Source organism: Alkalibacterium sp. (assembly GCF_046484155.1).
In the GTDB taxonomy this organism is placed as follows: Bacteria; Bacillota; Bacilli; order Lactobacillales; family Carnobacteriaceae_A; genus Alkalibacterium.
Map to the genome: position 1 here is coordinate 1 of NZ_JAWOBT010000012.1, position 43,480 is coordinate 43,480.

General features: G+C 39.9%; 38 protein-coding genes. 36 read left to right on the top strand and 2 right to left on the bottom strand.

All coding sequences use genetic code 11. From position 1 onward, the window contains the following. The coding region (locus R6U02_RS01095; RefSeq protein ID WP_410261780.1) for an FtsX-like permease family protein at positions 1-2,624 on the top strand (2,624 nt) is incomplete at its 5' end. A gap of 61 nt (positions 2,625-2,685) precedes the next feature. Continuing rightward, positions 2,686-3,021 carry a thioredoxin family protein gene (locus R6U02_RS01100; RefSeq protein WP_410261781.1) on the top strand — a complete coding sequence of 112 codons (336 nt, stop codon included), beginning with the start codon at positions 2,686-2,688 and terminating at the stop codon, positions 3,019-3,021. A 105-nt stretch (positions 3,022-3,126) separates the two neighbouring features. On the opposite strand, the gene R6U02_RS01105 is transcribed toward R6U02_RS01100, so the two are convergent. After that, positions 3,127-4,104, bottom strand: a complete 978-nt coding sequence (locus tag R6U02_RS01105; RefSeq protein WP_410261782.1) for a Gfo/Idh/MocA family protein — start codon at positions 4,102-4,104, stop codon at positions 3,127-3,129. Between the two features lie 384 nt (positions 4,105-4,488). Here R6U02_RS01105 and R6U02_RS01110 point away from each other — a divergent pair, with 384 nt between their 5' ends. From R6U02_RS01110 to R6U02_RS01270, 33 genes are all read left to right on the top strand, one after another. Then, entirely contained in the window at positions 4,489-4,959 is a 471-nt protein-coding gene (locus tag R6U02_RS01110; protein ID WP_410261783.1) for a glycoside hydrolase family 73 protein, read from the top strand. Between the two features lie 24 nt (positions 4,960-4,983). Further along, the gene (locus tag R6U02_RS01115) at positions 4,984-5,673 is read left to right on the top strand and encodes a hydrolase (protein ID WP_410261784.1); all 690 of its coding nucleotides are present in this window, start codon (positions 4,984-4,986) and stop codon (positions 5,671-5,673) included. 23 nt (positions 5,674-5,696) lie between these two features. Beyond that, positions 5,697-7,754: a penicillin-binding transpeptidase domain-containing protein gene (locus R6U02_RS01120; RefSeq protein WP_410261785.1), complete on the top strand. Its 2,058-nt coding sequence runs from the start codon at positions 5,697-5,699 to the stop codon at positions 7,752-7,754. 98 nt (positions 7,755-7,852) lie between these two features. Continuing rightward, positions 7,853-9,202, top strand: a complete 1,350-nt coding sequence (locus R6U02_RS01125) for a hemolysin family protein (protein WP_410261786.1) — start codon at positions 7,853-7,855, stop codon at positions 9,200-9,202. Positions 9,203-9,346: 144 nt separating this feature from the next. Further along, positions 9,347-9,907: a DUF2179 domain-containing protein gene (locus R6U02_RS01130; protein WP_410261817.1), complete on the top strand. Its 561-nt coding sequence runs from the start codon at positions 9,347-9,349 to the stop codon at positions 9,905-9,907. A gap of 14 nt (positions 9,908-9,921) precedes the next feature. Then, the gene (locus R6U02_RS01135; protein ID WP_410261787.1) at positions 9,922-11,040 is read left to right on the top strand and encodes an ATP-grasp domain-containing protein; all 1,119 of its coding nucleotides are present in this window, start codon (positions 9,922-9,924) and stop codon (positions 11,038-11,040) included. Between the two features lie 15 nt (positions 11,041-11,055). After that, positions 11,056-11,706, top strand: a complete 651-nt coding sequence (locus tag R6U02_RS01140) for a GntR family transcriptional regulator (protein ID WP_410261788.1) — start codon at positions 11,056-11,058, stop codon at positions 11,704-11,706. 245 nt (positions 11,707-11,951) lie between these two features. Next, positions 11,952-14,198 carry a DNA helicase PcrA gene (pcrA, locus tag R6U02_RS01145; protein WP_410261789.1) on the top strand — a complete coding sequence of 749 codons (2,247 nt, stop codon included), beginning with the start codon at positions 11,952-11,954 and terminating at the stop codon, positions 14,196-14,198. A 19-nt stretch (positions 14,199-14,217) separates the two neighbouring features. Then, positions 14,218-16,236 (top strand): NAD-dependent DNA ligase LigA, encoded by a 2,019-nt coding sequence (gene ligA / locus R6U02_RS01150; RefSeq protein ID WP_410261790.1) that lies wholly within the window; start codon positions 14,218-14,220, stop codon positions 16,234-16,236. A 22-nt stretch (positions 16,237-16,258) separates the two neighbouring features. Then, positions 16,259-17,473 carry a CamS family sex pheromone protein gene (locus R6U02_RS01155; RefSeq protein WP_410261791.1) on the top strand — a complete coding sequence of 405 codons (1,215 nt, stop codon included), beginning with the start codon at positions 16,259-16,261 and terminating at the stop codon, positions 17,471-17,473. A 40-nt stretch (positions 17,474-17,513) separates the two neighbouring features. Beyond that, entirely contained in the window at positions 17,514-17,819 is a 306-nt protein-coding gene (gatC, locus tag R6U02_RS01160) for an Asp-tRNA(Asn)/Glu-tRNA(Gln) amidotransferase subunit GatC (RefSeq protein ID WP_410261792.1), read from the top strand. Next, positions 17,819-19,285: an Asp-tRNA(Asn)/Glu-tRNA(Gln) amidotransferase subunit GatA gene (gene gatA, locus R6U02_RS01165; RefSeq protein WP_410261793.1), complete on the top strand. Its 1,467-nt coding sequence runs from the start codon at positions 17,819-17,821 to the stop codon at positions 19,283-19,285. Before gatC ends, gatA begins: the two co-directional genes overlap by 1 nt. A 3-nt stretch (positions 19,286-19,288) precedes the next feature. After that, positions 19,289-20,722: an Asp-tRNA(Asn)/Glu-tRNA(Gln) amidotransferase subunit GatB gene (gatB, locus tag R6U02_RS01170; protein ID WP_410261794.1), complete on the top strand. Its 1,434-nt coding sequence runs from the start codon at positions 19,289-19,291 to the stop codon at positions 20,720-20,722. Positions 20,723-20,752: 30 nt separating this feature from the next. Beyond that, positions 20,753-21,769, top strand: coding sequence for a diacylglycerol kinase family lipid kinase (locus R6U02_RS01175; protein WP_410261795.1), 1,017 nt, complete (start codon positions 20,753-20,755; stop codon positions 21,767-21,769). Between the two features lie 100 nt (positions 21,770-21,869). Next, on the top strand, positions 21,870-23,252 hold the full coding sequence (gene rlmD / locus R6U02_RS01180) for a 23S rRNA (uracil(1939)-C(5))-methyltransferase RlmD (RefSeq protein WP_410261796.1): 1,383 nt from the start codon (positions 21,870-21,872) through the stop codon (positions 23,250-23,252). Positions 23,253-23,772: 520 nt separating this feature from the next. Further along, positions 23,773-24,633 (top strand): DegV family protein, encoded by an 861-nt coding sequence (locus R6U02_RS01185; protein ID WP_410261797.1) that lies wholly within the window; start codon positions 23,773-23,775, stop codon positions 24,631-24,633. 656 nt (positions 24,634-25,289) lie between these two features. Beyond that, a complete protein-coding gene (locus tag R6U02_RS01190; RefSeq protein ID WP_410261798.1) occupies positions 25,290-25,973 on the top strand; it encodes a CPBP family intramembrane glutamic endopeptidase in 684 nt (227 codons plus the stop codon). A gap of 231 nt (positions 25,974-26,204) precedes the next feature. Beyond that, positions 26,205-27,332 carry a PQQ-dependent sugar dehydrogenase gene (locus tag R6U02_RS01195; RefSeq protein ID WP_410261799.1) on the top strand — a complete coding sequence of 376 codons (1,128 nt, stop codon included), beginning with the start codon at positions 26,205-26,207 and terminating at the stop codon, positions 27,330-27,332. A gap of 1,267 nt (positions 27,333-28,599) precedes the next feature. Then, the gene (locus tag R6U02_RS01200; RefSeq protein ID WP_410261800.1) at positions 28,600-29,985 is read left to right on the top strand and encodes an APC family permease; all 1,386 of its coding nucleotides are present in this window, start codon (positions 28,600-28,602) and stop codon (positions 29,983-29,985) included. A 532-nt stretch (positions 29,986-30,517) separates the two neighbouring features. Continuing rightward, positions 30,518-31,918 carry a F0F1 ATP synthase subunit beta gene (gene atpD, locus R6U02_RS01205; RefSeq protein WP_410261801.1) on the top strand — a complete coding sequence of 467 codons (1,401 nt, stop codon included), beginning with the start codon at positions 30,518-30,520 and terminating at the stop codon, positions 31,916-31,918. After that, complete coding sequence (locus R6U02_RS01210; RefSeq protein WP_410261802.1) at positions 31,908-32,285, top strand: F0F1 ATP synthase subunit epsilon; 378 nt, start codon at positions 31,908-31,910, stop codon at positions 32,283-32,285. Before atpD ends, R6U02_RS01210 begins: the two co-directional genes overlap by 11 nt. A 14-nt stretch (positions 32,286-32,299) precedes the next feature. Then, positions 32,300-32,614, top strand: a complete 315-nt coding sequence (locus R6U02_RS01215) for an AtpZ/AtpI family protein (protein ID WP_410261803.1) — start codon at positions 32,300-32,302, stop codon at positions 32,612-32,614. Then, positions 32,607-32,882 carry an ATP synthase subunit I gene (locus R6U02_RS01220; RefSeq protein ID WP_410261804.1) on the top strand — a complete coding sequence of 92 codons (276 nt, stop codon included), beginning with the start codon at positions 32,607-32,609 and terminating at the stop codon, positions 32,880-32,882. Before R6U02_RS01215 ends, R6U02_RS01220 begins: the two co-directional genes overlap by 8 nt. Further along, a complete protein-coding gene (locus R6U02_RS01225; protein ID WP_410261805.1) occupies positions 32,883-33,575 on the top strand; it encodes a F0F1 ATP synthase subunit A in 693 nt (230 codons plus the stop codon). Beyond that, positions 33,575-33,844, top strand: a complete 270-nt coding sequence (locus tag R6U02_RS01230) for a F0F1 ATP synthase subunit C (RefSeq protein ID WP_410261806.1) — start codon at positions 33,575-33,577, stop codon at positions 33,842-33,844. The genes R6U02_RS01225 and R6U02_RS01230 overlap by 1 nt, the downstream gene beginning before the upstream one ends. A gap of 4 nt (positions 33,845-33,848) precedes the next feature. After that, positions 33,849-34,598: a hypothetical protein gene (locus tag R6U02_RS01235; protein WP_410261807.1), complete on the top strand. Its 750-nt coding sequence runs from the start codon at positions 33,849-33,851 to the stop codon at positions 34,596-34,598. Positions 34,599-34,613: 15 nt separating this feature from the next. Further along, positions 34,614-36,125 (top strand): F0F1 ATP synthase subunit alpha, encoded by a 1,512-nt coding sequence (locus tag R6U02_RS01240; RefSeq protein ID WP_410261808.1) that lies wholly within the window; start codon positions 34,614-34,616, stop codon positions 36,123-36,125. Beyond that, a complete protein-coding gene (locus tag R6U02_RS01245; RefSeq protein ID WP_410261809.1) occupies positions 36,125-36,991 on the top strand; it encodes a FoF1 ATP synthase subunit gamma in 867 nt (288 codons plus the stop codon). The genes R6U02_RS01240 and R6U02_RS01245 overlap by 1 nt, the downstream gene beginning before the upstream one ends. A gap of 652 nt (positions 36,992-37,643) precedes the next feature. Then, a complete protein-coding gene (locus tag R6U02_RS01250) occupies positions 37,644-38,480 on the top strand; it encodes an exodeoxyribonuclease III (protein ID WP_410261810.1) in 837 nt (278 codons plus the stop codon). A 582-nt stretch (positions 38,481-39,062) separates the two neighbouring features. After that, the gene (locus R6U02_RS01255) at positions 39,063-39,830 is read left to right on the top strand and encodes a dihydroorotate dehydrogenase electron transfer subunit (protein WP_410261811.1); all 768 of its coding nucleotides are present in this window, start codon (positions 39,063-39,065) and stop codon (positions 39,828-39,830) included. Further along, entirely contained in the window at positions 39,830-40,741 is a 912-nt protein-coding gene (locus R6U02_RS01260; RefSeq protein ID WP_410261812.1) for a dihydroorotate dehydrogenase, read from the top strand. The genes R6U02_RS01255 and R6U02_RS01260 overlap by 1 nt, the downstream gene beginning before the upstream one ends. Positions 40,742-41,045: 304 nt before the next feature. Next, positions 41,046-42,074, top strand: a complete 1,029-nt coding sequence (locus R6U02_RS01265; RefSeq protein ID WP_410261813.1) for a DUF3179 domain-containing protein — start codon at positions 41,046-41,048, stop codon at positions 42,072-42,074. Then, a complete protein-coding gene (locus R6U02_RS01270) occupies positions 42,067-42,534 on the top strand; it encodes a hypothetical protein (protein WP_410261814.1) in 468 nt (155 codons plus the stop codon). Before R6U02_RS01265 ends, R6U02_RS01270 begins: the two co-directional genes overlap by 8 nt. Positions 42,535-42,561: 27 nt before the next feature. Here the strand turns inward: R6U02_RS01270 and tnpA are convergent, their stop codons facing one another. Next, positions 42,562-42,999, bottom strand: a complete 438-nt coding sequence (gene tnpA / locus R6U02_RS01275) for an IS200/IS605 family transposase (RefSeq protein ID WP_410261815.1) — start codon at positions 42,997-42,999, stop codon at positions 42,562-42,564. Positions 43,000-43,097: 98 nt separating this feature from the next. Between tnpA and R6U02_RS01280 the strand changes: the two genes are divergently transcribed. After that, the coding region (locus R6U02_RS01280) for a helix-turn-helix domain-containing protein (RefSeq protein WP_410261816.1) at positions 43,098-43,480 on the top strand (383 nt) is incomplete at its 3' end.

The following is a 43,480-nucleotide window of genomic DNA, read 5'->3' on the forward strand; positions in this document are numbered from 1 at the left end:
TTGAAGGACGTTTGCCTGAAGAAACGAATGAAATTGCTATCGATCAAACGAATAATTATGCTGATGAGTATACAATAGGTGATACGATTCAGATAAATGAAGAAAATTCTGAAAATCGTGAGGATACATTTAAAGAGCATACGTTTGAAGTCGTTGGTTTCTTGAATAGTCCCTTATATATCGAACGGATAAACAGAGGGAATACAACTATAGGTAGTGGTAATCTAGACGGTTTTTCGGTCGTGTCAGCAGATGTTTTTGATATGGACGTCTATACCGATGCCTATATCTCATTCGATCGATCGGGCGAGTATGAAGCCTATTCGACAGAATATCAGGACTTTATCGATAGCGAAATGGCTCAAGTAGAAGCGCTGATATCAGAAAGACCAAATGAAAGATACGAACAACTTTACGGAGAGATCGAAAGTGAAATTGAAGAAGGATACGAAGAAGTAGAGGAAGCCAGACAAGAGCTTGAAGAGGGCAGAGCGGAACTTGAAGACGTCCGAAATGAGATTGATGAAGGCTATGCTGACTATGAAGCTGGGATAGAGGAACTTGAACGCGAAGCAGCAAATGCGCGTACTGAAATCGAGAACGAGCGGACACAAATCAATCAAGCGTTGAATGAAATTGAAGAGAGCAAAGTCCAGCTTGAAGCAGCGCAGATGCAGGACTCTCCCTCTTACGAAGAGTTATTGATCCAGGAAGAACAGGTCATGGCTGGATTACAAGAGCTCGAAAATGCTGAAAGCCAACTCGATGCTGAGCTGGCAACTTCAAGAGAAGAATTGGAAACTGCACGTGTGGAATTAGAAGAGGCAGAAGCTGAGTATCAAGATGGACTAGCTGAATTTGAAGCAGAAGCCGCGGATGCCGAAGCAGAAATTGCCGAAGCTCTAGTTGATTTAGAAGAAGCCGAAACAGAATTAGCTGATTTAGACGAGCCGGAATATTTTGTCGATGATCGAACATCTCTTGCCGGTTACGAGGAGTTTGACCAAAATGCGGAGAGAATCAATGCTATTGCTAAGATATTCCCGGTTTTCTTCTTCTTGTTGGCCGCGCTTATTTCATTAACAACGATGACGCGAATGGTCGATGAAGGAAGAAATCAGATCGGTACGCTAAAAGCTTTGGGATATGGGGACATGGCCATTGCAACCAAGTATTTTGTTTATGCATTCATTGCTACCTCTTTCGGGAGTGTGTTAGGTTTGTTTCTGGGGTATTGGCTCTTTCCTAATGTGATTTTAGACGCGTATAGCTCGCTGTATAACTTGCCTTCCGCCCAAACCCAATTTTATTGGAGCTACGCCGCAATCTCTCTAGCGGGTGCACTTTTGGCAACAGGATTATCTACATTAGTTTCCGTTCGCCTATCTTTACGCAGCAATGCGGCAACGTTACTACGGCCAAAAGCGCCTAAAAAAGGGAAACGGATTTTCTTGGAATATATGCCGTTTCTTTGGAAGAGGCTTTCGTTCACTCAAAAAGTAGCGTCACGAAATATATTTAGATACAAACGCCGAATGTTGATGACATTATTTGGGGTTGCTGGCGGAACGGCCTTGCTCTTAACTGGCTATGGCTTATCTGATTCGATTGCTGGCATTGCAGACGTTCAATTTGGAGAAATCAATTTATACCAGGCAGTCGTAGCTGAAAACAATGAAGCAACAGCTGCTGATCGTGAGTCGCTTGTGGCGACACTTGAAAACGTAGAAGGCTTTGATAAAGAGCTTCTATCTTTCCAGGAAAATATTAAAGCCAACAATAATGGAGAGACGCGCGATTTTACGCTGCTTGTTCCAAGTGATGCAGAGCTGTTTGAAGAATTTATTGTACTCAGAGACTTGGAAAATCAATCAAACACTTACGAATTACCTGATGATGGTGTAGTTATTACCGATAAGTTAGCCGAGTTACTTGATGTAACTGTAGGGGATACACTGGAGATGGAGTGGGACGATTCTGAAACAGTCGAAGTCGAAATCAATGCTGTTTCTGAACAATACGTCCAGCATTATATATACATGTCACCAGCCTATTATGATCAAGTGATCGATGAAGAACTCGAATATAATACACGGCTGCTTAAATATGACGAACAAATAAGTAATGATGAGCTGGGGGAACAATTGACTGAAGAAGAGGCCGTTCTGGGTGTAACGTTTGTAACAGCCATCAAAGATGCGTTCCAAGATTCGATGGATAGCCTGGATGTGGTGACGGTGGTGCTCATCATCTCGGCAGCTTCACTCGCGTTTGTCGTCTTATATAACCTCACAAATATCAACGTTTCAGAACGTATCAGAGAACTATCAACAATTAAAGTCTTGGGATTCTTCGACAAAGAAGTGACCATGTACGTTTACCGTGAAAACTTTGTTTTGACCATTATGGGCATATTTGTCGGTTTTGTATTAGGTATTTTCATGCACCGCTTTGTATTACAAACGGCTGAGCTTGATATTATGCGTTTTATCAGCCAAATTACATGGACGAGTTATCTGTATTCATTCCTGCTGATGTTTTTCTTCAGTAGTCTGGTGATGGTCGTGATGCATTTCAAATTAAAACACATCAATATGGTTGAAGCATTAAAAATTCCTGACTGATTGAACAAATTAGTTAGGATGCATTGTTGAACGATCATAAGAGTAATAGGAGGAAAGATATATGGATGGATTTAAAGAAGCACAATCCCTGGAGGAACTTAGAAAGCATGTGAACGAGAATGATTTGGCCTTTTTGTTTTTGTATGGTCAAAATTGTTCGGTTTGTCACGGTGTCCTTCCTCAAATCAAACCAATTGTAGAGGGATTCCCGGAAATAAAAACGTTACAGGCAGATGTCGAAAAAATCCCGGAAATTTCTGGAGAATACATTGTATTTACGGTACCTGTTGTCTTGCTGTTTGTTGATGGGCGAGAAGTCATGAGGTTTGCTCGATTCATCGAGAAAAATAAATTACACGAACAACTAGATAAAATAACAAGTGCTTTAAGTAGCTAAACTGAAAAAGCTCCCCAGAAAATGGAGGACCATGAGGTTAAGAGTGATCATCTTATCCATCAGCGTCCATTCGATTTACTGGGGAGTTTTTTTATTTTCTAAGGGTTAGTTTTCGCCTTCAACTATCCAGGACATATCCCATTCTTTTGCGGCCCAGTCGATCAATTCGTTGACGTCTCGAGTGAGGGATAAAAAAGAAAAATCACTTTCGGATAAAAGCGTTTGAGAGATCGCCTGTATTTCATAGGTCAGAGCTTTGGAGCTGTCACCTAGGTTGATCTCTTCGGTTGAACCGTTTGAATAAGTGACTATGGCCTGAGAGGCTCTCGGGAAATCGGTGACGGTGATATAAGCCTTTTCGCAGACAATAACACCTTGAATCGGCATAGTTGCTTGAAAACTTAAAGCAGCTGTCCCGATTTCATCTTGTTTGTTCCTGAAATGAAAAGTACTGCTGTCATCAACACCAGTTTTATTTAACGAAACAGCAGTTTGTCTTTCGTCGGGCTGACTTGAAAGAAAGTACCGGATAAAGGATAAGGCATAAACACCGATATCAAGTAATGCACCACCTCCAAGATCAGGATCATAGAAGCGATCTGTGGGGTCAACGGTCTGCTTACTTCCGAAGAAAGTGTGGATCATCTTTAATTTGCCGTATTTATTTGTCTGTATGTTGCTTTTTATTTTTTGGTGAAGAGGCATATGATAAATGGTCATTGCCTCAGCGACGAGCAGATTTTTAGTTTGCGCTACTTTTAATACTGTGTTTAACTGCGTGCGGTTAAGAGTAATCGGTTTTTCACATAAGACATGTTTGCCGGCTTTGAGTAACATCAGCATGTCAGCATAGTGGTAACTGTTTGGAGTGGCAACATAAACAATGTCTATTTCTGGATCGTATGCTAATTCTTCATAACTTCCATAGGCTTTTTTGACCTCGTATTTTTTTGAGAACTCAAAAGCTTTTTGGAGAGTATGAGAAGCCACCCCTAAAAGGTTAGCGTTATCTGAATCGAACTGTGACGCAAATTGATGAGCGATATCACCGAGACCGATAATTCCCCAATTTATTTTTTTCAAGTTGATCCTTCTTTCTTTAGCGATTCTTTCTAGTCTCTAAGTATAACTCTATTCAAAAAAAGAGATGTATACTTTTTTAGTATCTGTTTAGATTAATCTTAGTATGTTAAAATAGTAGTGGACGGCTTGCTTTGAAACATTCATGACTAAAGTCACGAGTGTTCTCGGCTGTTTGATAAAAAAAATGAAAATCAAGATAACAGCTTTTTAATTGATACACATGTATATCCTAAGTATAAATGATTTGAAAACAAAATAGGAGGATAAATTCTGAGTTATAATAAAAAGAAAAATTCTTTTCCGCTTGCAAAACTACTGATGATTCTTTTTCTTGCTTTTATTGGATCCATAGCATTGATCAGTCAATCAGTGGAGAATGAATCTGTGATTCAAAAGAGCAGGACAAAAGAAGAATTTATTAATGACGTGGCAAGTCATGCGGTTCCTCTCGAAGGATCTCATGGGATAAAGCCAAGCGTAGCTATTGCACAGGCGATTTTAGAATCGAACTGGGGAAAAAGCAGCTTATCACGACAGGAACATAATTATTATGGTATTAAAGGGCAGTCGGACAATAAAAGATATGAGACATTAGAATATGATGAAGAGTGGATAGAGACTCATGCCTCATTTAGAAGTTACCCGTCTCTTGAAGCGTCAGTGAAAGGTTATGCTGAGTTGATTTCTAATGGTGTGGCATGGAATTCTAAACTTTACCAAGGTGTACAGGAAGCTGCTACATATCAGGAGGCAGCATACGCAATTTATTCTGCAGGTTATGCAACAGACCCAACTTACCCTGAAAAACTTATTGAGATTATAGAGTTATATGGATTAGATCGCTTTGATAATTAAAATATATGATAAAGAGGAATGGATATGGAAAAGAAAAAATACCCGTCTGTGAAATCAGATTTGTATAATGGATATGTCGAATTGCCTGAAATAATTAGAAAAGCCAGTGGAATATTAATAAATGGAAAACGGTTTAAATCATTTATATTCACCACTGATATCGCATTGATCATGAATAATGATGCTGATGGGATTATGGCTGTATATCCATTTACACCTCATCCGGCTATATTAGAAGCCATTACATCTGTTTCAACGATTCCAGTTATGGCCGGTATCGCTGGAGGTAAGACTCAGGGTATCCGATCAGCTAATATGGCTTTATTTGCAGAAGCTCACGGATGTAAAGCAGTTGTCGTTAATGCACCCACACCGATAGATACGATTGGAAAAATAAATGAAGTCATCGATATCCCCATCATTTTAACAGTGGTATCCGAATACACGACCATAGAGAAACGTATAAAAGCCGGCGTAGATATCATTAACGTGTCTGGTGCAGGTAGAACGAGTGAGATCGTGAGAAGATTGAGAGAAAAGTATCCTGATCTACCCATTATCGCAACAGGGGGCCCAACGGAAAAAAGCATTTTAGAAACAATCGAAGCTGGAGCTAACGCCATAACGTATACACCTCCCTCAAATGGTGAATTATTCAGCAGAAAAATGATGGATTATAGAGCGATGGAGAAAGACCGTTTTGAAGATGATTAAATCAGCATAAAGGAGTCGACGACGTGAAAAAAAAGAGAAATCAACCAAAAGCATCAAATAAGAAAGTGATGGGGGTGGTTTTTGGCATTGTTCTACTTATCCTGGTGAGTACAGGTGGCTACATGTTTTACAGAAATTGGAGAGCAGAACAATTAGCCATAGAACGACGCGAAGAAGTTGAAAGCCTGGTCGATGATTATCTGCAAGCGAAGGCTTCGACCCGTTTTGAAGACTATACGGACACACTGCTCGAACGATCTGTATCGGAAGAAGGCTACACGAAACAAGAATTAGCTGAAAGATATGACGCGATTTTTCAAGCCATCGGGGTGGATCAAGTAGAAATCATAGATCACGAAATCATCTATGATGAAGAAACGGATGCCTATTCATTTAATTACAGCGTGGGCATGATGACCGTTTTAGGCGAGATTGAAACGTTGAATTATGAATCAGCCATTTATGAAATGGAAGAACTGAAAGCAGTTCAGTGGGACCATTCTCTGTTTTTCCCTAACATGGTGGAAGGTGACACAGTCAGATTGTCTTATGAGGAGCCAAACCGCGGATCTATCTACGATCGAAACGGGAATATGCTGGCAGGCGAAGGCGATGCGTATGAAGCAGGTCTGTATCCTGCCGTTTTGGGAGAAGGGGAAGAACGGGAAAACCGATTGACCACCGTTAGTGAGACGTTCGACATATCCGTAGAAGTACTTGAACGGTTACTTAGCCAAAGTTGGGTCACAGCAGAAAGCTTCGTTCCGTTTACCGTTGTGGATGTAGGTGAGACCCCTGAAGTTTCAGGCGTCTTGTATCAGCAGACAATTGACCGTCTCTATCCTTTAGGAGAAGCTGCCGCACACCTGGTTGGCTATGTCGGTGATGTTTCTGCCGAAGATATCGAAAACAATCCATTATTACAAGCGGGACAAGTAGTAGGTAAGAGTGGTTTAGAATACAGATTTGATAAAGAATTACGGGGAGAGATGGGCGGAAGAATAACGCTTGTTGATAGCGAAGGCGAAACGAGAGAAGTTGTGATGGAAAGAGAGAAAAAAGATGGAGATCCATTCCATTTAACCATCAATAGTGATATCCAGGCAGAATTATACGCATCATTTGAATCGGAACCAGGCGCTGCCTCTCTCATGGATCCTAAAAGTGGGGAACTTCTCGCTTTAACCAGTTCGCCTTCTTATGATCCTCAGCTTTTTGCCCGTGGCATTTCCCAAGCTGATTATGATGCTTACAAGGACGATGAAAATAAGCCGTTCTTAAATCGCTTTACTTCCCGTTACGCACCGGGATCAACTTTCAAAATTCTGACTTCACTTGTTTTGCTCGATTCAGGAGTGACGACACCTGATAAAATCAACACCATCGAAGGCCTAAACTGGTCGCCAGACAGAGACGGTTTTGGAGATAGACAGATCACAAGAGTAAATGATACGATTACTGAGGTTAGTTTAAGAGATGCCCTCGTTTATTCAGATAATATCTACTTCGCCATGGAAGCTCTGGAACTCGGGTCTGATGATTTTGTCGAAAACATGCTGATGTTTCCATTTAGTGAAGAGTTTGATTTGCCTTTAACCATGGAACCCGCGCAACTGGCAAATAATAATGAAATCAGTGAGGTCACCTTATTGGCCGACACGGCCTATGGGCAAGGTGAAATATTGATGAATAGCATTCATCAACAAACTTTTTATACACCTGTTCTAAACGAAGGAGAATTTGTCTATCCTCAGTTACTTCTTCAAGAGGAAGAAATAATGACTGAAGCAATTATATCAAGCGAGAGCTCGATTCTGGTAAGGGATATGCTGGTTGAAACGGTGACGAACCCGAATGGAACATCCTATCGGTTAAATGATTTAGATTATTCGGTAGGTGCTAAAACAGGAACTGCTGAAATTGCTGGCGAAGATGAAAATGAAACGAACGGATTTTTGTATGTATTCGATGAACAAGACGAAGCTTATTCATTCGTAGGCTTTTTAGAAGGACAAAAAAGTGGCGATGTTATCGACCAGTTCTATCCCTTCTTTACAACTGTTAAGACCTTCATTGAGTGATGCCATAAAATGAATTGAGATAATCGTTGTAAGTTAAAGCGGTATATGATATATTGACTGTGTTTTTACATGATTTGAAATTTTAAAGGAGACAATTTATGAACAGCGACCCCTGGAGTATAGAGCCCTTTATTGGGCCACTAGTAGTTATTATCAGCTTGATTGTATTACACGGATTTCTTTCAGCCGCTGAGATGGCTATGGTATCTATTAATCCAAACAAAATAATGGAAGAGTCCTTAGATGGAAGCAAGAAAGCGAAACGGATTTTACGAATTTTAGACAACGCAGACGAGTTTTTAACGACGATTCAAGTAGGTATGTCGTTATCCGTTTTGTTTACAAGCGGCATGACTGCATTTTTGATCACGCGTCTAGTCGAATCATCGGCTAATCCGATCCTTTCTTCACAAGTATTTGTATTGATCGTCAGTGCACTTGTACTCACGTACTTATTCTTGTCGTTTGGTGAAAAGCTTCCTAAAGCAATAGCAAAACAAAATCCGGATGAAACGGCGATGCAGTTATCTGGTATGGTTTTTGGGCTTAGATATCTTTCATTACCGATTGTGTGGTTACTTGATATCACGGTTAAAGGTGCAAAACACATCTTGCCTATCGATTTTACAGCTAATGATGATACCATTACACGAGATGAATTTCGTTCGTTTATCGAACATAGCCACCAACATGAGGTTATTGATATAGATGAATTTTCAATGCTGAAGGGTGTATTATCTCTTGATAATAAAATCGCTCGTGAAGTGATGGTACCACGTACGGATGCATTTATGTTAGACTATGATGATCCAAACGAAGAAAACATTGAGGCCATGCTGGAAACACCTCATTCACGTGTCCCGCTGTATTATGAAGATAAAGACAATATTCTAGGAATCGTCCACGTTAAAAACTTATTACAGGCATCAAAGCATAAACCGTTATACTCGATCGATTTAAAAGAAATTAGTAATCGACCGTTATTCGTTCCTGAGACTATTTTTATCGATGACTTGATTTTCCAAATGAAACGAACGCAAAATCAAATGGCGATCTTGAATGATGAATATGGTGGCGTAGTCGGTATTGTTACATTGGAAGACTTATTGGAAGAAATCGTAGGAGAGATTGACGATGAGTATGATGAAACAAGTAACCTGATCGAACAAATTGAAGACTCTATTTATAGTGTAGATGGATCCACACCGTTGGATAAGTTTAATGATTATTTTAAAACCAAAATCGATTCAGAAGATGTGGATACGATCGCCGGTTATTTTATCACTGAATTTGGAAGTATCCCTGCTGAGTCAGAAGATGCCTTTATCCGTGTTGGTGAATTAAGATTAATTGTCAGCAAAATGGAAGGGTCACGTATTTCAGCACTTACTGTAAAAAGAAATGAAGAAGAAAGAAATGAAGAGACAATTGAAGATAAGCGAGAGTGAGCAGAGAATCAACCTGCGCTCTTGAGGGCAAAGGCTGAGACAGGTATTGTCTCGGCCGTTGTTTTATATATTGGATAGGGATAATTAGTAACTATATTATAAGCATATAATGCGAGGAGAGATAAAGTGGAATTTAATTTTGGAATGCTGATAACGATATTTATGATCAACGTCGTATATGTTACGTTAAATACGCTTCGAATGATGTTGACGATGAAAGGGTATCAAGTGGCAGCACCATTCGTAGCTATGGCTGAAGTAGCTGTGTGGGTTGTCGGACTAGGACTGGTACTGGATAACTTGGATAATGTTTTAAATATTGTAGTTTATTCATTAGGTTTTGGTGCAGGTATTTATGCCGGTATGAAAATAGAAGATAAACTGGCTTTAGGCCATATCGTGGTAACGACCATTGTACCTGATAACGGCTGGGATATTGCAGAAAAAATCAGAGGTGAAGGCTACGGTGTGACGATCAGCCAAGCGTATGGTAGAGAAGGCAGCCGCTATGTTCTGGAAATATTAACGCCGAGGTCAAATGAAAGAAGCCTGTACCGTTTGATCCAAGAAATAGAATCAAAAGCATTTATAATATCCTATGAACCACGCTATATAAATGGTGGATTCTGGACAAAACGAATGAAAAGAAATAAAAAACAAGTCAGAAACAATCCTCAAGCAGATCCGTTTACCGAATTCAGATGATGGAGTGACAAATTATGATCAATTGGATAGAACCTGGCAGTACGATTGGTATTATTGGCGGAGGCAGTGTCGCTCGCTTGCTGGCACTGTCAGCAAAAAAATTAGGGTATCATGTGGGTGTGCTAGACCCGCATGCACATTGTTTAGCTGAAAGCATTACCGACTGGCATATAAAAGCTGAACTCACAAATGAACAAGCGTGCCTGGATCTGGCTATGAGAAGTGATGTGGTTGTATACGAATCGGATGCTTTTCCATCTCATTTGGTGAAAAAAATTAAGCGCACCGTTCCTATACCTCAGGGCGAAGAGTTACTCTCTATTTCTCAAGACAGAATGTTACAGAAGGCTTTTTTAGAATCCATACGCGTAAATATTGCCCCTTTTGCAACCATTATCTCTTTAGCTGATATTAGAGAAGCTGTAAAGAGCATCGGTTTTCCCTGCGTCTTGAAATCGAATAGTACCGATGAACGCTATAAAAAACATCACGTACTATTCAGTGAAAAAGATATTGTCTCTTCGACAGATTTTTTGAAGCAAGGAACCTGCGTTCTGGAAGCTTGGATACATTCAGAAAAAGAATTATGTCTAGCGCTGGTAAAAAGTAACAACGGCGAGATCTCCACTTTTCCCATAACAGAAATGAAATATAAAAATGATGAATTTTATCAGGCTGTTGCTCCTGCTCAGATCGAGAGTGAAGTGGAACAAGAAATAAGACGCATTGGTCAAGTCATCGCAGAAAATCTGGATTTTATCGGAGTCATGGCTGTTGAAGTCTTTTCAACGGGCAGTGGGGCACTATATGTGAATGAAATCGTTGCTCATCCCCATCGTGCGTTTCATTACACCTTTAACTATCCGAACGTTTCTCAATATGAAGCATTGGTTAAGGCGGTAACAGGGTGGCCGATAAGCGTAACAAATAGATTATCTGATTCTATCGTTATGCAAGTGATAAGAACCGGTGAAAAAGATCTGGTTTATACGCAAGCGCAGATCAAACCCGATTGGCTCTTTACCTTTTATGATAATATCAATGAATCAGAAACCACCGAGTTTGGTCATATCGTGGTTCCAACTAAACAAGTCAATAAAACATTGGCTCAGTTAACAGATATATTTGTCTGAATGAGGGACGTCTAAATGACAAAAATGAATAAAGTTGAAGCTAAAGCCTATGACTATATAAAAAATGAAATAATGGTTTCACATTGGACAAAAGATAAACAGATAAAAGAATTAGATATATCCAAACGTCTTGATATCAGTCGCACGCCAGTCAGACGAGCGCTCAACCGATTGATTGTAGAAGGCTATGCTTACCAAGTGCCGAATAAAGGGGTGTTTGTTGGGGGAAAGCCGCTTGATCTAAGTCAGCAGAAGGAACGCATCTATTTTCTTGAATCATTACTTCAGCATATTTTTTATAGACTGCAGCTTGATGAATGTGTCATTGACACTGATCCCTTTTCGGATAGGATAGAAGACCTGAAAGTTGCAGAATCACTTAAGTCAAATCAGTTTGAAACAGCTGAGATCGACTTTTGGAAAATGCTGCTCAGTTATCATTCAAACACGTATATGAATGACCGCATTATTGAGACGATGGTGAGTTTATATCTAGATTCAAATCAGACACCTTTTGTTTTCCGTAAAAGTAGAGCCATTAAAATAGATCATTATGAACAATTGATGGAATGGATCAAAGAACAAAATTACACATATGCTAGACGAGAAATTCGGATCTTGCTTAATCAGCTGCTTATTAATCTTATTCAAGGTATAGACGAATAAAATGAAGTGGTGCATGTAAAACTCTATGCTAACGGGCGTAGAGTTTTTTTGTAGTCTGAAAGGATATCGACTTGATTTAAGTCAGAGTAAAACAGTTTTTTGAAATAAGCTGAATAGTAACATACAGGAATTTGTACCAATGATATGTAGAAATTGTACCGTTACGGTGCATAATCTCTAGTAAGATGTATGGAAAGGATGCTCGATTTTCTGTATAATGGAATAATGTATGAACACCTGAAAGGATGAATAAAGTGGTACTGCGAGAAGATATTTTACAAGGGATGAATCCCAAACAGAAAGAGGCAGTTGCTCACACAGAAGGACCATTGCTTATTATGGCTGGAGCAGGATCTGGCAAAACACGCGTATTGACGCACCGGATCTCTTATTTGATCCAGGAAAAAGGCGTGAACCCGTGGAACATTTTAGCCATCACCTTTACCAATAAAGCGGCTTCAGAAATGAAAAGCAGAGTTGCAGGACTCGTTAAAGATGGCGGACAAGACGTATGGGTCTCCACCTTTCACTCAATGTGTGTCCGTATCTTGAGAAGAGAAATAGACCATATTGGATACAGTTCTAATTTCACTATAGCCGATCCCGGAGAACAGCTGACATTGATGAAAAAGATACTTAAACGATTGAATATCGATCCTAAAAAATATAATCCGAGAGCGATACTTTCTGAAATAAGCAATGCCAAAAACATTTTACAGAACGAGAAAGAATATCGTGCTGAAGCAACAGATTTCTTTGGTAAAATGGTTGCCGATTGTTATGACAGTTATCAACGCGAATTAAGACAAGCAGAAACGGTTGATTTTGATGACTTGATCATGCTGACGGTCCGCTTATTCGAAGAACATAAAGACATCTTGGAGTATTATCAGACAAAATTTCAATATATTCATGTGGATGAGTATCAGGATACCAACCATGCGCAGTATCGTCTCGTCAAATTGCTGGCAGAAAGATTTAATAATATTTGTGTGGTGGGTGACGCCGATCAGAGTATTTATGGCTGGCGCGGAGCTGACATGGAAAATATCCTGAATTTTGAACGGGACTATACCGATGCCAAAGTCGTCTTACTGGAACAGAATTATCGCTCGACCAAAAACATTTTAAAAGCTGCCAACGATGTGATTTCGCATAATTCGAAACGTAAAGACAAACATTTATGGACAGATAAAAATGGTGGAGAATTTATTACGTATTACCGCGCAGGGAATGAACATGAAGAGTCCCGTTACGTGATCCAGCACATCCAGAAAGAACTGGAGAAGAATCCGGATAGAGAATACGGGGATTTCGCCGTGCTTTACCGAACGAACGCGCAATCGCGTGTGATGGAAGAAACGCTGATCAAAACGAATATTCCTTACCGAATGGTGGGGGGGCATAAATTCTATGACCGTAAAGAAATAAAAGATGTGTTAGCGTATTTAACACTCATCGCCAATCCAAAAGATAATCTCAGTCTTGCCCGTATCATCAATGAACCGAAACGTGGCATTGGAGCGAGCACGGTTGAAAAATTAGCCTTAGCCGCCGAAGAGATGGGCTGGAGCCTGTATGACGCAGCTTTAAATGCGAACAGCATCAATCTTTCAGCACGTGCAACCAAGAAAGTAGAAGTATTCGCCTTAATGATCCAGGATTTCCGTAAAATGGCAGAGTTCTTAAGCATTACGGAATTGACGGAAGAAATCTTGAATAAATCAGATTATTTACCGACGTTAAAAAAGGAACGCACCCTGGAAGCTGAAACACGTGTGGAGAACATCGAAGAATTCTTGACCGTCACGAAACAATTTGATGAGCAGCAGCCAGATGACGCCAGTTTGATCACGTTCCTTACTGATTTGTCTCTGATCTCAGATATTGAACGCTTGGAGGAAGAACCGACAAGTGAAATCACTTTGATGACCTTACATGCTGCCAAAGGTCTAGAATTCCCAGTTGTGTTCCTGATCGGCATGGAAGAAGGACTCTTTCCGCTCTCTCGAGCAGACTCTGATGAAGAACAAATGGAAGAAGAGAGACGACTAGCTTACGTTGGGATCACGAGAGCAGAAGAAAAACTGTACCTTACGAATGCATTGTCACGGGCTCTATACGGGCGCGTTCAATCCAACCGTCCGTCCCGATTTTTAGAAGAAGTGGATGAGACAGTGCTGGAAGTTGAAGAATCCAGCTCGTTAAAACCCTTTTCAAGCGGCATGTACAAAGGCATGGGGAACAGTTCCAAGGATCCTTTTGATAATAAGACGAAACAAAGGAAAAATTTTGTCTCACATGCCACAGGTAACAGTGGTGCAGAAAAATTAGACTGGCAAGTGGGAGAAAAAGTTAAACATAAAGTATGGGATGTTGGAACCGTTGTAAAAATAAGCGGTGAAGGCGATGATCTTCAACTGGATATTGCTTTTCCAGGGATCGGTATCAAGCCACTCTTGGCAAGTTTTGCACCGATCGAAAAATTCTGAGAGCAGGAAGGATAGTCCAATGACTAAAAAAATGGATTTTGATCAGGCAAGAGAACGCGTCGATGAATTGGTCACCTTGCTGGACCAGTACAGTCATCAGTACTATGTCCTGGACCAGCCAACCATTCCAGACGAAGAGTATGATCGATTATACAGAGAATTAGTTGAGCTGGAAGAAACCTATCCGACACTTGTTAAAAATGACTCACCGACTCAACGTGTAGGTGGCAGTCTTTTAGAAGGTTTTGAAAAAGTGGAACATGACACACCCATGCTAAGTTTAGACAATGCGTTTTCTAAAGAAGAGTTGATAGACTTCGATCGACGGGTATCTCAGTTAATTGAGCGTCCCTGCACGTATCATTGTGAATTGAAAATCGATGGTTTGGCTGTTTCCTTGAAGTATGAAAAGGGTAAGTTCAAACAAGCCGTGACTCGTGGAGATGGGTCGGTGGGTGAAAATGTGACGGTAAATGTTAAAGCGATCAGATCCATCCCGCTAACGTTGAAAGAACCGGTGACCTTAGAGACACGCGGAGAAATTTATATGCCTAAATCGTCGTTCGTTGCGTTGAATCAAAAACGTGAAGAACAGGGCGAAGCCGTTTTCGCGAACCCACGCAATGCGGCCGCTGGGACGATCCGTAATTTAGATCCTAAAGTGACCGCCTCGAGGAACTTGAGTGTGTTTTTATACTCACTCGCACAACTAGATGACAAAGAAATTGAAAGTCAGTCAGAAGCTTTACAGTTACTCGACGATTTAGGTTTGAAAACGAACCCGGAACGGCGTGTGTTCGAATCCATAGATGCTGTGTGGGCTTTTGTTGAAGAATATCAGGAAAAGAGAACAACGCTTCCTTATGAAATCGATGGAATCGTCATTAAGGTGAACGAGCTGGATAACCAGGAAAAAGCGGGTTACACGGTCAAGGCACCGAGATGGGCCATTGCTTATAAATTTCCTGCCGAAGAAGCTGAGACCCTCCTCCGGTCGGTTGAATGGACAGTGGGGCGTACCGGTGTCGTCACACCTACAGCCATCATGGATCCCGTTCAACTTGCGGGAACGACGGTTCAGCGAGCAAGTCTGCATAACGTTGACCTAATGAAAGCAAAAGATATTCGCTTAAAGGATACTGTCGTTGTGCGTAAAGCGGGAGACATCATTCCTGAAGTGGTCAAAGTGAATAAAGACAAACGACCAGAAGACAGTCAGCCGTACGCATATCCGACGCACTGTCCGGCCTGTCAGAGTGAACTGATGCATCTGGATGATGAAGTGGCCTTAAGATGTATGAATCCAAGCTGTTCTGCTCAGGCAAAAGAAAAATTGACCCATTTTGTTTCGCGAAATGCGATGAACATTGACGGTTTAGGTGAGCGGATCGTTGCACAACTCTATGATCAGTCCCTGGTTAAAGACTCCGCTGATTTATACTACTTAGAAAAAGAGCAGCTGTTGACCTTAGATAAAATAGCCGACAAGTCAGCTGACAACATGCTCAGTGCCATCGAGAGATCGAAAGAAAATTCACTGGAGCGGCTAGTTTTTGGTTTAGGGATCAGACATGTCGGAGCGAAAGCTGCCAGGTTACTTGCCGAAGAGTTCATTACAATGGAACAACTGAGAAAGGCGCCCAAAGAAGCCATCGAAGCCATCGAAGGACTGGGCGAAACAGTTGCCGAAAGCATTCAAGCCTTTTTCGAGTTAGAAGAAGTCGATCGATTGATTCAAAAGCTAAAAGAAGCAAGTGTTAATATGGAATATAAAGGTAAACGTAAAGAAGAGATTGAACAAGTCTCTTCCTACTTTTCAGGAAAGACGGTCGTCATCACAGGGAAGTTAGAACATTATACCCGTGATGAATTAGAACAGAAGTTGACTGATCTTGGTGCAAAAGTCACAGGCAGTGTGTCTAAGAATACTGATTACCTGATTGCTGGAGAAGATGCTGGAAGTAAGTTGACAAAAGCACAGGATTTGGAAGTGCCAGTGTTGACTGAACAGCAAGTCCTTGAGGAAATCGATGAATGAATAGAAGTGAGAGTGAGAGCGAGTGAAAAAGAAAACAGTTCTTAGTTTAATAATTGCCCAGGCTTTGTTTCTTTCAGCGTGTGATTTCTTTCCAGATCCCGTTGATTCGAATGAAGCTGAACGGTCAGGAGAAACAGCGAATCAGCTGGAGGAAGATGCAGCATCTACGATTGAAGAGCAGGTTGATTCAAATTATTACCGTCCGGTCATTACTGAAGACGGCACATACGCACCGAGTCAAAATAGAGGGATCACACGCAGTCTTAACTCGAATGTCAATATACGGACGTTTGAAACAGACTTGATGCGTCACTCTCAAGCACAGTTTCCTACGGACAGTCATTTCTTCCAGGAAGGACAATTCTTATCTTCTTCACTAGTCACAAACTGGTTAGGGAGAGAAAAGATACCTGACGAAAATAATGAAGAAGAGGAAGAAATAGATGAACAGGATGAACAGGTAGAAGAACAAATAGAAGAACAGAATCAGGGGCTGAATCCTCCATCTAATAATACCTTTGATCCTGCAGAGCGTGATCCGAATTATCTGAGTTCATTGCTTGAACAGAACTATTACAGACAAACAGAAGAAGGGTTGGAGCTTGCCGGAATCAGTGTCGGACTCGCATTGAATCAAATCGATTATTATAGAGATGATATCGGGACTAGACTGCAACAACCCATCCCGTCTGATGAGTTACTGGAAGCAGGCAGAGAGATGGCAGAAAAAGTCATCTCTCGCATGCGCGCTATTGAAGGCTTGGAAGAGATTCCAATACTCATAGGCTTATATGAACAATCGACACAAGACGACCTGGCACCAGGAACGTACGTTTCAGTAGGCTTTGTTGAAAATGGCAATACGACGGTATCTAACTGGGAGGACATGAACGAAAATCGCCTGGTCTTTCCTTTAGAAGGCATGCAGAGCGCTGAAGGCAATAACTTTGCTAACTTCAGATCTGAAGTCGAAGGGTTTTTCCCTAATGTAAGTGGTGTAACCGGACTAGGTCATTATGTGGAAGACCAGTTAATGAATTTAGAGATCACGATCACCACTCAGTTCTACGGCAAAGGAGAAATCATTGCCTTTACCCAGTTCTTAAATGAAGCAGGCAAAACATATTTACCCAATAACGTGCCGACGCAAATCAATGTGGAGTCTTTAAATGGCATGGAGTCTCATCTCAACAGAGAAGCGGAACAAGAAGATTATGAGGTTTATATCTTTAATTAAATGATCAGAAAAATAAATAGCAGATGGAAGGATAGATAACATGGCGATAAATGAAGAAACAGTCAAACAAGTAGCCAAATTGGCAAAGTTGGAATTTGACGACAGTGCGATCCACTCTATTACAAAAGAGTTGGATCAAATTGTTGAAATGGTAGAGAAATTGGATGCCTTGGATACAGAGGGTGTCGAAGGAACCTATCACGGTCTTCCTCAGACAAACGTTTGGAGAGAAGATGTTGTTCAAAAAGGAACGGATAGAGAAGATTTATTTAAAAACGTTAAAACACGAAAAGATGGCTATATTGAAGTGCCTGCCATGTTCGACAACGGGGGGAGTGAAGCATAATGGATTTCTTGGATTATACTTTAGAAGAATTACATGACAAACTGGTCAGTAAAGAACTCACAGCGGTTGAATTGATGGAATCTGTCTATGCAAATATTGCTCAAACAGATGAACAAGTAGGGGCTTTCTTAACTCTAAGTAAAGAAGAAGCTTTAGCAGCCGCGAAAGAGATGGATAAACAAGGGATTGATGAAAACAACGTCTTGAGTGGTTTGCCTATCGGGATCAAAGATAACATTTCCACCAAAGGTATCAAGACAACGGCAGCTTCAAAAATGCTGGAAGATTTTGTTCCGGTTTATGACGCGACGGTTATTGAGAAATTAAAGCAGGCTGGTATGATCACGGTCGGGAAATTGAATATGGATGAATTTGCGATGGGCGGATCCACAGAGAACTCTGCTTTCCAAATCACACGCAACCCGTGGGATTTATCGAAAGTGCCGGGCGGTTCATCAGGCGGCTCAGCTGCAGCGGTAGCGGCAGGTCTAGTGCCTGTCTCTCTTGGTTCAGATACTGGCGGTTCCGTTCGAGAACCGGCGGCCTTTACCGGACTTGTAGGCATGAAACCTACATATGGACGCGTATCCCGTTATGGTCTCATTGCATTCGCTTCAAGTCTGGATCAAATTGGTCCGTTTACGCGTACAGTCAAAGATAACGCCCTTGTCTTGAATGCCATCAGTGGCACAGATGAGAAAGATTCAACTTCTTACCGAGGAGAGACGCCTGATTTCACTGAAGATATCGATAAAGGGGTCAAAGGCTTACGCATCGGGGTACCGAAAGAATACTTCTATGAAAATGCGCAAGAACCGGGCGTAATCGAGTCTGTCCGTCAAGCACTTGATTTCTATGAAAAAATGGGAGCAGAAATTGTAGAAGTCAGCTTACCACATTCCGAATATGGTATTCCTGCTTATTACATTATTGCTTCGTCAGAAGCATCGAGTAACCTGCAGCGTTTCGACGGTATTCGTTATGGTTACCGTTCAGAAAACATCGAATCGCTTGAAGATATCTACATCAAATCACGTTCAGAGGGGTTTGGCAAAGAAGTGAAACGCCGTATCATGCTTGGAACGTTCTCTTTAAGTTCAGGATTCTATGATGCTCACTTTAAAAAAGCGGCTCAAGCCCGCACATTGATCAGACAAGACTTTGAAAAGGTATTTGAAGACGTCGATGTATTAGTTGCACCGACAACGACAACCACAGCCTTTGAAATCGGCGGAAAAATCAAAGACCCGCTTGCCATGTATATGTCTGACATATTAACGGTTCCGGTCAATTTAGCCGGTGTGCCGTCGTTATCCATCCCATGCGGATTCTCCAATGATATGCCTGTCGGAATGCAGATAATCGGCAAACATTTTGATGAAAAGACAATTTATAGAACCGCTTATGCTTTTGAAAAAGAAAACGATTATCACACAAAAAAACCGTCATTTAGAGGAGGAGAATAAGCGATGAATTTAGAACCAGTTATAGGTCTGGAAGTACATGTGGAATTAAAAACCGATTCTAAAATGTTCTCCCCGTCACCCGCTCATTTTGGTGCTGAACCTAACACAAATACAAACGTCATCGACTGGGGACACCCAGGAGTCTTACCTGTCGTAAATAAACGTGCCATTGAATTTGGCATGAGAGCAGCTTTAACGCTGAACTGTGGTATAGCCGAATATACGAAATTTGACCGCAAGAATTATTTCTATCCAGATAATCCTAAAGCGTATCAAATTTCTCAGTTTGATAAACCCATCGGCTATGACGGATGGATCGAGATCGATGTCAAAGGTGAAAAGAAAAAAATTCGTATTGAACGTTTGCATTTAGAAGAAGATGCCGGGAAAAATATGCACGGGGATAACGGCTCTTCATATGTCGACTTAAACCGTCAAGGCACACCGCTGATAGAAATCGTATCGGAAGCGGATATGCGCTCGCCTGAAGAAGCACAAGCCTACCTGGATACCATCAAACAGCTGATTCAATTCACTAAAGTGTCGGATGTTAAGATGCAGGAAGGGTCTATGCGCTGTGATGCCAACATTTCACTGCGACCTTTTGGCCAGGAAGAGTTTGGGACAAAGACCGAACTTAAAAACTTGAACTCCTTCAACAACGTGAGAAAAGGTCTGGAACATGAGATAGTCAGACAAGAAAAAATCTTGAATGCCGGTGGCGCGATTCAGCAGGAAACACGCCGTTTCGACGATACAACGGGAGAAACCGTTTTGATGCGTGTCAAAGAAGGATCCAGTGACTACCGTTATTTCCCTGAACCAGACATTCCTAACTTGGAAATCAGTGAAGACTGGATCAATGATGTCAGAGCATCCCTCCCGGAAATGCCGAAAGAACGTCAGTCAAGATACATTAACGACTACAACTTGCCTGAATATGATGCTGGCGTATTGACCGCGACGGTTGAAATGTCCGATTTCTTCCAGGAAACGGTCGAACATGGCGCCGATCCTAAACAGGCATCCAACTGGCTGATGGGTGAAGTGTCAGCCTACTTGAACAGTGAGCATCTGGAACTATCAGAAACCAAGCTGACACCCAAAGCATTAGCTGAAATGATCAACTTGATTGATGACGGCACGATTTCTTCCAAGATTGCGAAAAAAGTATTCAAAGAACTCATTACTAATGGTAGTGATGATGTGAAAGCATTGGTCGAAGATAAAGGATGGGTCCAATTAAGTGACCCGGCTAAACTCTTACCAATTATTTCAGAAACATTAGACAATAACGAACAATCCATAGAAGATTATAAAAATGGTAAAGACCGCGCCTTAGGTTTCTTAGTCGGAAGTGTGATGAAACAAACACGAGGGAAAGCCAACCCGGGCGTCGTAAATAAACTTCTTAAAGAAGAAATGGACAAACGTTAAGCTTAACTGAAAAGAGGGGGTGGATGGACGGTGAGAAAACGCGCTCGCGTGATTTATAATCCGGCATCCGGTCGTGAACTATTAAAAAGACAAATACCAGATATTTTAATCGAATATGAAAAAGCGGGTTATGATACCAGTGCTTTTTGTACAACGCCTGCACCTCTGAGCGCTCAAGGAGAAGCTGATCGGTGCACGAAGGATGGCTTTGATCTTATTGTGGCAGCTGGGGGAGACGGGACGATCAATGAAGTGATCAATGGCATCTCGCCATATGAGCCGCGTCCCAAGCTGGCAATCATTCCGGCGGGAACAACCAATGACTATGCACGCGCACTAATGATCCCGCGCTATGATTTTGTGAAAGCGGCCCAGCTGATTCATAAAGGCCAAACCGTTCATATGGACATCGGAAGAGTTAAAACAAGCTCCGAAGATAAGTTTTTCATGAATATCGGCGCTGCCGGCTTCTTGACGGAAGTGACCTATGAGGTCCCAGCTAATATGAAATCTCTTTTCGGGTCACTCGCTTATTTCGTCAAAGGGGCAGAACTTTTGCCCCGAGTCGGTAAGGTCCCCGTCAAAATAACCTATGACGATGGCGTTTACGAAGGGGTGGCTTCCTTAGTTTTTGTGGCATTGACCAATTCGGTTGGCGGTTTCGAAAAAATCGCGCCGGACAAGACATTGGGCGACGGGAAATTCACCCTGATCATTGTCAAGACAACGAACATTGGTGAAATATTGAGACTGATCACGATGCTCATGAATGATGGCAGACACATCCATCATCCAAAAGTCCTGTACAAAAAAACGAGTTACGTCAAAGCGGAAACGCAGAACAAGCAACAGCTCATGATCAATATTGATGGTGAATACGGTGGTGATGCCCCAGCTGAGTTCAGCATGTACAAGCAGCATCTGGAAATCGTCACTGACTTGGATCGTATGCATCTGTCCATCAACACACATGATTTGATGACTGAAGAAAAAGAAGAAGAATTCAAAAAACAGGTCTCGAAATTAGAGAATATCGGAGAAGATTAATTAAAGCGCACCGTTTGAACGGACGTTTTCTTTTGTTGCTTCTAACCTGTATAATCTAAAAGAGACAGTAAAGTAATCTAGCACAAAAAAGGAGAATACCATGAGTAACAGCAAGGAAAATTTTAAAGCACCAGTAGAAAAAAACGAAACCTATCAGGGAGAAATCATCGATCTGACACATGAAGGACTCGGTGTAGCCAAGATAGAGCACTACCCACTATTTATTGAAGGAGCCCTTGTCGGTGAAACAATTGAGTTTAAAGTAATCAAAATCGGGAAGTCTTTCGGTATTGGGAAACTGACGAAAATTATTAATCAGAGTCCAGACCGCGTGGAAATCACAGATAAAGCCTATGCTCAAACAGGTACTATGCCATTACAGCATTTATCATATAAAGCACAACTGAAGTTCAAAAAGAATCAGATTGAGACTGTTCTTGAAAAGATTGGGAAATTACCAAACGCTAAAGTCGAAAACGTCATTGGCATGGAAAATCCTTTCGGTTACCGTAACAAAGCTCAGATCCCTGTCCGCAAGAACAAAGAAAAACTCGAGACTGGCGTATTCAGAAAGAAAAGCCACGACCTGATCCCGATGGAAGACTTCAAGATCCAGGATCCAGAGATCGATAAAGCCGTCGTTGCAGTGCGTGACATCATGCGTAAATATAGCATCAAACCTTATAATGAAAAAGAAAATACCGGAAACTTGCGTCATATCCTTGTGCGTCGTGGATACCACACTGGAGAAATGATGATTGTCCTGGTTACCCGAACGCCTAAATTGTTCCCACTGAGCAAGATTGTTCCGGATATCCTAGAGGCACTTCCTGAAGTGGTCAGCATCATTCAAAATGTGAACCCTAAAAAGACAAACGTTATCCTCGGTCAAGAAGTCATTGTGCTTCATGGCGAAGACAAATACCGTGATAAATTGCTGGGTCATACCTTTGAAATTTCCCATCGTTCTTTCTTCCAGGTCAATACTGTACAAGCAGAAATCCTGTACAGCAAAGTATTGGAATTCGCTGAACTGACTGGGGAAGAAACAGTCATCGATGCCTATAGTGGTATTGGAACGATCACCCTGGCATTAGCTGAAAAAGCTAAAAAGGTTTACGGGATCGAACTCATCGAACCGGCTGTCGAAGATGCCCAGCGCAATGCTGAACTCAACGGCATTGAAAACGTGACGTATCAAGTCGGTGCAGCTGAAGAAGTCATGCTCGAATGGAGCAAGCAAGGCCGCAAAGCGGACTTACTAGTTGTCGATCCTCCAAGAAAAGGACTCGACGAACAGTTCATCGATGCCGTACTGGAAATGCAGCCGGAGAAAATGGTTTACGTCAGTTGTAACCCATCGACCCTGGCACGCGATCTGGCCTTATTGGTCGCAGGTGGCTATAGTGTCGAGAAAGTACAACCAGTAGACATGTTCCCACAAACAAGCCATGTGGAAAGTGTCACTCTGTTAACTAAATAATTATACTCATAAGACCCCTGAAAACGTCATCGTACGTTTTCAGGGGTCTTATAATTTGTATTAATTAGAATATATTCTGTCCAATTGTTCATTGTTATTGGTAATATTTAAGTTATGATATAATAGTATAGACTATTATAAAACAGAGGTTTAGAAACTGGAAAGCATTATATAAATAACAAAGTTTAAAAAGAGGTTAAATAATAATATGACAAGTAAAGTGTTTGACGAATTAACAACTCAAATGAACTGTGGCTGGACTGGAACTATTCCAGATTTTTAACACTTCATTATGATAGTTTAGAAGAAGAACTCATGAATTATGTTTATGGATCGACTGATTCAGAAAATATGGAGGAGGAGGATTGTAAAGTATTTTCTCAACAGAAGGCCCTGAAAGACAGTATCGAATAGTTGAGTATATATTATAAAACATATATAGTACAATGATTATACTGATAACAATGAAGACTACAGTCAGTAGAGGAACTATAATCTACCAAAATAATGGAGGTTAATTATGAAAAACTATATTATTACAACTGAAAGTGGTTCAGATCTATCTAAAGAAATAATCGATCGCTATAATATACAAGTCATTCCGATGCATGTAACAATGGGCGATCAAACGTATCCTGATGGTAGCTTTGATGTTCAGAAAGCTTTTGATTATTATGAAAAAACAGGGAATCTACCTAAAACATCTGGTACTTCTCCACAAGATAATGCCGAAGTCTTTAAGGAAGTTTTTGATAAATATCCAGATGCTAATATCATCCATATTGGATATTCTGCAGTCACAACTGTTTCTTTTAATGCAGCAAATATTGCAGCGCAGGACTTTAAAAACGTCTACCTTGTAGACTCCAAGAATGTATCTATCGGAGCAGCTGCTGTTGTTAAAGCAACAGCTCAATTCATTGAAGATAATCCTGATACAAGCCCTGAAGCAATTATTGCTTTTGTCGAAGATATAAGAGAACGCACCCATATGGTTTTTCTGCCTAAAACACTGCAATATTTAAAAGCGGGCGGCCGTGTCTCGAATCTGGCTTTTCATGGGGCAAATTTATTGAAGATTCAGCCGTCAATTATATTAGAAAATGGATACTTGGTCTCTGGGGCGAAATACCGTGGATCCTTTGATAACTGTTTGAAAAAGATGGTTAATAATTTTTTCAAAAGCTATAATATTGAACCTGATACCGTTCTAATAGTAGGTGCTCCGGGTTTTGAAGACAGTCAGAAAGAGATGATTTTCAATCTGCTGAGAGAAAACGGTGTTCAAAAAGCCAGCTGGATGAAGGCGGGTGCTGTGATTTCCAGTCATGGCGGTCCCGGAGCAATTGGCATCACAGGGATCGAAAAAACTGCTGATTAAAGTTGTGAGATTAGGGATAAAGTTAAAGAATAAGCAAGACATTCTGTGAAGAGTTGTGCTCGAGAAGTGTCCCTTTCTTCGGTTATTGACCGTGCAATCAGTTGGCTGAATAGGATGAGTGACTAAAAATTTTTACTTATATCATTTTTACTTAAGATTTTTAGTTTAGTTAGCTAATATCTTTTTATATAAAATAAAAGAACAGTAGACTCCACACTTAAAAGTAGTATTTTAAGTGTGGAGTCTTTTTATAGTGATGTTACAGACAAAAGGTTTCAAATTCTGAACTATTTAAGGTATGGCGGCTAAAGTGTCTTGAAGTAAACATAGTCTCGACTTTTAATGTTTGTCACCTTATACTGAGAATATGCCACATGAAAAGGTATACTTTCAATTACGTTTCTTATTTCACTTGAATAGTATTACTTATCTAAAATGAATGAAGATAGAACATTCAAAAAAATGATGATTGCGGATTTAATTCTTTCAGCGCGTTTACTTGGATACAATAGTTGATACTCTGTTGTATCCAGAAATATAAAAAAGTACAACGTTCTGTTTATTGGATCAAAAAATAGGAATCTGTCTCTGCTATAAAAGAACATTACTTAGAGTAACTAAAAATGAGTGATGTGTACTTAAAGGGGTTTCGTAATATGAAAATAAATAGAAAAAGTATATTCTTGATTCTTTCTATAACACTATCAGCTTTAGGGATGAGCATAATAGACGGATTTGTTCAATTGCCATATCTGTACAAATCTATTGTAAAAATTTTTCTATTCTCCGTTGTTCCTATGGGATACTTTCTTAGGTATAAAGATCAATATAGTCGTTTTAAAAAACTGTTTATTCCTAAAAAGTCAGATTTTATTTTTGCGATTTTACTGGGTGTGGGAATTTACTCTGTTATTCTACTTGCGTATTTCCTATTAAAAAACCATATTGATTTATCCTCGATTCGTGAGTCTTTAACTGCCAATATTGGTGTCAATGAACATAATTTTATATATGTTGCCATTTATATCTCTCTAATTAATTCTTTGCTGGAAGAATTTTTCTTTCGAGGTTTCGCTTTTCTGATTTTGAAGGAAAATGCTGGACGCCTCTTTGCCTATGTATTCAGTGCTTTACTGTTTGCTTTGTATCATGTAGGTATGACAAGTGGATGGTTTCACTGGAGTATATATCTGTTAGCTATGACAGGACTGTTTGCTGGGGGCTGTATCTTTAATTATTTGAATGAAAAGTCTGGAAATATCTATCCATCGTGGCTTGTACATATGTTTGCCAATTTTTCAATTAACACCGTTGGGTTTATTTTATTTGGCTTAATTTGATTTTAGGACTCTGTGCACCATCTGAATGTGTACGTATAAAAACTTTAGTGTTTGTCTTTTTTTCTGGTGTCATCTATTGAATGACATTTAATTTAGCACCTATGTGTAAAATTAATGTCGGAAGAGGGAAAAAAGGTGGTTTCAGGAATAAAGTGGTATAGTTAATGAAGAATGGTATTTTTTTTAACATAATACTCTAAAAGAAAACACGAAAGGCAGGGACAAATGACAATGAATAAGAAATTCGTCTTACTTCTTTCTCTGTTTATACTGATTACTGGTTGTGCTGAAAATAATCAGCAGGATACGGAGACTGATTCGGCTAATGACGTTAGTGAATCGGAAAACACTCCTAATGAAACAGAAATTGATGAGCCTGAGGATCAAAGGAAAGCCTTTAGCGAGCCCGAATTAATTGCAGAAAACCTCGAGATACCCTGGACGATCGAAAAAGAGGGCGATACATTCTTCTTGACGGAGAGACCTGGCTATATCACGCGAATCGAAAATGGAGAGACTGTAAGGCAGGATGTGGAGCTGGAACAGGAACTTTCTCTGGTTCCAGAAGCAGGTTTATTAGGATTCGTTCTCGATCCGGAATTTTCGCAAAACAACTTAGCCTACGCCTATTACACCTATGAAGCCAGCAATGGACCTCTGAACCGTATCGTTACTTTGCAGTTAGGTGGAGACGTCTGGCAGGAAGAGGATATACTGCTCGATGAAATCCCAAGTGGAAGGGTCCATCATGGTGGCCGACTAAAGATCGGACCTGATGACATGCTTTATGCAACGACGGGTGATGCATCTGCACCAGAATTGGCACAGGACCTGGAGTCACTGGCGGGAAAAATTTTGAGGATGAATCTTGATGGATCGATTCCAGATGACAATCCCTATTCAGATTCCTATGTATACAGTTATGGACACCGAAACCCGCAAGGAATTACCTGGTCTTCTGAAGGCGCACTGTATTCAAGTGAGCATGGCAACAATAGAAATGATGAAATCAACCGGATAGAAGCTGGTATGAATTACGGTTGGCCGATCATTGAAGGAGACGAGGAACAAGAGGGTATGCTTGCACCAATCTTCACTTCGGGAGATGAAGAGACTTGGGCTCCTTCTGGAATGGATTACTATGATGGGAAAGTATATGTGGCAGGGTTAAGAGGGACTGCTGTTTTTGAATTTGATCTTGAAACTGGTGAGCAGAGAGAAGTAGCATCTGAATTCGGGCGGATCAGGGATGTACTGATAGAAGATGATCAGCTTTATTTCATCAGTAATAACACAGATGGACGGGGTGATCCGGAAGAAAATGACGATAAACTGTATCAGCTCTCCATTCAAGATTAGATGAGGTAAAAGGGGCTTTACTAATTTTTCGGCAATAATAAAAAAATTTGCAAGTACTCCTTCTATCCTTTATTCTAAATTTACTATAATCTCAACACACGTGGAAAGTATTACTCTGTTGACAAGATAATAAGTTTTCGACCCTTGATAACGACGTATTTAAGTTGTTATCAGGGGTTTATTTAATTATTTTTTATAACGAAGCTTGAGGTCACTACTATTATAAGATTAATGAACAAATTATTGAGCTGGCCGCTGCTGCCCAAGTTCTACTGCAGAGGATGTATCGATATCCGATATTGAGGAACCTTTTAGATGAGCAGGAAAAATAAGAGATGATAGTTTGCAAAAAAATAGCGTTGCTTCGTTTTAAGTCTAGAGATTTTAACTCATGGACTGGAGGTATATAATTATTTTAATCTTTTTGCTATTTTTGATGGAGTCAGTCTTTTCATTAAAAGAAATAAGCCTACACTTGACCGCCGGGAGATTACCTTGGCAGCTTTACTGCTAATTGATATTGAAACGGGTTTCATGTACTCTGATTATATATTCCGATGCTGCCATTTAGAATAGTTTCAGCATCTTTCCTATAATTGTCATAGGAGAATAGAAGTTTAGCTTATCTGAAATTATAAAAACAGATTTTTGGCATCTCACAAAGTCTGACGGTCTCTGGTCATCAAAAAAAATCAGTATTTTCTGGATATTGAAAAACCTTTTCAGTTCTAAGATAAGTAAAGGATACTTCAGGATGAGACAGGTATGAAATAAATACATATTTAACTACGAGCATCTTAATAACTGATGAAAGCGATATGTCCATAAGAGATTTATATGATAAATCGCGAAAGCTATTCACATGGTTATAAACTGAAGGATAAATTAAAAGATAAAGAAGTGTCAGTATTATTCGGCATTTTTGTGGAGTTGAAACGGTGATCCTTGTTCCAATGTCATTACTAATGTAGCAGTGATAGTATACTATGGTGGAGACGTTGCAGCATGCTTGTATATCAAAGATTAAGAAAGTATTTATCTTGATAAATTAATAGTTTAAACAAAGGGTGTGTAGAAAGTTGGATTTTGATACGATATTAGGTACAGTAGTTATTTTCTCTACCTATAGTCTGACATGGTTTCTATTGCTAAAGTCTATAAAAATCATTAAATCTATAGACAAGAAAAAGGAAAAGATTGTAGATGAGAATCAAGAAAAGTAAAAAAAATAATGAAATAAAACTTAACTTAAAAAGGAGTAGGGTAAGTGAATAAAGAAGATATATCCCATAAATCAGAACTTTCAAGGGATTTAGGGCTATTTCCCTTGGTAATGATGGGAACAGGCATGATGATGGGAGCTGGAATATTTGTGGCTACTGGTATTGCAGTGGGAATTTCCGGACCAGGTGGAGTTCTTATAGCTTATGCATTAAATGGACTACTGGCATTTCTTTCTGCAATGAGTTATGCAGAGTTAGCTTCTGTGATTCCAAAGGCTGGAGGTGGATATATTTATGTACAAGAAGCCTTTGGGGGGATTATTGGATTTATGTCAGGATGGGTTGCTTGGTTTGGAGCTACTATAGCAGGTAGTCTTTATGCTATAACCTTTGCAGAATATCTTTCTTTATTATTGCAGAATTTTGATTATCTTGACAATATTTTAATCGAAATTAATACTTTTAAAACAGTAACAGCAATATTAATTGTATTGATTTTTACAGGTATTAATTATTCAGGATCATCAAAAACAGGTAAAGCAAGTATCTATATAACTTTAGGACAAATAGGTGTCATGGCCATGATTGTAGTTGGAGGAATTGCGGCAGTAGTTATGAATCCGGATAAGCTCTCGAATTTCTCTCAATTCCTACCAAATGGATGGGGAAAAATATTACCAACTATGGGAGTTATCTATATAGGATTTGAAGGCTTTGAAATCATTGCACAAGCTGGTGAAGAAGCAAAAAACCCTAAGAAAGATATACCTAAAGCAATATTTTATTCAATGATAATAGTCACTACGATTTACTTGCTGATAGCTTTTGCGGTCATTATTGGTGTTAGTACTGATGGAATGTCCGTGTGGAATTGGTTTGAACAGCAAGGGGTAACAGGGTTTGCTGATGCAATAAAAAATTTATTACCTTATGGTGGAATAGTTGTATCTTTTTCAGCGATTTTTGCAAGTACATCTGCTTTAAATGCAACGATCTATTCATCTTCCAGGGTATCTTATGCGATGGGTAAAGATGAAAATCTTCCAAAAATCATGGGGAAAGTTTCTAAGAAATACAAGACCCCACATATAGCGATACTATTATCATCTTTAATTATTATTACTGTTGCGACTATACTTCCTGTAAAGGATGTTGCTGCGGGCGCTGGACTTATGTTTCTCTTATTATTTCTTTTTGTCAATATCTCAGTAATCAAGATTAGGAATGAAAGAGGAGCGGAATTGGATTACGGTTATTTAATGCCTTACTTCCCCTATATACCTGTCACAGCAATCATTCTACAAATAATTCTGTCATTTTGGATATTTGATGTAAGTGCGAAAGCATTTATAGCAGGAGGCATATGGATCATATTAGGAGTTTTCTTGTATCTTCTATATACAAGAAAACAGAAGCAACAAAGTACTTGATAAAATTAAAAAAAATCACTCAATATGATGTTAGACATTTTCATTTCAAGCAAATGGATTTTGACACTATTAATCAGACCTTCGTTTCCTCTGTCGCGAACAAAAGAAGCAATATATCCAGAAAGACATTAAACTACAAAACACCCATAGAAGTCTTTTTGGAAAATGTACCAGATTGGAAACTATCTAGCATGATTTGACAATGAAAAATATTAATTATGTATTATGGCAGGTGCTACTTCATAATCTTATTTGCACGTATTATCACGTCGACACATATTGAAAGTGTCATATTATTAACTAGGTAGTGAAAAAACGACGTGGTGATAAAAATTTTACAGTAAAATACAGAGTTTTATAATAAATCGTGTTGGTGAGTTCTAACGAACTTTCTGACACGATTTGTTATAGAACCCATATGTTTGACAAATGTGAGGAATAGCTGATACAATTTTTTTATAATATATAGTATACAATTCAAATCACGTGCAAGAATATACAAAAATTTGTGATATGTTGAGGATGATACTTTATGGGTAAAAATCAAGGTTATATAAAAAGTATCAGAGGAAGCATAATTAATGTTGTATTTGAGCAGGAGTTACCTTTTATTAACAATAAACTTGTTACCGGAGAAGATGATCAAATCATCATGGAGGTTGCATCCTATATAGATGATTCAACCGTCAGTTCAATTGCTTTAACTTCTACCGGAGGGCTATCCAGAGGGGATGCAGTAACGGATACAGGGAAGCCTATAAAAGTTCCTGTAGGAGAAGAGATTTTAGGTAAAATGTTCGACGTCTTTGGAAATACGCTAAATGGCGAAGACCTAACAGGTGTAAATACAAGATCGATTCATCAAAAACCTGTTCCTTTTTCCGAAAGAAACACAACTAATGAATTGTTTATAACCGGCATTAAAGCAATAGATGTTCTTACCCCATTGGCTCGAGGTGAAAAAGCAGGTCTGTTTGGAGGAGCCGGCGTAGGGAAAACAGTCCTGATTACAGAGCTTATAAACAATACGGCAAAAAAGACAAAAGGATATAGTGTTTTTTGCGGTATTGGTGAAAGGTCCAGAGAGGCAGAAGAGCTATATAGAGAAGTCAAAGAAGCTAAAGTTTTAGAAAATGCAGTTCTTATTTTTGCGCAGATGAATGAACCTCCGGGCGCCAGATTTAGGGTGGGTCACGCAGCCCTTACTATGGCAGAATATTTTAGGGACGTGCAAAAAAAAGATGTACTTCTTCTGATCGATAATATATTTAGATTTATACAGGCAGGGTCGGAGGTTTCCGGTCTTATGGGCAAGATGCCTTCAAGAGTCGGATATCAACCTACTTTAGCAAGCGAATTGGCGGAACTGGAAGAGCGGATTTCGAGCACGAAATCCGGTGCGATTACGTCGATTCAGGCGGTATATGTTCCTGCAGATGATTTTACCGACCCAAGTGCAACGCACACGTTTTCCCATCTGTCGGCATCTATTGTGCTGTCAAGAAAAAGAGCAAGCCAAGGGCTCTACCCGGCGATTGATCCTTTAAATTCTTCCTCAAATATGTTGAATGCGACGATTGTAGGCAAAAAGCATTACAGGATTGCGCGCGAAATAAAAAAGACTCTCGCAACGTACGAAGAGCTTAAAGACATTATTGCAATGTTGGGTATAGAAGAACTCTCTGTGGAGGACCGCAACGTCGTCCACCGGGCAAGGAAATTGGAGCGGTTTTTAACGCAACCGTTCTTTACCACAGCAGAAATCACCGGAAGCAAGGGCCGATTGGTGGAGCTCGAAGATTCTCTTGAGGGGTGCGAGCGGATTTTAAATGATGAGTTCCAAAATTACGAAGAAAGTGATCTCTATATGATTGGTAATATAGAAGAAGCGGTAGAACGAAAAAAGAAAAGAGAAGAAAAAAATGAGACTTAAAATTACTCTTCCTTATAAAACAATCTTAGATACGGATGTGCAAAAAATTACAGCGCCCGGTTCCAATGGAGAGTTTCAGATTCTCCCAAAACATATAGACGCAACTTGGAGTTTAAGGCCGGGCATTTTGCACATAAATACAGAGAAGAATCCTTATTATGCGATTAGTCATGGCGTAGCGGTCAAGCAGGGAGACACCGTTTATCTGGTTACCATGCAGGCGATCGCCGGAGAATCTTTAAGCGAATTGAGCCAAACAGTAGAAGATACTTTCAAAAAAATAGATGAAAAAGAAAGAAAAGCTAGAGAAGTACTTATAAGACTGGAAACAGAGACGATTCGGAAGTTTATGGAACTTGATACGTAAAGGGGGGAATCCTTTTGGATAAGAAAAAAGGGTCAACTGAAGAAGAGCTTCTTGAAACAGTAAAAAAAGATTCTGCGAAAAAAATGAGAGCGCATGAGGAAGGAAGCGAAATCATGTTCGGGCTAAACCTCTTTGGGATTGTAGGATGGTCCGTTTCAATACCTACAGTATTGGGCATTGCCCTTGGAATCTTTTTAGATAAAAGATTTACCCAAAGCTTTTCGTGGACGCTCACGCTTTTATTCGCAGGCATCATTTTGGGTTCGTTTAACGCATGGCGCTGGATAAAGGAAAAAACGAAGATAAGTAGGAAGGATCATAATGATTAATTTTTTTATTGGTGTCATTTTGGGTATCATTTTCTTTGGTGGGCTTTATTGGACGATTCAAAAGTTAACGGAGGTGAAACAACCAGGTCTTCTTATGATAGGCAGCCTTATAGTCAGGATGGCCGTATTGCTGAGTGTTTTATTTTACGTTTCGAAAAGTGGATACAAGGGAATATTGTATGCAATGCTTGGCATGTTTTTAGTGCGTGTTATAATGATTTTTAAAATAGAGAAGACGACAGAAAAACTCAAAAATGGGGGGGACTAAATGAATATTGATCCAAGTGAAATAGTCTATTTTGAGTCGGGATTTGTAAGAATTACGGCAACGTTGGTATTTACGTGGATCGTTATGATTATTTTGGCCGCCATATCGTATATGGTCACAAGAAATATGAAGGTAGAAGGCGAAATCTCTAAAGGGCAAAATATATTGGAAGCTTTAATAGAGACGATTAACAGCCAAATCAGACAAATAAGTCAACAGGACCCGAGCAAGTATCTTCCATTTGTAGGCACGTTGTTTATATTTATACTTGTGTCAAATGTACTGTCCATCGTACCAGGATTTATATCGCCCACAGGTTCATTAAATACAAGTATTGCTTTGGCGCTGTGTGTTTTTGTGGCCGTACCCAAATATGGTATCGATGACAGAGGCATTGTCGGATATTTAAAGGAATATATAAAACCTACATTTATCATGCTGCCTTTTAACATCATAAGTGAAGTATCAAGAACGCTGTCTTTGGCCATTCGTCTTTATGGAAATGTATTGAGTTCAAGTATTATCGTGGCTATTTTATTGGGTGTAGTACCTCTTTTTTTCCCGGTCGTCATCCAGGCGCTTGGTCTTCTGACAGGTGTTATACAAGCATATATATTCGCTATTCTTGCAATTGTATACATTGCATCAGCAATTGAAAAGGAAAAAAAGGAAGGAAATTTGAAGGAGGAATAATGATGGATAATATTGGCTTTATAGGTATGGTTTCCATTATCATGGCGGGCTTAACGATTGCGGTGGGCTCTATAGCGCCGGCTATCGCGGAAGGAAACGCTGTGACACAGGCTTTGAAATCTATTGCACAGCAGCCTGACGAAGCAAACACAATCTCCAGAACTCTTTTTGTAGGACTTGCAATGATTGAATCCACTGCGATTTACTGTTTTGTCATATCGATGATTTTGTTATTTGCCAATCCGTTCTGGAATATGGTCATAGGATAATATTATGACAATAAGCTGGTTCGAAATCATTGCGCAGATCATTAATTTTTTTATCATTCTTTTTATTTTACAAAAGTTACTTTATAAGCCGGTTATGAATGTGATGGCACAAAGGCAGGAGCGAATTCAAAAGGCGCAGATAGAAGCGGATATGAAAATGAAAGAAGCGACGAGATTGATTGATAGGTATGATGGAAAAATAGAAAATATAGAAAAAGAGAAAACAGAGATTTTAGATGATGCAAGAAAACAAGCCCAAGAAAAGAAAGAGAGTCTTTTAAACGACTATAAAAAGGAAGCCGAAAGTAAACGGCATGTTTATTTAAAAGAAATTGAAGACGAGAAAGAAAATTTCAAACAGCACCTAAGGAAAAACCTAGGAGAGAGCGCTGTTAAAATAGCAGCTCGCATTTTGAAGGTAATATCTTACAAGGAACTTGAAAGTGAAGTATTTAATACGTTTATTCTTAATTTAAAAAATATAAAACAAAACATACCCGAACTGGAGGATTTAAAAAGAGAAGAACACGTGCAAGTGCATTCCTTTCAAGATTTATCGCAACACGAAAAGAAATCGATTGAAGATGTTTTAAAGGAACAACTAAAAAACGTAAAAGAGATACATTATGAAACGGATCCCGAACTGATTTTAGGCTATGAGTTATATTTAGAAACCTATACTGTTCATACGAATATCAAGAACTATTTAAATGAAATAGAAAAAGATATTATCAAGAGTCTGGACACTAATTGATGAGGAGCGCTTCCAATGTTAGAAAATCAATTCAAAGCTTTGGAGGAATCCATAGATAAAGCATTGGCCAAGGATTTCAATCAAATCAATATAGAGGAAAGCGGAACGATTGTATCGATCGACAGCGGAATTGCTAAGGTTAAAGGGCTTAGAAATGTTAAAAATGAAGAGTTGATAGCGTTCCCAAACGGAACGATGGGTTTGGCTTTCAATCTAGACCCAAACGCTATAGGTGTTATACTCCTCGGGGATTTTTATGGCATTAAAGCAGGTCAAAAAGTGAAAAGAACATATAAAGTAGCAGACATACCGGTTTCAGAAGAATTTTTAGGAAGGATTATAAGTCCTTTGGGAAAAATCTTGGATGACCAGGGATCTGTAACGCCGGAAAAATATCTTCCGATGGAAAGAGTAGCGCCGTCGATTATGAAAAGAGCCCCTGTATTTGAGCCGTTACAAACAGGTCTAAAAGTAATCGATTCCCTTTTCCCTTTAGGAAGGGGTCAAAGAGAATTGATTCTTGGTGACAGACAAACCGGCAAGACTACGATTGCAATCGATACGATCATCAATCAAAAAGACACTGACGTCGTGTGTATATACTGTGCTATCGGTCAACAGATTACATCTGTATCAAAAATTATTAATACGCTTAAATCAAAAGATGCGATGAAAAATACAATCGTTGTGGTAGCAGGCTCCGAAGATCCACCGGGCGTTGCTTATATAGCTCCATATGCGGCCATATCTTTAGCGGAATATTTTATGGAAAAAGGCAGAGATGTGCTTGTTATTTATGACGATCTAACCAAGCATGCAAGGGGCTACAGGGAGCTGTCTCTCTTACTGGAAAGACCGCCCGGACGGGAAGCTTACCCGGGAGATATATTTTATATTCATTCTAAACTTCTCGAGCGATCCACCCATTTAAAAGACGAGTTTGGGGGTGGAAGTATCACATCGCTGCCGATTATAGAGACACAGGCAGAAAATTTATCTGCATATATTCCCACAAATCTTATTTCGATTACGGACGGGCAAATCTATCTTTCGCCGAAGCTCTACCAGAAAGGTAACCTTCCGGCCGTCCAAATAGGGTTATCTGTATCCAGAATCGGTGCGAAAACCCAGCTTCCTTCATACCGGAATATAACCGGTGAGTTAAAGCTTGCCTATTCTCAATTTGAAGAATTAGAATCGTTTTCAAGTTTTGGGACGAGACTGGATGAATCGACCAAAAGAACGCTTGAACGGGGCTGGAGAATACGTCAGGTTTTAAACCAGCCGCAGCATTCACCGATCGAAGTTACAGAGCAAATAGGTGTTCTGATGGCTGTCACGACGGGGGTGTTGGACGCTGTTGCACTGGACAGAATCGATGAGGCGGAGGAACATATAAGAAAAGCTGTACGAGAAGACGATGCATTTCGCGAGCATTTATTGGGTGATGAAAAATTGAAAGATGAAGTAAAAAATACTTTTATAAAAAAAATAAAAGACATACTTAAAAGGGAGATGGATATCTGATGCAGGGATTACAAGGGATAAAGAAAAGCATAGATTCCGCAGAAAATCTCCGCACCATTGTAAGCACGATGAAAGCACATGCTTCGGCCAACATCAATCAATTCCAAAACGCAGCCAAAGCTTCTATGGAGTATCGGAGCATTTTGGATATGTCTTTGTTTATTGTTTTATCAGAAGACGAAGAAATGGAATCATCTGAGGAAATTCAAAAGGGCAATACCCTTCATATTATATTTGGATCAGACCATGGCCTTGCTGGCAGGGTCAACGAAAGGATAAGTTCTTTTGCCTTGGAACATATTTCCCAAAACACGGACGATAAAGTGATCGTCATCGGGCAGCAGATATTTCAAAGATTGAAGGATGATGTTACGATTCGCAAGACTTTTATGCAGCCACAGTCAACAGACATTATTTTCTCCATGGTGAACAAATTACTTGTTCAGATCGATGAAATTCGAGACGAAATGCCTATTGAAAAAATTGTCCTTTATTATAACAAGCCACATGATGCTTCAATATTTATCGAAGATACGGAATTACTCTTTCCAATCGATTTAGTGGAATTGTCAAAGAATAAAGTGCAATGGGAGTCAAAGGGCCTTCCTACCTATTTTGCGGAAAAGCAGGAAATCATTTCGGACCTAATAAGACAATATTTTTTCATCACACTATACCGTACCTTTTGCTTTTCTATGGCATCGGAAAATGCCAGCCGGCTAGCATCTATGCAATCTGCCGAAAAAAATATAGACAATCAATTAGAGGAACTAAACGACTTATTTAGACGAAAAAGACAAAACAACATCACAGAAGAATTAAATGATATCATATCAGGATTTAAAGCGATAAGAAAATCAATATAGCTACAAAAGCCCTTATATTCTTATTATGCAAAACAAGAGACAGGTAATATCCAGAGTTTTGGTGTCAGATAGTGCGCCAAGAATAAGGGCCTAGAATATAGTGAGTGGAAATCCCACTGAGTAAGGTTTAACAAACCACTCACAGCGACTCTTGGACATTATCGGGCAACAATAATGCAAGTTGGACGAGGTTATGATTTTACAGTTGTCAGAGTGGATAAAATAGAATTAAATGTAAGGACACAAATGTCTGAGATTTTTGCACAGGGGTTCATACAATGGCTTGAATATTTTTAAAAAAAATAAGAATATAATCACCAAGGCCTTTGTTCATATGGTTGTTATAGACCAATTATATATTGCTGACAACCGACGATTTGAAAGACATCCATTCTGTCCTCTCGAGCCATGTCGAAAGCGTTACATTATTAACTAAAAAATAAGTATATAAGCCTCTGAAAATAGCGTATATCGCTGTTTTTAGTGGTTTGTTAATTTTCAAGCAGATAAGCATTGTCAAGGAAATATCTCCCTCCCCTAAAGTTCAGTGTTATAGTGTGTTTAAAATTTAGTCACAATAATCGTTCTATTCCCTATATAATGTTAATATGAAAAGAGTAGTTAGAGTAAAAAGTTATAAAGGAGCCTAACAGTGAGATTAATTACATGGAATATTGATTCATTAAATGCAACGTTGACGAGCGATTCAGCACGAGCGGTCATGTCTAGAGAAGTAATGAATAAGATAGTAGAGCAAGATCCGGAAGTTATTGCGATTCAGGAAACCAAACTACCTCGAACCGGGCCGACAAAAAAACATGAGGGGATTATAAACGATTTATTTCCTGATTACGAATATGTATGGAGTATTTCTGAAGAACCTGCAAGAAAAAGTTATGCCGGCACGATGTTTCTTTATAAGAAAAATTTAAAGCCTCTTGTGACCTATCCGAATATTGATGCCCCGGATACAATGGATGTAGAAGGACGTATGATCACGCTGGAATTTGACGATTTTTTTGTGACGCAAGTATATACACCCAATGCCGGTTCAGGATTAGTTCGACTAGAAGAGCGTCAACAATGGGATGAAAAGTATGCAGAATACTTGGCCAGTTTGGATGCTAAGAAGCCCGTTCTTGCAACAGGGGACTTTAATGTCGCCCATAAAGAAATCGATATAGCCCATCCAGACAGAAATCATCTGTCAGCTGGTTTTACAGATGAAGAGCGTGAAGGATTTACGAAACTTTTGAATAAAGGATTTACAGATACATTCCGGTATGTAAATGGCGATGTGACAGGGCAGTATTCCTGGTGGAACCAGCGTGCCAAAACAAGCAAAGTCAATAACTCTGGCTGGAGGATCGACTACTGGCTGGTAAGTGACAGGCTGGCTGATAAAGTACAAAAATCAGACATGATTGATTCCGGAGAACGACAAGACCATACACCTTTAGTGCTTGATATAGATTTAGATCAAATGTAATACTACAAAAAAAGCTAATGATCCCCTGGAAGTAACTAATTAAGTTATTTCAGGGGATCATTTTTCGATTTATAATAAAAATGTGAAGTAACACTCAATGAAACACAAACAAAACAGAAAAAGGGTTGACTTCTCTCTCCTTTATTGGAATAATTAGACATAACAAAAGAACCTTTAACATCAGTCCCGTGAGACTGAGAAGGAACGTAATAATATAGAGTAGGTCTATCTATATCCTTTTTCTCATACACGGAGAAAGGGTATTTTTTATTTGTTGTGAATCAAGTTTGTGAATAACTGTTTAAGTAGAACAGTTTCAAAATGGTAATTATTCAGATATACATCTTTGTATATCCTGATAAATCGAATCACCAGCACCTTTAAGCAAGTCCTGTGAGGCATGCAAGGTTGTATAGGGATATGTGCGCTTAATTTTCTGCACGTCTACCTCTTTGCAGCTTTGCAAAGGGGTTTTTTATGTCTAAAAAATAATAAATGCATACTCAAAAAAGGTCATATAAGCAGCTTTATAAAATACCATTTTAATTGAAGTTACTGTAAAAATACTGGAGGCTATTGTTAATGAAACTTATAGAGACAAATATAAAGTCAATTACCGTAATTGCAAAAGATACTGTCAAACTTAATATTCACGTAGATCAAGATCTTCTTGAAACGATTAGACCCGGACAGTTTGTCTATATTCAAATCGGATCCTCAAGTGAGCATATGCTCAGACGTCCGATTTCCATTGCTGATTTAGATAAGGAAGGAAATCAGTTAACACTTATTTACAAAGAACTTGGAGAAGGAACACGAAAGCTGAGTCGGCTAAGAAAAGATGATTCACTTAATATGCTCATTCCGTGCGGTAACGGGTATAGAATCGATCAGCTGGAGATGACACACGCTCTCTTAGTGGGTGGAGGTATTGGTGTGCCACCTCTCTACTATTTAGCAAAAAAGCTGATAGAAAAAGGGGTTCATGTCACTACAGTCATTGGATTTCAGTCAAAAGAAGATGTCTTTTATGAAGAGCAGTTCCAATGTCTTGGGAAGTGTTATGTGACAACAAATGATGGTAGTTATGGGCATCAAGGCTATGTCACAGATATAATTGAACAGGAGCAGCCTAAATTCGACTATTATTTTGCCTGTGGGCCCACCCCCATGTTAAAGGCGATTGAGATAAAACTTAAAGATGATAAAGGATTTCTGTCATTGGAGGAAAGAATGGGATGTGGGATTGGCGCCTGCTATGCCTGTGTAGTTCCGACAAAAGACGAGAAAAGTAATAAGAAAATCTGTCAGGACGGACCCGTATTCCATTCAGGCGAGGTGAAAATATAATGTCTCTAGCAATCGAATTACCAGGATTAAAATTGAAAAATCCCATCATGCCGGCATCAGGATGTTTTAGCTTTGGCCGTGAATTTAGTCAGTTCTATGATCTGAGTGAACTGGGTGCCATTATGATCAAAGCTGCAACGGAGCATAAGCGGTTAGGAAATCAGACACCACGTGTAGCAGAAACAAAATCAGGTATGCTGAATGCTATCGGATTGCAGAATCCAGGTGTCCATAAAATAATTGAAAATGAACTACCCTTTCTCAAAACATTCGATCTTCCTGTTATTGCCAATATTGCCGGCAGTACGATTGAAGAATACGAAAATGTAGCCAAAGCTTTCCAACAAACTGATCTTATTGATGCGATAGAGTTGAATATCTCCTGCCCAAATGTTAAAGAGGGAGGTGTACAGTTCGGTACAATACCGGAAGTCGCCTATGAAGTCACAAGACGTGTAAAGAAACATTCTAATGTTCCCGTTTATGTGAAATTGTCACCAAACGCAGCGGATATTGTCAGCATAGCAAAAGCGGTAGAGAGTGCAGGTGCCGATGGGGTGACGATGATCAATACCCTGACTGGGATGAAAATCGATCTCGATAAACGGCGTCCACTGTTGAGTAATAAGGTAGGTGGACTTTCAGGACCGGCTATCAAGCCTGTGGCTATCCGCATGATTTATGATGTATACAAAGCTGTTAATATTCCTATCATTGGGATGGGTGGCATATTGACGCCCGAAGATGTTCTGGAGTTTTTAATGGCCGGTGCCAGTGCAGTTGCTGTGGGTACGGCGAATTTTCAGAATCCGATGATATGCAAAGAATTGATTGACCAACTGCCGGCTACTTTGAAAAAGTATGGATTTGAAAACGTAAAAGAAGCAATCGGGAGTGGACACAGCGTATAGACTTATCTGTTTTCACCAGTTAAAAGTATAAGGAAGATAAATAATTGTTAATCAGATCATTAGAAAGAGTACCTAGACATGAGTGTTAAGATTATCAAGAAAATCATATAAGTGCGAACCATGGAAAGCTTGTAAATGCAGGGAAATGACAATGTAAAATTGTTGTTTCCCTGCATTTTTTAACATACTTTTTTTCTGCCATGAAAAGGAGCTCAATGAATTGATTTTTGACAGAAGTCAGTGGATAATTAAATAAGCATAAAGTGACCACGGCCTATTCTTCATTAGTGTAGGAGGCGGAATAATGAAAAGTCGAAAATATAAAATCATTGTCAGTTTGGCTATACTTGTTGTGATTGTTGTTGGAGTCTTTGTGCTTAGTAACAATCGGCAGTCTGAGGAAAATGAGGAAGCACAGACTGAAGAGGAACGAGCTGAATCCCTGATTGATTTTGAAAGCATGACCGATGAGCGACTCACGGCCTACCATGACTTTATTCAAAGTGGAGGACCTCCACCGGACGGGATACCACCTGTTGAGGAGGCAATATACGAATCTATGGCAGAAGCGGATTCCCTCATGGAAGATCAGGATGCTGTTTTTATCGTCGAGTCCGAGGATAGGGTATTTATTTATCCCCAGCGAATTTTAGTATGGCATGAAATCGTTAACGAAGAATTTAATGGCGAGAAGGTAAGCATTACCTATTGTCCCCTTACTGGTTCAGCCATTGGATATAAAGGAAGTTTTCAAGGAATTGAAACAGATTTTGGCACCTCAGGAAAACTGATCAACAGTAATCTGGTGATGTATGATCGGGAAACCGACAGCTATTTCCCTCAAATTTTAGGTATTGCTGTGGATGGGGAGTTGAAGGGGCAGCGTTTGGAAGAATTCCCCGTTCTCTGGTCTACTTGGGGAAGGGTGAAGGAACAGTATGACGATGCTCGGGTATTATCGGAAGACACCGGTTTTATCAGGGATTATACTGATGATCCCTATGGGTCCTACGTTGAAAGCAGTGGCTATTATATTAGTAACGCGTTAATTTATCCGGTAATGTTTGAAAATGACCAATTTCAAAATAAGGAAGTTATGATAGCCGGCCGAGTAGGAGACGAACCCTTTGCGATTCCAAAGAAATCATTAGCCGAGGAAAAAATCATCCGCTTTAATCTGGGGGACCATTCCCTTGTAGCTAATTATGATGAAGCGCTAGATACCGCAAGGGTTTTTATTGAAGATGAGGAAGAAGAAATCTTTGTCAATTCCTATGATGTCATGTGGTTCGCTTGGTATGCTTTTTTCCCGGAGACGATGGTCTATGAATAAAAAACAGTGGTTTAATAAGTTTCGTAAAATTTGGGAGGATCCCAAGGCGAAGTTCGTGGGAATCCTTGTGATGGTTCTTTACTTTATCGTTTATCTCATTAGTATCGATCATCTATTTTTTCAAGAAGGGTCTTTTGAGGTGTTTGTAGTGGACAACCCACTTTCCAGAATGTACGTGTCAAGAGCTCCCTTCGTTTGGGAACCCATCGCGGCAATTACCTTTGGTGGCATTAGTATTTTTCTAGCACCGATGAATCTTTTGTTAGGGATAATCCTTGGAATACTTGTGGGATCCAACATCATGGTGGCAGTCTTTGCTTACCGCTATCGAAAAACTTGTCGGATCAACACCGGCTATGGATTGCTAGGGACTTTACCCAGTATGTTAACGGGATTTGCTTGCTGTGCCCCTACTTTTCTCATTGCACTAGCACCGGCCCTTTTGCGGTATATTTTATAAGGGGCGTTAGCGAGAAAACCTCTGGTTTCAACCGGGGAATGAATCGCGTCTCGAACGCCCGCTATTGAATTCCTTTAGTTGGTTTTGTACATATTGCATGACGACCTCTCTGGATACATCGCCAATGGTACTGGCAAAGTAACTATGAGACCATAACGAGCCTTTCCATAGTTCCTTTTTTGTATCGGGGAACTGTTTGAACCAGTCCCTCGCAGAAGCGCCCTTTAATGCCTTCATTACCGAACTGATGGACTTGTTCGGTGGGAAGGACACGACTAAATGAACGTGGTCGTCCACAACTTCACTCTCCAGTATGGTGATGTCGTTATTTTCGGCTATCGTGTACAGGAATGCCGTCATTGCCTGACGGCGTTCGGGTGTTGTGAAGATGGCTTTGCGGTATTTTGTCACCCAGACTAGATGGTAGGTCGTGCGGTAAACATTGGTGCGTGTTTTTGTATACATATGTATCCCTCCATCGGCTTTAATCAAGCGCTTCAATAGTTTTTTTAACTTCATATGTGATATAATAAGTATACCATATAAAGAGGGGGCAACGCTAGATGTTAATCGGCATTAAAGGCAAGTTAACCCTGAAACCAGACCAACAAGCGCAAGTCATGCAGAACATCGGCAATGCCCGTTTTGTGTGGAATCAATTTTTAGACATGTGGAACGAACGGTATGAAAGCAACCCCACACTGCCCACGTTGAGCGAGTACGACCTGAACATTCTCCTCCCCACACTGAAACGGGAGCATGCCTTTTTAAAGGTGTCGGATTCCACCAGCCTCCAACAGGTCTCAACAGATTTAACGGGGGCATTCAAAAAGTTTTTCACGAACAAGGGACACTTCAAGCACCCACGATTCAAAGCCAAACACCATGCCCGACAATCTTATACCGCAAAGAGCGTCAATAACGCCATTCGTTACGAGAACGGGTA

Excerpts from the sequence above, each read along its gene's own strand:
- R6U02_RS01100 (WP_410261781.1), top strand. The coding sequence starts at position 2,686 with ATGGATGGATTTAAAGAAGCACAATCCCTGGAGGAACTTAGAAAGCAT.
- R6U02_RS01115 (WP_410261784.1), top strand. The coding sequence starts at position 4,984 with ATGGAAAAGAAAAAATACCCGTCTGTGAAATCAGATTTGTATAATGGA.
- R6U02_RS01125 (WP_410261786.1), top strand. The coding sequence starts at position 7,853 with ATGAACAGCGACCCCTGGAGTATAGAGCCCTTTATTGGGCCACTAGTA.
- R6U02_RS01130 (WP_410261817.1), top strand. The coding sequence starts at position 9,347 with ATGCTGATAACGATATTTATGATCAACGTCGTATATGTTACGTTAAAT.
- R6U02_RS01135 (WP_410261787.1), top strand. The coding sequence starts at position 9,922 with ATGATCAATTGGATAGAACCTGGCAGTACGATTGGTATTATTGGCGGA.
- R6U02_RS01140 (WP_410261788.1), top strand. The coding sequence starts at position 11,056 with ATGACAAAAATGAATAAAGTTGAAGCTAAAGCCTATGACTATATAAAA.
- pcrA (WP_410261789.1), top strand. The coding sequence starts at position 11,952 with ATGAATAAAGTGGTACTGCGAGAAGATATTTTACAAGGGATGAATCCC.
- ligA (WP_410261790.1), top strand. The coding sequence starts at position 14,218 with ATGACTAAAAAAATGGATTTTGATCAGGCAAGAGAACGCGTCGATGAA.
- gatC (WP_410261792.1), top strand. The coding sequence starts at position 17,514 with ATGGCGATAAATGAAGAAACAGTCAAACAAGTAGCCAAATTGGCAAAG.
- gatA (WP_410261793.1), top strand. The coding sequence starts at position 17,819 with ATGGATTTCTTGGATTATACTTTAGAAGAATTACATGACAAACTGGTC.
- gatB (WP_410261794.1), top strand. The coding sequence starts at position 19,289 with ATGAATTTAGAACCAGTTATAGGTCTGGAAGTACATGTGGAATTAAAA.
- rlmD (WP_410261796.1), top strand. The coding sequence starts at position 21,870 with ATGAGTAACAGCAAGGAAAATTTTAAAGCACCAGTAGAAAAAAACGAA.
- R6U02_RS01185 (WP_410261797.1), top strand. The coding sequence starts at position 23,773 with ATGAAAAACTATATTATTACAACTGAAAGTGGTTCAGATCTATCTAAA.
- R6U02_RS01190 (WP_410261798.1), top strand. The coding sequence starts at position 25,290 with ATGAAAATAAATAGAAAAAGTATATTCTTGATTCTTTCTATAACACTA.
- R6U02_RS01195 (WP_410261799.1), top strand. The coding sequence starts at position 26,205 with ATGAATAAGAAATTCGTCTTACTTCTTTCTCTGTTTATACTGATTACT.
- atpD (WP_410261801.1), top strand. The coding sequence starts at position 30,518 with ATGGGTAAAAATCAAGGTTATATAAAAAGTATCAGAGGAAGCATAATT.
- R6U02_RS01210 (WP_410261802.1), top strand. The coding sequence starts at position 31,908 with ATGAGACTTAAAATTACTCTTCCTTATAAAACAATCTTAGATACGGAT.
- R6U02_RS01220 (WP_410261804.1), top strand. The coding sequence starts at position 32,607 with ATGATTAATTTTTTTATTGGTGTCATTTTGGGTATCATTTTCTTTGGT.
- R6U02_RS01225 (WP_410261805.1), top strand. The coding sequence starts at position 32,883 with ATGAATATTGATCCAAGTGAAATAGTCTATTTTGAGTCGGGATTTGTA.
- R6U02_RS01230 (WP_410261806.1), top strand. The coding sequence starts at position 33,575 with ATGATGGATAATATTGGCTTTATAGGTATGGTTTCCATTATCATGGCG.
- R6U02_RS01235 (WP_410261807.1), top strand. The coding sequence starts at position 33,849 with ATGACAATAAGCTGGTTCGAAATCATTGCGCAGATCATTAATTTTTTT.
- R6U02_RS01240 (WP_410261808.1), top strand. The coding sequence starts at position 34,614 with ATGTTAGAAAATCAATTCAAAGCTTTGGAGGAATCCATAGATAAAGCA.
- R6U02_RS01245 (WP_410261809.1), top strand. The coding sequence starts at position 36,125 with ATGCAGGGATTACAAGGGATAAAGAAAAGCATAGATTCCGCAGAAAAT.
- R6U02_RS01255 (WP_410261811.1), top strand. The coding sequence starts at position 39,063 with ATGAAACTTATAGAGACAAATATAAAGTCAATTACCGTAATTGCAAAA.
- R6U02_RS01260 (WP_410261812.1), top strand. The coding sequence starts at position 39,830 with ATGTCTCTAGCAATCGAATTACCAGGATTAAAATTGAAAAATCCCATC.
- R6U02_RS01265 (WP_410261813.1), top strand. The coding sequence starts at position 41,046 with ATGAAAAGTCGAAAATATAAAATCATTGTCAGTTTGGCTATACTTGTT.
- R6U02_RS01270 (WP_410261814.1), top strand. The coding sequence starts at position 42,067 with ATGAATAAAAAACAGTGGTTTAATAAGTTTCGTAAAATTTGGGAGGAT.
- tnpA (WP_410261815.1), bottom strand. The coding sequence starts at position 42,999 with ATGTATACAAAAACACGCACCAATGTTTACCGCACGACCTACCATCTA.